This is a genomic window from Serratia sp. CY31944 (genome assembly GCF_052169175.1).
Taxonomy (GTDB): Bacteria; Pseudomonadota; Gammaproteobacteria; order Enterobacterales; family Enterobacteriaceae; genus Serratia; species Serratia sarumanii.
This window is the reverse complement of record NZ_JBJNLG010000009.1, coordinates 54,732-110,991: the sequence shown is the minus strand read 5'-3', so window position 1 is coordinate 110,991 and position 56,260 is coordinate 54,732. Positions and strand designations below refer to the sequence as shown.

At 59.3% G+C, this 56,260-nt stretch carries 53 protein-coding genes, 1 other RNA gene and 1 other annotated feature (2 of these 55 only partly in view); of the genes, 34 read left to right on the top strand and 20 right to left on the bottom strand.

Going from position 1 to position 56,260, the window contains the following annotated elements; genetic code table 11:
* On the bottom strand, nt 1–932 hold the 5' portion of the coding sequence (locus tag ACJ8IN_RS11525) for an HdeD family acid-resistance protein (RefSeq protein WP_060424278.1). 349 nt of this gene lie to the left of the window's left edge; the window shows 932 of its 1,281 coding nt (coding positions 1–932); the start codon lies at nt 930–932; its stop codon lies beyond the left edge, outside the window.
* Between the two features lie 185 nt (nt 933–1,117).
* Here ACJ8IN_RS11525 and ACJ8IN_RS11520 point away from each other — a divergent pair, with 185 nt between their 5' ends.
* Nucleotides 1,118–1,678 carry a YniB family protein gene (locus ACJ8IN_RS11520; protein ID WP_033638308.1) on the top strand — a complete coding sequence of 187 codons (561 nt, stop codon included), beginning with the start codon at nt 1,118–1,120 and terminating at the stop codon, nt 1,676–1,678.
* A gap of 35 nt (nt 1,679–1,713) precedes the next feature.
* Here ACJ8IN_RS11520 and ACJ8IN_RS11515 read toward each other — a convergent pair whose 3' ends face one another.
* The 6 genes from ACJ8IN_RS11515 to ghoS all read right to left on the bottom strand — a co-directional run bounded on the left by ACJ8IN_RS11515 (nt 1,714) and on the right by ghoS (nt 6,799).
* Nucleotides 1,714–2,583: a fructosamine kinase family protein gene (locus tag ACJ8IN_RS11515; protein WP_033642864.1), complete on the bottom strand. Its 870-nt coding sequence runs from the start codon at nt 2,581–2,583 to the stop codon at nt 1,714–1,716.
* Nucleotides 2,584–2,822: 239 nt separating this feature from the next.
* The gene (locus ACJ8IN_RS11510; protein ID WP_048321510.1) at nt 2,823–3,677 is read right to left on the bottom strand and encodes a metal ABC transporter permease; all 855 of its coding nucleotides are present in this window, start codon (nt 3,675–3,677) and stop codon (nt 2,823–2,825) included.
* Nucleotides 3,677–4,537, bottom strand: coding sequence for an iron/manganese ABC transporter permease subunit YfeC (gene yfeC, locus ACJ8IN_RS11505; protein WP_033638311.1), 861 nt, complete (start codon nt 4,535–4,537; stop codon nt 3,677–3,679). The genes ACJ8IN_RS11510 and yfeC overlap by 1 nt, the downstream gene beginning before the upstream one ends.
* On the bottom strand, nt 4,537–5,427 hold the full coding sequence (locus ACJ8IN_RS11500; RefSeq protein ID WP_060424279.1) for a manganese/iron ABC transporter ATP-binding protein: 891 nt from the start codon (nt 5,425–5,427) through the stop codon (nt 4,537–4,539). The genes yfeC and ACJ8IN_RS11500 overlap by 1 nt, the downstream gene beginning before the upstream one ends.
* A complete protein-coding gene (locus ACJ8IN_RS11495) occupies nt 5,424–6,368 on the bottom strand; it encodes a metal ABC transporter substrate-binding protein (protein ID WP_033638313.1) in 945 nt (314 codons plus the stop codon). Before ACJ8IN_RS11495 ends, ACJ8IN_RS11500 begins: the two co-directional genes overlap by 4 nt.
* A gap of 131 nt (nt 6,369–6,499) precedes the next feature.
* Entirely contained in the window at nt 6,500–6,799 is a 300-nt protein-coding gene (ghoS, locus tag ACJ8IN_RS11490; protein ID WP_033646321.1) for a type V toxin-antitoxin system endoribonuclease antitoxin GhoS, read from the bottom strand.
* Nucleotides 6,800–6,908: 109 nt separating this feature from the next.
* Between ghoS and ACJ8IN_RS11485 the strand changes: the two genes are divergently transcribed.
* The 6 genes from ACJ8IN_RS11485 to ACJ8IN_RS11460 all read left to right on the top strand — a co-directional run bounded on the left by ACJ8IN_RS11485 (nt 6,909) and on the right by ACJ8IN_RS11460 (nt 14,566).
* Nucleotides 6,909–7,574, top strand: a complete 666-nt coding sequence (locus tag ACJ8IN_RS11485) for a transglycosylase SLT domain-containing protein (protein ID WP_004931439.1) — start codon at nt 6,909–6,911, stop codon at nt 7,572–7,574.
* A 307-nt stretch (nt 7,575–7,881) separates the two neighbouring features.
* Nucleotides 7,882–8,607, top strand: a complete 726-nt coding sequence (locus ACJ8IN_RS11480; protein WP_060424281.1) for a gluconate 2-dehydrogenase subunit 3 family protein — start codon at nt 7,882–7,884, stop codon at nt 8,605–8,607.
* Between the two features lie 2 nt (nt 8,608–8,609).
* Entirely contained in the window at nt 8,610–10,391 is a 1,782-nt protein-coding gene (locus ACJ8IN_RS11475) for a GMC family oxidoreductase (protein WP_004931432.1), read from the top strand.
* Nucleotides 10,392–10,403: 12 nt separating this feature from the next.
* On the top strand, nt 10,404–11,741 hold the full coding sequence (locus ACJ8IN_RS11470) for a c-type cytochrome (RefSeq protein WP_060424283.1): 1,338 nt from the start codon (nt 10,404–10,406) through the stop codon (nt 11,739–11,741).
* 257 nt (nt 11,742–11,998) lie between these two features.
* Nucleotides 11,999–13,282, top strand: a complete 1,284-nt coding sequence (locus ACJ8IN_RS11465) for a serine/threonine protein kinase (RefSeq protein ID WP_033638320.1) — start codon at nt 11,999–12,001, stop codon at nt 13,280–13,282.
* 150 nt (nt 13,283–13,432) lie between these two features.
* Entirely contained in the window at nt 13,433–14,566 is a 1,134-nt protein-coding gene (locus ACJ8IN_RS11460; RefSeq protein WP_047567837.1) for an ABC transporter substrate-binding protein, read from the top strand.
* 36 nt (nt 14,567–14,602) lie between these two features.
* On the opposite strand, the gene ACJ8IN_RS11455 is transcribed toward ACJ8IN_RS11460, so the two are convergent.
* Nucleotides 14,603–15,292, bottom strand: coding sequence for a MarC family NAAT transporter (locus ACJ8IN_RS11455; RefSeq protein ID WP_033646318.1), 690 nt, complete (start codon nt 15,290–15,292; stop codon nt 14,603–14,605).
* A 381-nt stretch (nt 15,293–15,673) separates the two neighbouring features.
* Between ACJ8IN_RS11455 and ACJ8IN_RS11450 the strand changes: the two genes are divergently transcribed.
* The 10 genes from ACJ8IN_RS11450 to ihfA all read left to right on the top strand — a co-directional run bounded on the left by ACJ8IN_RS11450 (nt 15,674) and on the right by ihfA (nt 25,076).
* The gene (locus tag ACJ8IN_RS11450) at nt 15,674–16,723 is read left to right on the top strand and encodes a hypothetical protein (RefSeq protein WP_039566428.1); all 1,050 of its coding nucleotides are present in this window, start codon (nt 15,674–15,676) and stop codon (nt 16,721–16,723) included.
* 239 nt (nt 16,724–16,962) lie between these two features.
* The gene (locus ACJ8IN_RS11445; RefSeq protein ID WP_049234254.1) at nt 16,963–17,586 is read left to right on the top strand and encodes a hypothetical protein; all 624 of its coding nucleotides are present in this window, start codon (nt 16,963–16,965) and stop codon (nt 17,584–17,586) included.
* Between the two features lie 215 nt (nt 17,587–17,801).
* Nucleotides 17,802–19,730, top strand: coding sequence for a threonine--tRNA ligase (thrS, locus tag ACJ8IN_RS11440; RefSeq protein WP_025159696.1), 1,929 nt, complete (start codon nt 17,802–17,804; stop codon nt 19,728–19,730).
* A gap of 3 nt (nt 19,731–19,733) precedes the next feature.
* Nucleotides 19,734–20,285, top strand: a complete 552-nt coding sequence (gene infC, locus ACJ8IN_RS11435) for a translation initiation factor IF-3 (RefSeq protein ID WP_048233542.1) — start codon at nt 19,734–19,736, stop codon at nt 20,283–20,285.
* A gap of 98 nt (nt 20,286–20,383) precedes the next feature.
* Nucleotides 20,384–20,581 carry a 50S ribosomal protein L35 gene (rpmI, locus tag ACJ8IN_RS11430; protein ID WP_004931418.1) on the top strand — a complete coding sequence of 66 codons (198 nt, stop codon included), beginning with the start codon at nt 20,384–20,386 and terminating at the stop codon, nt 20,579–20,581.
* 43 nt (nt 20,582–20,624) lie between these two features.
* Complete coding sequence (gene rplT / locus ACJ8IN_RS11425) at nt 20,625–20,981, top strand: 50S ribosomal protein L20 (RefSeq protein WP_004931417.1); 357 nt, start codon at nt 20,625–20,627, stop codon at nt 20,979–20,981.
* A 113-nt stretch (nt 20,982–21,094) separates the two neighbouring features.
* Nucleotides 21,095–21,217 (top strand) — a sequence feature (Phe leader region).
* The gene (gene pheM, locus ACJ8IN_RS11420) at nt 21,099–21,143 is read left to right on the top strand and encodes a pheST operon leader peptide PheM (RefSeq protein WP_121626058.1); all 45 of its coding nucleotides are present in this window, start codon (nt 21,099–21,101) and stop codon (nt 21,141–21,143) included. Its footprint overlaps the feature before it by 45 nt.
* A 172-nt stretch (nt 21,218–21,389) precedes the next feature.
* A complete protein-coding gene (gene pheS / locus ACJ8IN_RS11415; RefSeq protein ID WP_060387686.1) occupies nt 21,390–22,373 on the top strand; it encodes a phenylalanine--tRNA ligase subunit alpha in 984 nt (327 codons plus the stop codon).
* Nucleotides 22,374–22,387: 14 nt separating this feature from the next.
* The gene (gene pheT, locus ACJ8IN_RS11410; RefSeq protein ID WP_047567827.1) at nt 22,388–24,775 is read left to right on the top strand and encodes a phenylalanine--tRNA ligase subunit beta; all 2,388 of its coding nucleotides are present in this window, start codon (nt 22,388–22,390) and stop codon (nt 24,773–24,775) included.
* 4 nt (nt 24,776–24,779) lie between these two features.
* On the top strand, nt 24,780–25,076 hold the full coding sequence (gene ihfA / locus ACJ8IN_RS11405) for an integration host factor subunit alpha (protein WP_004931414.1): 297 nt from the start codon (nt 24,780–24,782) through the stop codon (nt 25,074–25,076).
* Nucleotides 25,077–25,260: 184 nt separating this feature from the next.
* Here ihfA and ACJ8IN_RS11400 read toward each other — a convergent pair whose 3' ends face one another.
* A complete protein-coding gene (locus ACJ8IN_RS11400; RefSeq protein ID WP_033653919.1) occupies nt 25,261–25,392 on the bottom strand; it encodes a hypothetical protein in 132 nt (43 codons plus the stop codon).
* 232 nt (nt 25,393–25,624) lie between these two features.
* On the opposite strand from ACJ8IN_RS11400, the gene ACJ8IN_RS11395 reads away from it, so the two are divergent.
* From ACJ8IN_RS11395 to ACJ8IN_RS11325, 15 genes are all read left to right on the top strand, one after another.
* Nucleotides 25,625–26,041, top strand: a complete 417-nt coding sequence (locus tag ACJ8IN_RS11395) for a DUF2502 domain-containing protein (RefSeq protein WP_033638328.1) — start codon at nt 25,625–25,627, stop codon at nt 26,039–26,041.
* Between the two features lie 178 nt (nt 26,042–26,219).
* On the top strand, nt 26,220–27,227 hold the full coding sequence (gene btuC / locus ACJ8IN_RS11390) for a vitamin B12 ABC transporter permease BtuC (protein ID WP_033638330.1): 1,008 nt from the start codon (nt 26,220–26,222) through the stop codon (nt 27,225–27,227).
* A 45-nt stretch (nt 27,228–27,272) separates the two neighbouring features.
* Nucleotides 27,273–27,824 carry a glutathione peroxidase gene (locus tag ACJ8IN_RS11385; RefSeq protein WP_033638331.1) on the top strand — a complete coding sequence of 184 codons (552 nt, stop codon included), beginning with the start codon at nt 27,273–27,275 and terminating at the stop codon, nt 27,822–27,824.
* A 5-nt stretch (nt 27,825–27,829) separates the two neighbouring features.
* Nucleotides 27,830–28,585, top strand: a complete 756-nt coding sequence (btuD, locus tag ACJ8IN_RS11380) for a vitamin B12 ABC transporter ATP-binding protein BtuD (protein ID WP_060424292.1) — start codon at nt 27,830–27,832, stop codon at nt 28,583–28,585.
* A 396-nt stretch (nt 28,586–28,981) separates the two neighbouring features.
* Nucleotides 28,982–30,136, top strand: coding sequence for a UDP-4-amino-4-deoxy-L-arabinose aminotransferase (gene arnB, locus ACJ8IN_RS11375; protein WP_033653921.1), 1,155 nt, complete (start codon nt 28,982–28,984; stop codon nt 30,134–30,136).
* On the top strand, nt 30,093–31,103 hold the full coding sequence (arnC, locus tag ACJ8IN_RS11370) for an undecaprenyl-phosphate 4-deoxy-4-formamido-L-arabinose transferase (protein ID WP_194243198.1): 1,011 nt from the start codon (nt 30,093–30,095) through the stop codon (nt 31,101–31,103). The genes arnB and arnC overlap by 44 nt, the downstream gene beginning before the upstream one ends.
* Nucleotides 31,103–33,085, top strand: a complete 1,983-nt coding sequence (gene arnA / locus ACJ8IN_RS11365; protein ID WP_033638761.1) for a bifunctional UDP-4-amino-4-deoxy-L-arabinose formyltransferase/UDP-glucuronic acid oxidase ArnA — start codon at nt 31,103–31,105, stop codon at nt 33,083–33,085. The genes arnC and arnA overlap by 1 nt, the downstream gene beginning before the upstream one ends.
* Complete coding sequence (gene arnD / locus ACJ8IN_RS11360) at nt 33,082–33,987, top strand: 4-deoxy-4-formamido-L-arabinose-phosphoundecaprenol deformylase (protein WP_033646311.1); 906 nt, start codon at nt 33,082–33,084, stop codon at nt 33,985–33,987. Before arnA ends, arnD begins: the two co-directional genes overlap by 4 nt.
* Entirely contained in the window at nt 33,984–35,654 is a 1,671-nt protein-coding gene (gene arnT, locus ACJ8IN_RS11355; RefSeq protein ID WP_442519498.1) for a lipid IV(A) 4-amino-4-deoxy-L-arabinosyltransferase, read from the top strand. Before arnD ends, arnT begins: the two co-directional genes overlap by 4 nt.
* A complete protein-coding gene (gene arnE / locus ACJ8IN_RS11350) occupies nt 35,651–35,995 on the top strand; it encodes a 4-amino-4-deoxy-L-arabinose-phosphoundecaprenol flippase subunit ArnE (RefSeq protein WP_033653923.1) in 345 nt (114 codons plus the stop codon). The genes arnT and arnE overlap by 4 nt, the downstream gene beginning before the upstream one ends.
* On the top strand, nt 35,992–36,384 hold the full coding sequence (arnF, locus tag ACJ8IN_RS11345; RefSeq protein WP_041034867.1) for a 4-amino-4-deoxy-L-arabinose-phosphoundecaprenol flippase subunit ArnF: 393 nt from the start codon (nt 35,992–35,994) through the stop codon (nt 36,382–36,384). Before arnE ends, arnF begins: the two co-directional genes overlap by 4 nt.
* A gap of 176 nt (nt 36,385–36,560) precedes the next feature.
* Entirely contained in the window at nt 36,561–37,025 is a 465-nt protein-coding gene (locus ACJ8IN_RS11340; protein ID WP_016927954.1) for an NlpC/P60 family protein, read from the top strand.
* Between the two features lie 59 nt (nt 37,026–37,084).
* Complete coding sequence (locus tag ACJ8IN_RS11335) at nt 37,085–38,098, top strand: lipoate--protein ligase A (RefSeq protein WP_047571639.1); 1,014 nt, start codon at nt 37,085–37,087, stop codon at nt 38,096–38,098.
* Nucleotides 38,099–38,608: 510 nt separating this feature from the next.
* Nucleotides 38,609–39,340, top strand: a complete 732-nt coding sequence (locus ACJ8IN_RS11330) for an EAL domain-containing protein (protein ID WP_033646308.1) — start codon at nt 38,609–38,611, stop codon at nt 39,338–39,340.
* A 259-nt stretch (nt 39,341–39,599) separates the two neighbouring features.
* The gene (locus tag ACJ8IN_RS11325; protein WP_033653924.1) at nt 39,600–41,042 is read left to right on the top strand and encodes a protein adenylyltransferase SelO; all 1,443 of its coding nucleotides are present in this window, start codon (nt 39,600–39,602) and stop codon (nt 41,040–41,042) included.
* A 37-nt stretch (nt 41,043–41,079) separates the two neighbouring features.
* On the opposite strand, the gene ACJ8IN_RS11320 is transcribed toward ACJ8IN_RS11325, so the two are convergent.
* From ACJ8IN_RS11320 to ppsR, 9 genes are all read right to left on the bottom strand, one after another.
* Entirely contained in the window at nt 41,080–41,865 is a 786-nt protein-coding gene (locus ACJ8IN_RS11320) for a heme ABC transporter ATP-binding protein (protein WP_039566401.1), read from the bottom strand.
* Nucleotides 41,858–42,862 carry a FecCD family ABC transporter permease gene (locus tag ACJ8IN_RS11315; RefSeq protein WP_164099055.1) on the bottom strand — a complete coding sequence of 335 codons (1,005 nt, stop codon included), beginning with the start codon at nt 42,860–42,862 and terminating at the stop codon, nt 41,858–41,860. Before ACJ8IN_RS11315 ends, ACJ8IN_RS11320 begins: the two co-directional genes overlap by 8 nt.
* Complete coding sequence (locus ACJ8IN_RS11310) at nt 42,862–43,692, bottom strand: heme/hemin ABC transporter substrate-binding protein (protein ID WP_033638352.1); 831 nt, start codon at nt 43,690–43,692, stop codon at nt 42,862–42,864. The genes ACJ8IN_RS11315 and ACJ8IN_RS11310 overlap by 1 nt, the downstream gene beginning before the upstream one ends.
* On the bottom strand, nt 43,689–44,726 hold the full coding sequence (locus tag ACJ8IN_RS11305; protein ID WP_442519497.1) for a hemin-degrading factor: 1,038 nt from the start codon (nt 44,724–44,726) through the stop codon (nt 43,689–43,691). Before ACJ8IN_RS11305 ends, ACJ8IN_RS11310 begins: the two co-directional genes overlap by 4 nt.
* A 66-nt stretch (nt 44,727–44,792) precedes the next feature.
* Nucleotides 44,793–46,874 carry a TonB-dependent hemoglobin/transferrin/lactoferrin family receptor gene (locus ACJ8IN_RS11300; protein WP_033646303.1) on the bottom strand — a complete coding sequence of 694 codons (2,082 nt, stop codon included), beginning with the start codon at nt 46,872–46,874 and terminating at the stop codon, nt 44,793–44,795.
* Between the two features lie 94 nt (nt 46,875–46,968).
* Nucleotides 46,969–47,151: a hemin uptake protein HemP gene (hemP, locus tag ACJ8IN_RS11295; RefSeq protein WP_016927944.1), complete on the bottom strand. Its 183-nt coding sequence runs from the start codon at nt 47,149–47,151 to the stop codon at nt 46,969–46,971.
* A gap of 171 nt (nt 47,152–47,322) precedes the next feature.
* Nucleotides 47,323–47,808 carry a glutathione peroxidase gene (locus tag ACJ8IN_RS11290; protein WP_033646302.1) on the bottom strand — a complete coding sequence of 162 codons (486 nt, stop codon included), beginning with the start codon at nt 47,806–47,808 and terminating at the stop codon, nt 47,323–47,325.
* A gap of 105 nt (nt 47,809–47,913) precedes the next feature.
* Nucleotides 47,914–48,960, bottom strand: a complete 1,047-nt coding sequence (locus ACJ8IN_RS11285) for a 3-deoxy-7-phosphoheptulonate synthase (RefSeq protein ID WP_308325685.1) — start codon at nt 48,958–48,960, stop codon at nt 47,914–47,916.
* A gap of 197 nt (nt 48,961–49,157) precedes the next feature.
* Nucleotides 49,158–50,018, bottom strand: coding sequence for a posphoenolpyruvate synthetase regulatory kinase/phosphorylase PpsR (gene ppsR, locus ACJ8IN_RS11280; protein ID WP_049234269.1), 861 nt, complete (start codon nt 50,016–50,018; stop codon nt 49,158–49,160).
* 459 nt (nt 50,019–50,477) lie between these two features.
* Between ppsR and ppsA the strand changes: the two genes are divergently transcribed.
* Nucleotides 50,478–52,856 carry a phosphoenolpyruvate synthase gene (gene ppsA / locus ACJ8IN_RS11275; protein ID WP_060424302.1) on the top strand — a complete coding sequence of 793 codons (2,379 nt, stop codon included), beginning with the start codon at nt 50,478–50,480 and terminating at the stop codon, nt 52,854–52,856.
* 109 nt (nt 52,857–52,965) lie between these two features.
* Here the strand turns inward: ppsA and rprA are convergent.
* Both rprA and ydiK read right to left on the bottom strand, forming a co-directional pair.
* Nucleotides 52,966–53,075, bottom strand: an RNA gene (gene rprA, locus ACJ8IN_RS11270) — antisense sRNA RprA.
* Between the two features lie 258 nt (nt 53,076–53,333).
* Nucleotides 53,334–54,434 (bottom strand): AI-2E family transporter YdiK, encoded by a 1,101-nt coding sequence (ydiK, locus tag ACJ8IN_RS11265; RefSeq protein ID WP_047567779.1) that lies wholly within the window; start codon nt 54,432–54,434, stop codon nt 53,334–53,336.
* 244 nt (nt 54,435–54,678) lie between these two features.
* On the opposite strand from ydiK, the gene ydiJ reads away from it, so the two are divergent.
* Nucleotides 54,679–56,260 carry the 5' portion of a D-2-hydroxyglutarate dehydrogenase YdiJ gene (gene ydiJ, locus ACJ8IN_RS11260; RefSeq protein ID WP_308325686.1) on the top strand. 1,475 nt of this gene lie beyond the right edge of the window, so the window shows 1,582 of its 3,057 coding nt (coding positions 1–1,582); its start codon is at nt 54,679–54,681; its stop codon lies off the right edge, out of view.

Here is a 56,260-nt window from a genome sequence, read left to right as displayed (position 1 = left end):
AGCGCCGCCGGGTTATAGCGATAGAACTGAATTTTCTTGTCCGGCGGGCACCAGGCGGCGATCTCGCCCGGCAGGTCGGGCAGGAAACGCCCGTCGACGTTGTTCTGTTCGCCGGCATGCAGCAACTGGCGGAAATCCTGAACGGAATGGCTGATGTCGTTGAGCGGGTAGTGACTGATATACACATCCGGCGCGAGCGCCAGGGCGGCATGACCGGTGGAGATATTGCCGCCGCCGTCGACCGCCGCGATGTATCGGTCGACGATGTAACGCCGGCGTGGATCTTTAGCCGCACCAATCGGTGTCCAGACATACACCGTGAGCGGCGTAGCCTCGTCCGCCGGGGGCGGTGGTTGCCGCGCGGGGTGCTGATTCAGAGAGAAGCTTGCCAGCCTCCGGGCGATACGCAATAAAGCCCAGCCGGAAAGCACCATCATCACGCCGAGGCAAAAGGGCACCGTCATCCGGTGCGGCGCCGGCCAGCCGACAAAAATCATCAACGAAAGCAGGATCTCGCCGCCGCCCGCCAGCGCCACGGCTTTCCATCGACTGTGTTGAATCACCGTGGAGGAGGCGATGCGCACGGCGCCGTCAAGCAGCAGCGCGCTGCCAAACACCACGGTGGCGACGATGTTATCGTCTGCGGGCACGTCCAACATTAAAAAGGCCATAAACACGAAGCCCAGCCCCTTCAGCAGCACCGGCCTGCTGGCAGAAGAGCCGATCACCAGCGCGGCGGATATCGCCACCAGCCCCTCCAGCGCCAGGATGACCGCCAGCGCATCCAGCGCCAGCACGGAGCGGCCATCCTGCAGTATGTCGAACAGCACCAGCGCCCCTGCGGCTATCCACAGCCAACCGAACAGCACCAGCAGGCGGCGCTGGCCGTGCAGCGCCTGCGCGCCCAGCAATAAGATAATCAGTCGAATCATGGCGGCCTCTGCCCGAATGGATAACTTTATCTCTTCAATGATAGTGCCCCGACGGCGTTAAGCAGTTGATTTCGGCGAATTCGGCTAAGCTTGTAGCACAGCGGGAATGAAGAAAACGGTGGGCGAGCTTTGCCAACTGCAGGTAGACTTAGCCGATTCGGTTACGTCGCTAACAAGGGGAACACATGACGTATCAACAGGCCGGGCGTATCGCCATTTTGAAACGCATTCTCGGATGGGTGGTTTTTATCCCGGCGTTGCTGTCGACGCTGATTTCCGTGCTGGGCTTTGTCTACCAGCACAGTGAAAAAACCAAGGGCATCAACGCGGTGATGCTGGATTTTGTCCACGTGATGGTGGACATGGTGCGTTTCAATACGCCGTTCCTGAACCTTTTCTGGTACAACTCCCCGGTGCCTGACGTGGATAAAAGCCTGTTCAGCGGCGCCAATCTGATGTTCATCATCATCTACATACTGATCTTCGTCGGGCTGGCGCTGCAGGCTTCCGGCGCGCGCATGTCGCGCCAGGTCAAGTTCATCCGCGAAGGGTTGGAAGACCAGATGATCCTGGAGCAGGCCAAGGGCAGCGAAGGGCACACGCGCCAGCAGCTGGAGGAGCGCATTACGCTGCCGCACCACACCATTTTCCTGCAATACTTCCCGCTGTACATCCTGCCGATCGTGATTGCGGTGATCGCCTGGTTTGTGATCCGCCTGTTGGGGCAGTTGGCCGGCGCGGCCTGAGGCATGAACGGGGCGCCGAGCGGCGCCCCGGAACGTTACGACGCCTCGGGCTGCAACAGCGCTTCCACCGCGCGCTGCGCAGCCACCAGATGCTGGCCGCCGAACAGGTTGCTGCGGTTAAGCAGGTAGTACAGCTGATACAGCGGCTGGCGCTCGATAAACCCGGCCCCCAGCGGCCACACGCTCTGATAGCCGTCGTAGATCTGCGGCGGCAGCTCCGGATACAGCGGCAGCATCGCCAAATCGCACTCTCGGTCGCCCCAGTAACTGGCCGGGTCGAACAGAATCGGCCCGTTGGCGGTCATCGCGCAGTTGCCCGGCCACAGGTTGCCGTGCAGCAGGGAAGGCTGCGGCTGGTGGTGCTGCAAGCGCAGATACACCCGATCGACGATGTCGTCGATATCGCCGAAGGTCATGCCTTTCTCCGCCGCCAGCTGCAGCTGCCAGCCGATGCGCTGCTCGGCGAAGAATTCCGACCAGCGGCGCTGCCAGGCGTTGGGTTGCGGGGTGGTGGTCAGATCGCTGTCGAAGTCGAGACCGAACTGCGGTTGCTCGCTCCACTGGTGCAGATGCGCCAGCTGCTGGCCCAGGCAGTAGGCGCCGTGGGCGTCGAGGGGTTTCAGCTGCTGATACTCCAGCAGCAGGAAGCTGTAGTCGCGATCGCTGCCGACGCCGTACACTTCCGGCACCCGCACGCTTTTGCTGCGTGCCAGCAACGCCAGCTGATCGGCCTCGGCGGTGAATATCGGCAGTTGTTCCCGGGCGTCGCATTTCACGAACACCTCGTTGTCACCGTAACTCACGCGCCACGCCGGGTGAATGTCGCCCCCGGGCAGTTCAATCCTTTCGCGTATCTCTGCGCTGCCAAGATGTTCACTTAACAGACGGCTAACGGCTTGCCACATGGTATCTCCCCCTCTGTGCTGCCTGATAATTCATTAGGTTAGCGTCTTTCCCGTGGTGAAAACACGACGCGGCGCACAGCCGGCGTCAAAGGCGGCGATTTTTTCAGCGTCTCGCCAGCTCAAAGTATATACCCTATTGATTAATTTAAGCGCAATACCGGTTGCAACTTGATGACAACAACGCAATGAGCGGGGGCAGGCGATGCGGCGAGCAGTGGGCATCGCCGCATCGGAGGGAATTAACCGCCGGTGAGGGCGTTTTGGTTACGCTGTAACGGACGCAGCTTGCTGTACAACAAGGCGATAACGAACAACACGGCCTGTACGATGACGATGCAGGGCCCGGTGGCACCGTCGATGTGGAAGCTGATCAGGGTGCCAAGCACGCAGGAGAACACCGACACTACCGTCGCCACCACCAGCATGCGTTCGAAGCGGCGGCACAGCATAAAGGCGATGATGCCCGGGGCGATCAGCATGGCGATCACCAGGATCACCCCCACGGCCTGCAGCGAGGCGACGATGGTCATCGCCAGCAGGCACAGCAGCCCGTAGTGCAGCAGCTTGACCGGCAGGCCAATCACCCGCGCATGATGCGGATCGAAGCAGTACAGCATGAAATCTTTGCGCTTGAGCAGCACCACCGCCAGGGTGATGCCGGCGATGAGCAGTGTTTGCTTCAGCTCGCCGTCGGTAATGCCCAGCATGTTGCCGAACAAAATGTGGCTCAGGTGCTGGTCGGTATCGATGCGCGAGAACAGCACCAGGCCGAAGGCGAACATGCCGGAGAAGACGATGCCCATCACCGTGTCTTCTTTCACCCGGCTGTTCTCTTTCAGGTAGCCGGTGGCTACCGCGCAAAAGATGCCGGAGAGGAAGGCGCCGATCGCCAGCGGAATGCCGACCACGAACGCCACCACGATGCCGGGCAGCACCGCGTGCGAGATGGCGTCGCCCATCAGCGACCAGCCTTTGAGCACCAGATAACAGGAGAGAACGGCGCACACTACGCCGGTGACGATGGCGGCGATGATCGCCCGCTGCATGAACGGGTAGGCGAAGGGTTCGCTGAGCAGTTGATACAGGGTGTCCATCAGCGGCCTCCGGTTTGCGAATGCGCCACGCGGCGCCGAGACGCCAGCAGGCCGTGTTTCGGCGCGAAGAAGAACGCCGCCAGGAACACCAGCGTTTGCAGGGTGACGATCACCCCCCCGGTGGCGCCGTCGAGGAAGAAGCTCAGGTAGGCGCCGATGCCGCTGGTCAATGCGCCGATGATGATGGCGATGATCACCAGCCGGCTGAAGCGATCGGTCAACAGATAGGCGGTAGCGCCCGGCGTGATCACCATGGCGATCACCAAAATGGCGCCGACGGTTTGCAGCGCGGCGACGGTACAGGCGCTGAGCAGGGTGAAGAACAGGATCTTCAGCCGCAGCGGCGACAGGCCGATCGACACCGCGTGGCTTTCGTCGAAGAACACCGCCAGCAGGTCTTTCCACACCAGGCACAGGATCAGCAGCGAAACGCCGATGATGATTTCCACCTGCAGCACGTCTTCATCGGCGATGCCGAGGATGTTGCCGAAGATGATCGACTGCACGTTGACCGAGGTGGGGTTGAGCGACACGATCAGCAGGCCGACGGCGAAGAAGGTGGAGAAGATAAAGCCGATGATGGCGTCTTCGCGCAGCCGGGTGATGTGGCGCACCAGCGTCATCGCCAGCGCCGCCAGCATGCCGGTAAAGAAGGCGCCGGCGGCGTAGGGCAGGCCGAGGGCGTAGGCGCCGGCCACGCCGGGCACCACCGAGTGCGACAGCGCATCGCCCATCAGCGACCACCCTTTCAACATCAGGTAGGCGGAGAGGAACGCGCAGGCGGCGCCGACGATGGCGCTGACCCAGATGGCCTTCACCATGTAGTTGTAACTGAAAGGTTGCAGCAGAAGGTCCAGCATCAGGATTGTTTCTCCCTGGCCTGGCTGTTGGCCGGCGGATCGCTCTTGGTGTGGCCGTAGAACACCGCCGGGCGCTCATCGTCGGTCAATACCGTAACGGTGCGCGGATCGTTGTCGTCGTGCAGATCCGGGCCGGAGAGGTTGATATGGCGCAGCACGCCGCCGAACGCCTGCTCCAGATTGCTCTGGGTGAAGGTGGTTTCGGTCGGGCCGGCGGCCAGCACCGTGCGGTTGATGAGGATCACCCGATCGCAAAACTCCGGCACGCTGCCGAGGTTGTGGGTGGAGACCAGGATCAGGTGCCCCTCGTCGCGCAATGCGCGCAGCAGATCGATAATGGCATTCTCGGTTTTCACATCCACGCCGGTGAACGGTTCATCCAGCAGCAGCACGGTGCCCTGTTGCGCCAGCGCGCGCGCCAGAAACACGCGCTTCTTCTGGCCGCCCGACAGCTCGCCGATCTGCCGGCCGCGCAGCTCGCTCAGGCCGACGCGCTCCAGCGCCTTGTCGACCCGCAGCCGATCCTCGCGCGACGGAATGCGCAGGAAGTTCATCTTGCCGTAGCGGCCCATCATCACCACGTCTTCCACCAGCACCGGGAAGTTCCAGTCGACGTCTTCGGTCTGCGGCACGTAGGCGATCAGATTCTTTTTCAGCGCCTCCGACACCGGTTTTTCGCTCAGCGACACCCGGCCGGCGGTGGGCCTGACCAGGCCCATGATGCTTTTGAACAACGTCGACTTGCCGCTGCCGTTGACGCCGACCAGCGCGCAGATCGAACCGCCGCTCAGGGTAAAGCTGGCGTTGTGAATGGCGGTGTGTCCGTTGTTGTAGGTCACTGTGACGTCGTCCACGTTCAACTCAGGGCGGACAAACGGTTCATGGGTCATTGATCGAATCCTTTGGCGATGGTTTGCACGGTGGTGTTAAGCAGGTCGATGTAGGTCGGCACCGGACCGTCGCGGGTGGACAGCGAGTCTACGTACAGCACGCCGCCGTATTTGGCGCCGGTTTCTTTCGCCACCTGTTTGGCCGGCTTGTCGGAAATGGTGCTCTCGCTGAACACTACCGGAATATGGTGGGCGCGCACTGCGTCGATCACCCGGCGCACCTGCTGCGGCGAGCCTTGCTCATCGGCGTTGATCGGCCACAGATAGACTTCTTTCAGCTGATAGTCCTGCGCCAGGTAGCTGAAGGCGCCTTCGCTGGTCACCAGCCAGCGCTGTGCGGCCGGAATGCGCGCCAGGCGTTCGCGCAGCGGGGCGTCCAGCGCGCCGATTTTCTCTGCGTAGGCCTTGGCATTGCGGTTATAGGTTGCCGCGTTGGCCGGATCGTGCTCCACCAGCGCTTTGCGGATGTTCTCGATGTATACCAGCGCGTTGCTCGGCGACATCCAGGCGTGCGGATTAGGGTTGCCGTTATACGGCCCTTCGCGGATCGGCAGCGGGGTAATGCCTTCGGTGACTACCGCCGCCGGCACCTGCTTGATGTTTTCGAAGAAACGCTGGAACCAGCGTTCCAGGTTCATGCCGTTCCACAGGATCAGGTCGGCGTGCTGCGCTTTGACGATATCGCGCGGGGTCGGTTGATAGTCGTGGATCTCGGCGCCCGGCTTGGTGATGGACTCTACCACGGCGGCATCACCCGCCACGTTCTGGGCGATGTCCTGAATGATGGTAAAGGTCGTCACCACGCGCAGCTTTTTTTCCGCCAGCGCGTTTTGGCTGACCAAGGCGGCGCCGAGCAGCAGGCAGGCGAGCGTGAAAGGGCGTAACAGTGTGGCAGCGCGGAAAGGGCGACTGCGACGAAAAGCGCAACTTATCAATGGCATGATGACGTCTCCTGGTTCAAATGAAAATGATTATCAATATCAATTGAAGCGAAGTCAAGCGTCACTTGCCCACCGCCGGCGGGGTACATCTCCAACTGAAAAAATAATACCCTCCGGGAAGTTATAGCATTTTATGTATCAGTATGTAACCGCTGAAGGTAGTCCTTACAGGCGCATATCGCCACCTCCGGCTGTTTTCCCAATGCCAACTGGCCGAACCCCTGCGCCAGGCGCTGTACATCCTCTTGATCCAGCACGGTTATGAACGCAAAACTGTTGCTGCCGAGCTCATGGTGCACGCCATTTTCGTCTGTCACCGACGTGACAAAACCTTCGCGCGTCAATTGCCCGGTCAGCTTCGCCAGGTCGGTTAATCCCTCTTCCTGATAGCGAAAAGTCACCACAAAGCAGTTTGTTGCAGATTGACTCATAAATCACCTCTTGGTATATGGATAGCTTGAGATTAGCCCAAAAAATTACTGCAGGTGTCCTTACAAGTTGTATATGCTACGCAACTCATTGAAAGGAGTGAGGGATTCTGTGAAAACAAAAATAGGTTGCCTTACGGCAATTTTGCTTTTGTCGGGGTGCGCCAAAGATCCGCAAACGGCAAGCAATATTTCAGGCAGTGGCACAACGCGCGGCGGTTGGTTAAAACCCCCTCCGCAGGCACCGGTAAACCGCACAGGCACGCCGGTTGCCTATAACGATTACATTCGTCAGGCCGCCAGCAACTACGGCGTTGACGAAACGCTGATTAAAGCGATTATTCAGGTGGAGTCCGGGTTTAACCCGAACGTGGTCAGCACCTCGAACGCAGTGGGATTGATGCAGCTTAAGGCTTCTACCGCCGGCCGCGACGCCTATCGCATGAAAGGAAGAAGCGGGCAACCCAGCTCGCGTGAGCTGAAGGATCCGGCGGTCAATATTGATCTGGGAACGGCCTATATCAATATTCTTCAAAGCCAGCAGCTAGCCGGGATCAACAACCCACAGACTTTGCGTTATGCCACCATCGTTTCGTACGTGAATGGGGCGGGCGCCATGTTGCGTACCTTCTCATCGGACAAGCGCGTGGCGGTCAATCGCATCAATCAGATGAGCCCGGATGAGTTTTATCAGCACATCCAGAAAAAGCATCCGGCGCCACAGGCACCGCGCTATTTGTGGAAGGTGACCACCGCCTATCAGGCGATGTCGCAGTAACCCTCTCTCTTGTCGAATCGGCCGCTGAACGCGGCCGATTTTGTTTCCGGCACCGTTCCAGCGCGCGAGCTGCTTCTCATTTTTCGTTATTTCCTCACCGCTTATCGGAAAAACAGCACGAAAAGTTAAATTTACGTTAGCAGATAAATCTTTACGTTCATTCAATAAGTTACCGGTAACATTTTTGCACTTGGATGCATTCTGACCTTCAATAAATATACAAATAAGTAACAAATTATTTTAAAAACCCGTATCGATCGCAAGGTTGCGGTTAAATAGTTGTGACTATCTTTGGATGGAATGTGACATGTCGAATCATAAAACCAACAATTCGCGGCGCGATTTCTTGTTGAAATCGATGACCTTAATTCCTGCGGCGGTAATTGGTGGCAGCGGCGTTGGCGCGCTGACGGCACCGACACCGGCGGTCGCGGCCTCGAACACCACAACGCAGAACGATTACCAACCGACCTTTTTCACCCCGGAAGAGTGGGCCTTCATCAAGGCCGCCGTGGCGCGCCTGATCCCGGCCGACGAACGCGGCCCCGGCGCACTGGAAGCCGGCGTGCCGGAGTTTATCGATCGCCAGATGAATACCCCGTACGCCACCGGCGCCATCTGGTACATGCAGGGGCCGTTCAACCCCGATGTGCCGAAGGAGATGGGCTATCAGCTGCCGCTGGTACCCAAGCAAATCTACAACCTCGGCATCAGTGACGCCGACGCCTACAGCAAGAAAACCGCCGGCAAGCCCTTCGCCGAACTGGATGGCGCGCAGCAAGACGCCATGCTGCAAAAGTTCGAGTCCGGCGAGGCGGAGTTCCCGCAGCTGCCGTCGAAACTGTTCTTCTCCTATCTGCTGCAAAACACCCGCGAAGGTTTCTTCAGCGATCCCATCCATGGCGGCAACAAAGACATGGTGGGCTGGAAGCTGATTAATTTTCCGGGCGCGCGCGCCGATTTTATGGACTGGGTTGAGCGAGGGGAGCGTTATCCCTTCCCGCCGGTTTCGATTCGTGGGGAGAGGGGCTAAGCATGGCAACGGTAATGAAAAAAGTAGACGCGGTGATCGTCGGCTTCGGCTGGGTGGGCGCGATCATGGCCAAAGAGCTGACCGAGGCCGGCCTCAACGTGGTGGCGCTGGAGCGCGGCCCGATGCGCGACACCTATCCGGACGGGTCTTATCCGCAGGTGATCGACGAGCTGACCTATAACATCCGCCGCAAACTGTTCCAGGATCTGTCGAAAAGCACCGTCACCATTCGCCATAACAGCAGCCAGACCGCGGTGCCTTACCGCCAGCTGGCGGCGTTCCTGCCGGGCACCGGCGTCGGCGGCGCCGGTTTGCACTGGTCGGGCGTGCATTTCCGCGTCGATCCGATCGAACTGCGCATGCGCAGCCACTATGAAGAGCGCTACGGCAAAAACTTCATTCCGAAGGACATGACCATCCAGGACTTCGGCGTGACCTACGACGAGCTGGAACCGTTCTTCGACAAGGCGGAGAAAGTGTTCGGCACCTCCGGCACCGCCTGGACCATCAAAGGGCAGAAAGTGGCGCAGAAGGGCGGCAACCGCTTTGCGCCGGATCGCTCCGACGATTTCCCGCTGCCGGCGCAGAAAAATACCTACTCCGCCCAACTGTTCGAGAAAGCGGCGCTGGAGGTGGGTTACCACCCTTACAACCTGCCGTCCGCCAACACCTCGGACTCTTACACCAATCCGTACGGCGCGCAGATGGGCCCGTGCAACTTCTGCGGTTTCTGCAGCGGCTACGCCTGCTACATGTATTCCAAGGCCTCGCCGAACGTCAACATCTTGCCGGCGCTGCGCATGGAGAAACGCTTCGAGCTGCGCACCAACGCCAACGTGCTGAAGGTCAACCTGACCGACGACAAGTCCCGCGCCACCGGCGTGAACTACGTCGATGCGCAGGGGCGCGAGATTGAACAGCCGGCCGATCTGGTGATCCTGGGCGCGTTCCAGTTCCACAACGTGCATCTGATGCTGCTGTCCGGCATCGGCAAGCCTTACGATCCGGTGACCGGCGAGGGTGTGGTCGGGCGTAACTTCGCCTACCAGAACATGACCACCATCAAGGCGTTCTTCGATAAAGACGTGTTCACCAACCCGTTTATCGGCGCCGGCGGCAACGGCGTGGGCGTGGACGACTTCAACGCCGACAACTTCGACCATGCCAAAGAAGGCTTCGTCGGCGGTTCGCCGTTCTGGGTCAACCAGGCGGGCACCAAGCCGATCTCCGGTCTGCCGACGCCTCCGGGCACCCCGGCCTGGGGCAGCAAATGGAAAGCGGCGGTGGCGGATGCTTACACTCACCACGTTTCGATGGACGCCCACGGCGCACACCAGTCGTACCGCAACAACTATCTGGATCTCGATCCCAACTACAAGAACGTCTTTGGCCAGCCGCTGCTGCGCATGACGTTCGACTGGCAGGAGAACGACATCAAGATGGCGCAGTTCATGTACGACAAGATGGCGCCGATCGCCAAGGCGATGAACCCGAAACTGATCGCCGGCAGCCCGAAAAACGCCAACAGCCACTTCGACACCACCAGCTACCAGACCACCCACATGAACGGCGGCGCGGTGATGGGGGAAGATCCGAAGACCAGCGCGGTCAACCGCTATCTGCAGAGCTGGGACGTGCACAACGTGTTCTCGATCGGCGCATCGGCCTTCCCGCAGGGGCTGGGCTACAACCCGACCGGCACCGTGGCGGCGCTGGCTTACTGGTCTGCCCGCGCCATTCGCGAGCAGTATCTGAAAAACCCAGGCCCATTGGTGCAGGCATAAGGACGGCGAACGATGAAAGCATTTGTACCGGCACTGATTCTCAGTGCAGTGAGTTTTTCCGTTTGGGCGCAGGACGCCACCGTCAGCAGCGAGCTGATCAAGCGCGGTGAATACCTGGCGCGCGCCGGCGACTGCGTGGCCTGCCACACCGACGGCAAGAGCGGCAAAACCTTCGCCGGCGGCCTGGCGATGGAGACGCCGATCGGCACCATCTACTCCACCAACATCACGCCGGACAAGAAAACCGGCATCGGCGATTACAGCTTCGAGGATTTCGACAACGCGGTGCGTAAGGGCGTAGCCAAAAACGGCAGCACCCTGTATCCGGCGATGCCGTACCCGTCGTTCGCGCTGGTGAAAGAAGACGACATGCGCGCCATGTATGCCTATTTCATGCACGGCGTGCAGCCGGTGGAGCAGGCCAACAAGGATTCCGACATCCCGTGGCCGCTGTCGATGCGCTGGCCGCTGAGCATCTGGCGCGGCATGTTCGCGCCGTCGCCGGCGGACTTCGTCGCCGACGCCAAGGCCGACCCGATCATCGAGCGCGGCCGTTATCTGGTGGAGGGCCTGGGCCACTGCGGCGCCTGCCATACCCCGCGCAGCATCACCATGCAGGAAAAAGCGCTGAGCAACAGCGAAAGCGACGATTACCTGTCCGGCAGCAACGCGCCGATCGACGGCTGGGTGGCTTCCAGCCTGCGCGGTGATAACAAGGACGGCCTGGGCAGCTGGAGCGAAGCCGAGCTGACCGAGTTCCTGAAAACCGGCCGTAACGACAAGGCGATCGTATTCGGCGGCATGAGCGACGTGGTGGAGCACAGCCTGCAATACCTGAGCGATGACGATCTGACCGCTATCGCACGCTACCTGAAATCGCTGCCGCCGAAAGACGGCAAGCAGCAGGCGGCGCCGGTCGAAGACAGCGTGGCCAAGGATCTGTGGCGCGGTGACGACAGCAAGCCCGGCGCGGCGCTGTATGTCGATAACTGCGCGGCCTGCCACCGCACCGACGGGGTGGGTTACAAGCGCGCCTTCCCATCGCTGAAGGGCAATCCGGTGGTGCAGACCGAGGACGCGACCTCGCTGATCCACATCGTGCTGACCGGCAACACCACGCCGGCGGTGCAGGGGGCGGTGTCCAACATCACCATGCCGCCGTTCGGCTGGCGTCTGAACGATCAGCAGGTGGCGGACGTGGTGAACTTCATCCGCACCAGCTGGGGCAACAGCGCCAAACCGGTGAGCGCCTCCGACGTGGCCGACGTGCGTAAAGACCGCTCGATGATCCGCGACGAGAAGGAGATGGGCAGCGCCGAGGTGCCGGACCATCCGGACGCGAAGAAGTAAACCGTTTAAGGGCTCCGCAAGGGGCCCTTAGTTTTTACTGGGTGCGCCGGTTTTTTCAGCATTTTCTGTTCGCAAATCGTTCGTTCGGCCGATAAAACATAGACCCGCAACGGATTTTTCATTATCCTTTGCCGTCCTTTCACCAGGCGCAAGTATGAAATATCGCTTTAATTCACTGATTATTATTAAAAAATTCGCGGAGAAGGATATCCCGTTAGGCGCAATCGTTGGCGCCGCAGATTAAGGTAGACTGTCTCATGAGTACGATTTCTCCCGATTCAGGCACGCTGACGGCCGCTCAGCCCGCCAAATGGAACAAAACCGACACCGTCTGGATGTTCGGTCTCTATGCCACCGCGGTGGGCGCCGGCACGCTGTTCTTGCCGATCAACGCCGGCCTGAACGGCCCGCTGGTGCTGCTGTTGATGGCGCTGTTCGCTTTCCCGCTGACCTATTTGCCGCACCGCGCGCTCAGCCGCTTCGTGCTTTCCGGCTCCAGCCGCGACGGCAATATTCACGATGTGGTGGTCGAACACTTCGGCGTACTGGCCGGCAAAATCATCATGATGCTGTATCTGATGGCGTTCTTCCCGATCGTGCTGGTGTACAGCATTTCGATCACCAATGCGCTGGACAGCTTCCTGATCCACCAGTTCCACGTGGCGCCGCTGCCGCGCATCTGGCTGAGCCTGGCGGTGGTGGTGGTGCTCAATCTGGTGCTGCTGCGCGGCAAAGACAGCATCGTGGCGGCGATGGGCATGCTGGTGTTCCCGCTGTTGGTGTTCCTGATGGGCATTTCGCTGTACCTGATGCCGAGCTGGAATACCGCCAATTTCGTTCACGGCCTGGCCGCCACCCGCTTCGACACGCCGGGGCTGTGGCATTCGTTGTGGCTGGCGGTGCCGGTGATGGTGTTTTCCTTCAGCCATGCGCCGATCATCTCTTCCTTCGCCTCGACCCAGAAGAGCCTGTATGGCGATAAGGCGGAACGCCGCTGCGCGCGCATCATGCGCTACAGCTATGTGCTGATTTGCGTCACCGTGCTGTTCTTCGTGTTCAGCTGCGTGCTGAGTTTGTCCCATGAAGACATGCAGCAGGCGAAAGATCAGAACATCACGGTGCTGACCACCCTGGCCAACAAGTTTTCCAACCCGCTGATCGCCTATCTCGGCCCGGTGATGGCGATGCTGGCAATGGCGAAATCCTATCTCGGCACCTCGCTGGGGGTCACGGAGGGGGCGACCAGCCTGATCGACGGCGTCACGCGCGCGGTCGGCAAACCGCTCAGCTCGCGCATGACGCACCGCATCTCGGCGGTTTCGCTGTTCCTGCTCACCTGGGCGGCGACGGTGTGGAACCCCAGCGCGCTGCACATCATCGAAACCATCAGCGGCCCGCTGATTGCGGCTATCCTGTTTATCCTGCCGATGTACGCGGTGCGCGCGGTGCCGGCGATGCGCAAATACCGCGCGGCGAGCAACGTCTTCGTGCTGGTGATGGGCCTGATCGCGCTGTCGGCGCTGATTTACGGCCTGGTGTGATCCCCTGGGCGCGCCGCCTTCGGCGCGCCTCTCAATCCTGCGTTACACATCCCTTTGCAATTAATCGTCGGGTTGCCGGGCGTTATCTTTGATAATGCAAGCCATTCTCATTAGTATTTCCTGATTGCGTTCATGACTAAGGAGTCTTTCGTGCACCGTCGAATCACTTTGCCGGCGCTGATTTGCGCCGCCTTACTCGCCTCTCCGGCGATGGCCACCACCTATCCGCTGACCCTGACCGACACCTCCGGCCAGACGCTCACCCTCCAGCAAGAACCGAAACGTATCGTGGTGCAGGACGGGCGCGACATTCTCACGCTGGCGCTGCTCGATCGCGCCAACCCGTTCGGCCGGCTGGTGGCCTGGAATAACCTGCTGAAGAAAAGCGACGCGGCGACCTGGGATATCTTGCAGAGCAAATGGCCGGCGGCGAAAAACATCATCGATATGGGATTCAGCGACAAAGGTGAAGTGAATCTGGAGAGCGTGATCGCCAAGCGGCCCGATCTGATGATCGCCCAGCTGCGTTCCAAACCTTCGCTGAGCCAAACCGGCGTGCTGGATAAGCTTAAGGCGCTGAATGTGCCGGTGCTGTTTATCGACACCATGCTCAAGCCGGTGGAAAACACGCCGAAAAGCGTGACGCTGCTGGGGGAAACCCTCAACCGGGAAAGTGAAGCCAAGCAATATACCGATTATTATCAGCAGCATTATCAGGCCATTCTGGCCAAGACGCAGGCGGTGGAACCCAAGCCGCTGGTGTTCTTTGAAGCCAAGGCCGGCCTGAACGGGCTGGAGTCCTGCTGCTTCACCCATGCGCACGTCGGCTGGGGCGCGTTGGTGGAAGCGGTCGGCGCGCGCAACATCGGCTCTGCGCTGTTGCCGGGCGCGACCGGCGACGTGGCGCTGGAAAAGGTGATCGCCATGAAACCGGATGCCTACATCGTTTCCGGCTCGCAGTGGGCCAGCAAGACCAACGCCGCGGTGCCGTTCGGCTATGGCGTCACGCAGCAGCAGGTGGATGAGGCTTTCAATCGCATGAAACAGCGCCCGGGCTTCGCGCAGGTGTCGGCGGTGAAAGAAGGGCGGTTCTACGGCATCTACCATAACTTCTACAACCATCCGTACAACATTGTCGGGTTGGAGTATCTGGCGAAGTTTATCTATCCGGCGCAGTTCCCGGATCTGGATCCGGCCAAGACCTACAGCGAGATCCTCAGCCGCTTTACCGAAGTGCCGGAAGGCAAAGGCATTTTGGGCGCGCAGGCGCCGGCGGGGAAATAACGGCAACGGGCGCGATGACGCGCCCGTTTTTGATCTTTAAGCGGCGGCCGGCGTATAGGTGGAGATGATCTCCAGCACGCCGTTGATGATGAACTGCACGCCCATGCACACCAGCAGGAAGCCCATCAGGCGCGAGATCGCCTCGATGCCGCTTTTCCCCACCAAGCGCATGATGGCGCCGGAACTGAGCAGGCAGCCCCACAGGATCACCGCGACCGTCAGGAAGATGGCGACCGGCGCCACCGTCAGCACCCAGGGTTCAAAACCCAGCGTGTTATCTTTGACGCTCGAGGCTGAGCTGATGATCATCGCGATGGTGCCCGGCCCGGCGGTGCTCGGCATGGCGAGCGGCACGAAGGCGATGTTGGCCGAGGTCTTATGGCGCAGCTCGTGCGACTTGCTCTCCACCTCCGGCGCCTCATCGGCGCTTTGTTGCGGGAACAACATGCGGAAACCGATGAAGGCGACGATCAGGCCGCCGGCGATGCGCAGGCCGGGGATCGAAATGCCGAAGGTGTTCATCACCACCTGCCCGGCGTAAAACGCCACCGTCATGATGCAGAACACATAAACCGAGGCCATCAGCGACTGCTGATTACGCTCTTCGCGCGTCATATTGCCGGACAACCCGAGCAGCAACGCCACCGTGGTCAGCGGGTTGGCCAGCGGCAACAGCAGCACCAAACCCAGTCCGATGGCCTGGAATAACTGCAAAATACCCGTCATAAAAAACTCCCTGTGCAACGTTCAAGCCGCCACGCGGCGGCCCATGAGCTGAACAGCCTAGCCTGCCGTGCGCCTGGCGGCAATGGGGACAGCTCGTAACGTTCATTAACCGTCGGCCGGCGTTTTATCACTGCCGTTGCACTTGCCGGTGAGCTCCGGTCCATCCTCGCACCCCAGTGGCGCTTCATTGACCGCAATCGCCCGCGGCACCGAACGCTAGCCAAAATGCACCCGCCCATACAACGTCGCTAATACTGGGTACATATTATTAATTATTTTTAACTGTTTTTACCGTTTAACCGCTCAAGAGATTAAACACTTCTATCTCGTAAGGCTTTGTGGCATTTCTTCATAATCGAAAAGCTTAAAAGGAGTTTTACTATGGAAGTGGCAAAAGAATGGGTAGCGGCGAAAAAAATCTCCTGGGGCAGCGTCATCGGTGGTGTGATCACCGTATTGGCTGTTTCACTGTTGCTGTCGACGTTGGGCACCAGTTTGGGATTTTCCATCGTGGATCCGACATCAGACGATCCGATCAACGGAGCCGGTACCACCGTAGTGATTTGGTCCGCTGTTTCAATCATCATTAGCTTGGCTGCCGGCGCTTTTATTGCCGGACGTTTGGCTGCTAATGACGGCCTTATTCATGGCTTCCTGGTATGGGCTACGTCACTGATTGTGGCGGCGGTGTTGGGTGGAATGCTGGTCGGGTCTGCAGTGAAGGCCACCGGTAATGCGCTGGGTGCTATCGCTTCGACCTCTGGCAGTTTGCTTTCCGGCGCCGGTTCCGCGATTGGCAAAGGGGCAACCGGGTTGGCAGACGTGGGCGGTAAGGTGTTTGACAAGTTGGGTATCGACACCACGTTGGAACCTGAACAGCTGCATGGTGATGTGGTTACGGCGCTCAAAAAAAGTGGTATTCCGTCATTGCAGCCTGAATTCATGCAGCAACAGTTGAATGCGGCCAAGACTGATTTGGCAGACGCAGTAAAAGCCCTGGCACTTCAGCCTGACAATAGCGATGCGATTATTAAGCAACTGGTCGACAAGCTTAAAAAACATGGTGAGGCCATCTCGCAAGATGTGGATCAAGACACACTGAAAAAAGCTCTGGTTGAAAATACCAATATGACGCCGCAGGAAGTGGACCAGACGGTGAAGAATTTGGTCGACGCCAAAAATAAAACTGCGCAGCTGGTTAATCAGCGCTTGGATGAAGCCGAAGCAAAAATCAATCAGGCAAAACAGGAGTATGCTGAGCTGAAACAGAAGGCGCGCGAACAGGCTGCCGCGGCTGCGGACGAATTGTCTCGGGCTGCCCTGTGGTCATTCTTTGCGTTGTTGATTGGCGCAGTGGTCAGTGCATTGGCAGGCTTGTGGGGCGTTAACACCAATGCCCGACGTGTAACCGTATCATCTCCGCAGGCGTAATCTCCAGGCTCGTTTGCGCGTCTCGATGATATGGGGATGAGAGCCTGAAATACCGACGACGATGAAATGACAGCCAGGAAAGACTGGCGCCTACCCCGGCCATGTGCCGGGGTTTTTATTGTTTGCGGCGTGATTAATGACCACCTTAATCGCTGTGTAGGGTATTAGGCATCAATTGCCACGATCCCTGGGGACAGGTGGATAACATAGATGCGCTGTAAATAATAATGAGTGTGATTATGAAACAAGAACTGCATATTTTGCTGGGAAAAGCCGTTGCCTTTCTGCTCTACTGCGCTTTTTTGGCGGCCTTGGTCGGCCTGGTATTTATCGACGTACACTGGCTGCATAATTTCGTGCATGAAACCTCGCTGACCGAAGCGGCGCAGGAGCTGTTGCTGCTCGCCATCTCCGGCGGTTTCTTCGCCGTGGCCCGGCGGCAGGCTGAACGCCGCTCCGCCTGGATGCTGGTCGGCGGTTTCTTTCTCTGCATGCTGATCCGCGAGATGGATTTCGCCTTCGATGCGCTGTGGCACGGCGCCTGGGTGTGGTTCGCGCTGGCGGTCGCCTTGGCCTGCCTGGTGCATGCAGCGCGGCACATCGCGGCGACGGTGCGCGGCCTGGCCTATTTCGTGACGCATCCCGCCTACGGCATGATGTGCGCCGGCCTGCTGTGCATTCTGGTGTTTTCACGCCTGTTTGGCATGAGCGCGCTGTGGCAAACGCTGATGCTGGACGGCTACAACCGGGTGGTGAAAAACATGGTGGAAGAGGGGTGCGAACTGCTGGGCTACGGCCTGTGCCTGCTGGCCACCCTCAGCTACATGAAAACCGTTTTTGCGCCAGCTGACGCGAAAGCGTGAGGGCGGCGCTTTATTTATCCGGAACAATTTTAGTGATACTATTCGCTTAGCCGAATGTGGCTGAGAAGGTATGCGTTCCATTCTGTATACCCAGTGAGGTTTCAATCTGGCAATTGTGGGCGAGATCTGAAACCTGGCTGACCAAACCCAAAATCCAATTTTCGTACTGCATGTGATCTGTCGTGTGGGTCACCACTGTAGATAAGGAATTATTAATGCCTGTTATTACTCTTCCTGACGGTAGTCAGCGTCATTTCGATCACCCCGTTTCCCCGATGGATGTCGCGCGCGATATCGGCCCTGGCCTGGCGAAAGCCTGTATCGCCGGCCGCGTCAACGGCGAGCTGGTCGACGCCGGCGATCTGATCGAATCGGATGCGCAGCTGGCCATCATCACCATCAAAGATGAGGACGGCCTGGAAATCATGCGCCACTCCTGTGCTCACCTGCTGGGTCATGCGATCAAGCAGCTGTGGCCGGATACCAAAATGGCGATCGGTCCGGTGATCGACAACGGTTTCTATTATGACGTGGATATCGACCGCACCCTGACGCAGGAAGACCTGGATCTGCTGGAAAAGCGGATGCACGAGTTGGCCGATAAGGATTACGACGTCATCAAGAAGAAGGTCAGCTGGCAAGAAGCCCGCGACACCTTCGCTGAGCGCGGCGAAATCTACAAAGTGGCGATCCTGGATGAGAACATCAGCCATGACGATCGTCCTGGCCTGTACCACCACGAAGAATACGTCGACATGTGCCGCGGCCCGCACGTGCCGAACATGCGTTTCTGCCACCATTTCAAGCTGCAGAAAACCTCCGGCGCTTACTGGCGCGGCGACAGCAAAAACAAAATGCTGCAGCGTATCTACGGCACCGCCTGGGCAGACAAGAAGCAGTTGAACGCCTACCTGCAACGCCTGGAAGAAGCGGCCAAGCGCGATCACCGCAAGATCGGCAAACAGCTCGACCTGTATCATATGCAGGAAGAAGCGCCGGGCATGGTGTTCTGGCACAACGACGGTTGGACCATCTTCCGCGAGCTGGAAGCCTTCGTGCGCATGAAGCTCAAAGAGTACCAGTACCAGGAAGTGAAAGGTCCGTTCATGATGGACCGCGTGCTGTGGGAAAAAACCGGCCACTGGGAAAACTACAAAGACGCCATGTTCACCACCGCGTCGGAAAACCGCGAATACTGCATCAAGCCGATGAACTGCCCGGGCCACGTGCAGATCTTCAACCAGGGCCTGAAGTCGTACCGCGATTTGCCGCTGCGCATGGGCGAGTTCGGCAGCTGCCACCGCAACGAGCCATCGGGTTCCCTGCACGGCCTGATGCGCGTGCGCGGCTTCACGCAGGATGACGCCCACATCTTCTGTACGGAAGAACAGGTGCGCGCTGAAGTGAACGAATGCATCCGCATGGTGTATGACGTGTACGGCACTTTCGGCTTCGACAAGATCGCCGTCAAGCTGTCCACTCGCCCGGAAAAACGCATCGGCACCGACGACATGTGGACCCGTGCGGAAGAAGACCTGGCCGCCGCGCTGACCGAGAACGGCATTCCGTTTGAATATCAGCCGGGTGAGGGCGCCTTCTACGGACCGAAAATTGAATTTACCCTGCATGATTGTTTGGATCGCGCATGGCAATGTGGTACCGTGCAGCTCGATTTCTTCTTGCCGGGCCGTTTGGGCGCTTCGTATGTTGGCGAAAACAACGATCGCGTCGTGCCGGTAATGATTCACCGCGCCATTTTGGGCTCCATGGAACGTTTCATCGGTATCCTGACCGAAGAATACGCCGGGTTCTACCCGACCTGGATCGCTCCGGTGCAGGTGGTGGTGATGAATATCACCGACAGCCAGTCTGATTACGTCCAGCAATTGACCAAAAAACTGCAGGATGCAGGCATTCGCGTGAAAGCGGACTTGAGAAATGAGAAGATTGGCTTTAAAATTCGCGAACATACTTTACGTCGAGTCCCTTACATGTTGGTGTGCGGCGACAAAGAGGTCGAAGCAGGCAAAGTTGCCGTTCGTACCCGCCGTGGCAAAGACCTGGGAAGCCTGGACGTAAACGAAGTCGTAGACAAGCTGCTGAAAGAGATTCGCAGCCGTAGTCTTCATCAACTGGAGGAATAAAGTATTAAAGGCGGAAAACGAGTTCAACCGGCGCGTCCTAATCGCATTAACAGAGAAATTCGCGCGCAAGAAGTTCGCCTAACCGGCGTCGATGGCGAGCAGATTGGTATTGTCAGTCTGAATGAAGCTCTTGAAAAAGCTGAGGAAGCGGGCGTTGATTTAGTAGAAATCAGCCCAAATGCCGAACCGCCAGTTTGCCGAATCATGGATTACGGCAAATTCCTCTACGAGAAGAGCAAGTCGACGAAAGAACAGAAGAAGAAGCAAAAAGTTATCCAGGTCAAGGAAATCAAATTCCGTCCTGGCACCGATGATGGCGACTATCAGGTCAAACTACGCAACCTGATTCGCTTTCTGGAAGATGGCGATAAAGCCAAAATCACCCTGCGTTTCCGCGGGCGTGAGATGGCGCACCAGCAGATCGGTATGGAAGTGCTTAACCGCGTCCGTAAAGACCTGTGTGAAGATATGGATCTGGCAGTGGTCGAATCCTTCCCTACGAAGATCGAAGGCCGCCAGATGATTATGGTGCTCGCTCCTAAGAAGAAACAGTAAGGCTTACAAGTAATGGAACCCGCGCGGCGCTTGCGCTGTGTGGGTTTTATTCGCCCAACTGATTCGTTGTTTAACAATGCGAAGTGGATTTAATTAAAATGCCAAAGATTAAAACTGTACGTGGTGCAGCCAAGCGCTTCAAAAAAACCGGCAGCGGTGGTTTTAAGCGTAAACATGCCAACCTGCGTCATATTCTGACCAAAAAAGCAACCAAGCGTAAACGTCACCTGCGTCCGAAAGGCATGGTGTCTAAAAACGATCTGGTCCTGGTTACCGCGTGCCTGCCGTACGCATAAGCCATTTTTTTTGAATTTAGAATAAGACTTTAGGAGAGAGCATATGGCTCGCGTAAAACGTGGTGTAATTGCACGCGCACGTCACAAGAAAATTATGAAGCAGGCGAAAGGCTACTACGGTGCCCGTTCGCGCGTATATCGTGTTGCCTTCCAGGCAGTAATCAAAGCAGGCCAGTATGCTTACCGTGACCGTCGTCAACGTAAGCGTCAGTTCCGTCAGCTGTGGATTGCACGTATCAACGCAGCTGCTCGTCAGAACGGTCTGTCTTACAGCAAGTTCATCAACGGCTTGAAAAAAGCGTCGATCGAAATTGACCGTAAGATCCTGGCTGACATCGCAGTCTTCGACAAAGTGGCCTTCGGCGCACTGGTTGAGAAAGCGAAAGCAGCTCTGGCGTAAGTCAGTAGAAGAGGGAGCTTGCTCCCTCTTTTAATCTTTGTTTTCAGCGACAAATATTGACTTTCATTGTCCGCAGCTATATCACTGGTGGGCAATCATCGACAAGGTACCGCAATCATGCACGCAGCTATTTTTCGTTTCTTTTTTTACTTTAGCGCCTGATTTCAGGAGGCTTTGCGCGTAAGAAAAGAAACGAAAAGTAGCGCCTAAGCCTCCCTCGTGGAGGCTTTTTTGTTTTTGGCCATCGTCCCGCCTTGCAACGCGTTGCGGTGAGTACGGCTGGCGTTCAGCTCAGGTGAGCCGCCCGGCCGGCAACGCATTGAAAAGTCTTTGAAGATTGCTCAAAGGCGTGTTCGAATATAGATAACAATTACTTAGGGCCATCCCGGCCAGAGGAAGAGGAAAGCAATGCCACATCTCGCAGAGCTGGTTGCCAATGCCAAGGCAGCCGTAGAAGATGCCCAGGATGTTGCCGCGTTAGATTTGGTGCGCGTCGAATATTTTGGCAAGAAAGGTCATTTCACCTTGCAGATGCAGTCTCTGCGCGACGTCCCGGCGGAAGATCGTCCGGCGGCCGGCGCGGTGATCAACCTGGCCAAGCAGGAGGTGCAAGACGCCCTGAACGCGCGTAAGAACGCGCTGGAAAGCGCTGCGCTGAACGCGCGCCTGGCGGCTGAAACCATCGACGTCTCCCTGCCGGGCCGTCGCATGGAAAACGGCGGTCTGCATCCGGTGACCCGCACCATCGACCGTATCGAAACCTTCTTCGGCGAGCTGGGCTTCTCCGTTGCCACCGGCCCGGAGATTGAAGACGATTACCACAACTTCGACGCGCTGAACATTCCAGGGCATCACCCGGCGCGCGCCGACCACGATACTTTCTGGTTCGACGCCACGCGCCTGCTGCGCACCCAGACTTCCGGCGTGCAGATCCGCACCATGAAGAACCAGCAGCCGCCGATCCGCATCATTGCGCCGGGCCGCGTTTATCGTAACGACTACGATCAGACGCACACCCCGATGTTCCATCAGATGGAAGGGCTGATCGTCGATAAAGACATCAGTTTCACCAATCTGAAGGGCACGCTGCACGATTTCCTGAACAACTTCTTTGAAGAAGACCTGCAGGTTCGTTTCCGTCCGTCCTACTTCCCGTTCACCGAGCCGTCCGCTGAAGTGGACGTGATGGGCAAGAACGGCAAATGGCTGGAAGTGCTGGGCTGCGGCATGGTGCATCCGAACGTGCTGCGCAACGTGGGCATCGATCCGGAAGTTTACTCCGGCTTCGCCTTCGGTATGGGCATGGAGCGCCTGACGATGCTGCGTTACGGCGTCACCGACCTGCGCGCATTCTTCGAAAACGATCTGCGTTTCCTCAAACAGTTTAAGTAAGGCGGGAATATCACATGAAATTCAGTGAACTCTGGTTGCGCGAGTGGGTAAACCCGGCCATCAGCAGCGAAGCATTATCCGATCAAATCACCATGGCCGGCCTGGAAGTGGACGGCGTGGATCCGGTTGCCGGCGCGTTTAACGGTGTCGTCGTGGGCGAGGTGGTCGAGTGCGGTCAACATCCGAACGCCGACAAACTGCGCGTCACCAAGGTTAACGTAGGCGGCGATCGCCTGCTCGACATCGTCTGCGGCGCGCCAAACTGCCGTACCGGCCTGAAAGTGGCGGTCGCCACCGTGGGCGCGGTGCTGCCGGGCGACTTCAAAATCAAGGCCGCCAAGCTGCGCGGCGAACCTTCGGAAGGTATGCTGTGCTCGTTCTCCGAGCTGGGCATTTCCGACGATCATGACGGCATCATCGAGCTGCCGCTGGATGCGCCGATCGGCACCGACATCCGCGACTATCTGAAACTGAACGACAACACCATCGAGATCAGCGTCACGCCGAACCGCGCCGACTGCCTGGGCATCATCGGCGTCGCGCGCGACGTGGGCGTACTGAACCAGGTTGCGCTGACCGAGCCGGACATGAGCCCGGTGGCCGCCACCATCGACGCCACGCTGCCGATCCGCGTTGACGCGCCGCAGGCGTGCCCACGCTATCTGGGGCGCGTGGTGAAAGGTATCGATGTCAAGGCGCCAAGCCCGCTGTGGATGCGTGAAAAACTGCGTCGTTGCGGCATCCGTTCTATCGATGCCGTGGTAGACGTCACCAACTATGTGCTGCTGGAGCTTGGCCAGCCGATGCACGCTTTCGATCTGGGCCGCATCGACGGCGGCATCGTGGTGCGCATGGCGGAAGAAGGGGAAACCCTGACGCTGCTGGACGGCAACGAAGCCAAACTGAGCGCCGACACCTTAGTGATCGCCGATCATCAAAAAGCGTTGGCGATGGGCGGCATCTTCGGTGGCGAGCATTCCGGCGTCAACGGGGAAACTCAGGACGTGCTGCTGGAATGCGCCTTCTTCAGCCCGCTGTCGATCACCGGCCGTGCACGCCGTCACGGTCTGCACACCGATGCGTCTCACCGCTATGAGCGCGGCGTCGATCCGGCGCTGCAGTACAAAGCGATGGAGCGCGCCACGCGCCTGCTGCTCGACATCTGCGGCGGCCAGGCCGGCCCGGTTATCGACGTAACCCACGAAAACGAACTGCCGAAGCGCGCCACCATCACGCTGCGCCGCGAGAAGCTGGATCGTCTGATCGGCCACGTGGTGCCGAGCGAGCAGGTCAGCGACATTCTGCGCCGCCTGGGCTGCCAGGTGACCGAGCAGGGCGACAGCTGGCAAGCGGTCGCGCCGAGCTGGCGTTTCGATATGGAAATCGAAGAGGATCTGGTGGAAGAAGTGGCGCGCGTTTACGGCTACGACAACATCCCGGATGTGCCGGTGCGCGCCGATCTGGTGATGACCCAGCATCGCGAAGCCGATCTGACGCTCAAGCGCGTGAAGACCATGCTGGTCGATCACGGCTACCAGGAAGCGATCACCTACAGCTTCGTCGATCCGAAAGTGCAGGCGCTGCTGCACCCGAATGAAGAAGCGCTGATCCTGCCGAGCCCGATTTCGGTCGAAATGTCGGCGATGCGCCTGTCGCTGTGGACCGGTTTGCTGTCCGCGGTGGTGTATAACCAGAACCGTCAGCAGACGCGTCTGCGCCTGTTCGAAAGCGGCCTGCGCTTTGTGCCTGATAGTGCGGCAGATCTGGGTATTCGTCAGGACGTCATGCTGGCAGGCGTGATCGCCGGCCATACGCACGATGAGCATTGGGATCTGGCGCGCAAGCCCGTCGACTTCTATGATTTAAAAGGGGATCTGGAGTCTGTCCTCGAACTGACCGGTAAATTATCCGAAATTCAGTTCCGGGCGGAAGCCAATCCGGCCCTGCATCCAGGGCAGAGTGCGGCGATTTATTTACACGGCGAACGCGTAGGTTTCATCGGTGTGATTCACCCGGAACTTGAACGTAAACTGGATCTTAACGGCCGCACCGTGGTGTTTGAACTGGAGTGGAACAAGCTTGCGAGCCGCGCCGTGCCTCAGGCGCGGGAGATTTCGCGCTTCCCGGCAAACCGCCGTGATATCGCCGTTGTGGTGGCTGAAAACGTCCCCGCAGAAGATATTTTGGCCGAGTGTAAGAAAGTTGGCGCAAATCAGGTAGTTGGCGTAAACTTGTTTGACGTGTACCGTGGCAAGGGCGTGGCAGAAGGTGACAAGAGCCTGGCTATCAGTCTGGTATTGCAGGATACCGCTCGTACACTGGAAGAAGAGGAGATAGCCGCTACCGTTGCAAAATGCGTAGAGGCTCTAAAACAGCGATTCCAAGCATCCTTGAGGGATTGAACCTATGGCGCTTACTAAAGCTGAAATGTCAGAACACCTGTTTGAGAAGCTTGGGCTTAGCAAACGGGACGCCAAAGACCTGGTGGAACTGTTCTTTGAAGAGGTCCGTCGGGCCCTTGAGAATGGCGAACAGGTAAAACTGTCGGGTTTTGGCAACTTTGATCTGCGTGACAAGAACCAACGTCCGGGGCGTAACCCGAAGACCGGCGAAGACATTCCGATTACGGCGCGCCGCGTGGTGACCTTCCGTCCGGGGCAGAAGCTGAAAAGCCGGGTAGAAAACGCCAGCCCGAAAGGGTGAGTGACGTGTGATATCAAAAAAGGCCGCTTGCGCGGCCTTTTTCTTTTTTGGCATAAAATTCAGTTTATTCCTAATTGGCAATGTAAGAATTAAAATTCTGCGTTCAAACGCTACGGAAAAATTTATTTAATCTCAATTGCGGAATATTCTCATATCTTATTTGGTGAGTGGCATTGTTTCCGCTTCAATAACGGCCGTGATAATGGCCAGGGCCATCGCCACGGTGGCCGCCGCCCCAGTGCGGGCCCCAACAGCAGGCGCTGAGGCTTGCTGTCAGGGCCACAACGGCCAGCAGGCTGCCTATACGTTTAATCATCTTATTATCCTCCGATGGAAATTCGCTTAATTATAATTGCCGCGCCGCTTGAGAGCCGTCAGTTATTCGTTAAGCCTTGTCAGCGATTATGATAATTAAAGGCGAGGGCAAACAGTGTAGGGATTGTGTAAGGCCGTCGAAAACAATCTGAAAATAGGCATCGGTGAGATAGTGGTTAAATAAACGCGCTGATATAACCACTGCAGCAAGAAAAATAGAGTGAGAAGGCAAAATGAAAAAGATCCTGTTGCTGGTGTGTTTCCCGTTGTTGCTGCCGTTGGCGGCGCAGGCCGATGTCTCTGTCGATATCAATGTGCCGGGCGTTTCTCTGCATCTGGGGGATCAGGACCGTCGCGGCTACTACTGGGATGGTTACGACTGGCGTCCACCGCAGTGGTGGCATGCGCATCAGGGCCGCGGTCTGGGTGAGCGCAATGCGCGCGGCATGTACTGGGACGGCGGCCGCTGGCAGCCATCGCCGCCGCGTGGCTATGATCACCGTGAGCCGGCACGCAGCGGCAATCCGTTCCGCGGCGATCGCGATAATCGCGACCACGAGCGTAATCATGACGATCGCGGTGCCTCCGACCGCCGCGATGACGGCCGCGGCCAGCCTTATCCACCGGGCAACGCCGGCCCGCATCGTTAACCCTGAGTTTATCGGCGGCTGGTTTTGCCATCATCGTTGCGATGACGGGCAATGCCAGCCGCTGCTTTCCTGCGCCATCATCCACGCAAGGCTTCCCCTTGCGGCGTTAACCCCCTAATATTCGACTCAAACGTCAATTATCCGGCCACGACAGCGGCCGGCAGGGAACCGCCGCGCCATGCCAACCAGCCGTACCTTCACCTTATTGTTGCAACATCAACGCTACCGCGATAAACGCCAGATCGGTCTGTTGGCGCTGGGCGTGGCGGTGGCGCTGCTGTTCAGCCTTTGTGCCGGCGACCAATGGATATGGCCGTCAGAGTGGTTCAGCGATCGGGCGCAACTGTTCGTCTGGCAACTGCGTTTGCCGCGCGCGCTGGCGGTGATGCTGGTCGGCGCCGCCCTGGCGGTGGCGGGCGCGGTAATGCAGGCGCTGTTTGAAAACCCGCTGGCGGAGCCCGGTCTGCTGGGCGTCGCTAACGGCGCCGGCGTAGCGCTGGTGCTGACGGTGTTGTTGGGGCAGGGGTTGTTGCCGGTGGCGCTGATGAGCGCCGCCGCGATAGCCGGTGCGCTGGCGATGACCTTTCTGTTGCTGGGCTTCGCTCGCCGCCGACGTCTGACCAATGCGCGGCTGTTGCTGGTCGGCGTGGCGCTGGGCATCGTGTGCAGCGCGCTGATGACCTGGGCGGTCTATTTCAGCACCAGCCTCGATCTGCGGCAGCTGATGTACTGGATGATGGGCGGTTTCGGCGGGGTCGACTGGCGCCAAAAGTGGCTGGTGCTGGCGCTGCTGCCGGTGCTGCTGTGGTTGTGTGGCCAGGGCAAAGCGCTCAACCTGATGGCGCTGGGCGAGGTACAGGCGCGGCAACTAGGGCTGTCGCTGCATCTGTGGCGTAACCTGCTGGTGCTGGCGATCGGCTGGCTGGTCGGCGTCAGCGTGGCGCTCGCCGGGGTGATTGGCTTCGTTGGGTTGGTGATCCCGCATATTTTGCGGCTTATCGGCCTGACCGACCAACGCTATCTGTTGCCGGCCTGCGCGCTGGCCGGGGCTGGGGTGTTGCTGGTGGCCGATGTGGTTGCCCGCATTGCGCTGCTGGCGGCCGAGCTGCCGATCGGCGTGGTGACTGCCACGCTGGGGGCGCCGCTATTTATCTGGTTACTGACCCGGGCAAAAGGCGTAAGGTAGTTCTCTTCATTCACCTGCCATTAAAAAACCAAAGGATGACAACCGATGAGCAAGCCAATCGACAACCTGCCGTTACAAACCATTGAAAATCAGCCGACCACGCTGGGCGCCTACCGGGGTAAGGTGCTGCTGGTGGTCAACGTGGCCTCGGAGTGCGGCCTGACCAAACAGTACGAAGGGCTGGAAGCGCTGTACGAAGCCTACCGCGATCAAGGGCTGGAAGTCCTCGGGTTCCCGTCCAATGAATTCCTGGGCCAGGAGCCGGGCAGCAACGAAGAGATCCTGGCGTTTTGCCGTGGCACCTTCGGCGTGCAATTCCCGATGTTCGCCAAGATTGAGGTGAACGGCGAACGCCGTCATCCGCTGTACCAGGCGCTGATTGCCGCACAGCCGGAGGCTGTCGCACCGCAGGGCAGCGAGTTTCTGGCGCGGATGACCAGCAAAGGGCGTGCGCCGAAGCACCCCGGCGATATTCTGTGGAACTTCGAGAAATTCCTGATCGCGCGCGACGGCACGGTGATCCAGCGCTTCTCGCCTGACACTACGCCGGAAGATCCGGCGCTGGTGGCGGCGGTGAAACAAGCGCTGGCAGGATAAGACAGATGCTGCAACTCGTTGAGGTTGGGGTGGCGGGGCGCCTGGCGCCTTTTTCGGCACAGATTGACGGCGGGTTGCAGGTTCACCTGATCGGCCCCAATGGCGCAGGGAAGAGCACCCTGTTGGCGCGGGTGGCGGGCATGCTGCCGGGGCTGGGCGAAGTCTGCCTGGACGGACGCGCGTTAGCCGATTATCCGGGGAGCGAGCTGGCATGCCGGCGCGGCTATCTCAGCCAGCAACAGCCGCCGGTGTCGCTGATGCCGGTGTTTCAGTATTTGGCGTTGCACCGGCCTGCCGGCGCGGCGCAAACCGAGGTGGAGCACGCCATTCTCTATCTATGCCAGCGGTTGAAGCTGGTGGATAAGCTGTCACGCACGTTGACGCAGCTTTCCGGTGGCGAATGGCAGCGGGTGCGGCTGGCGGCGGTGTTGCTGCAGGTGTGGCCCAGCGTCAATCCGCACAGCCGATTGTTGTTGCTGGATGAACCGACCAATAGCCTGGACGTGGCGCAAAAGGTCGCGCTGGATCGCCTGCTGCGCGAATTCTGCCAAAGTGGGCGCAGCGCGCTGGTGTGCGCGCACGATCTGAATCATACCCTGCAGCAGGCCGATCGGGTTTGGTTGCTGCACGCTGGGCAGCTGGTCGCGCAGGGCATCACCCGTGAGGTGATGGCGCCCGACCTGTTGTCGCAGATCTATGAAGTGGATTTTCACCTGCAATGGGTGGGGAACCAGCGTTGGATCATGACGCGCACGGCTTAATTCGTCCCGGCAGCATAAATGTAAACGAAAACTAAACGTAGTGAATATAAATAGCCGGGTAATCATCGGCTATTATTGTTCCACCGCTCATTTTATCGTGGGTTTTATTGAAAAGCGTCAATGACGTGCTAGGCTTGATTCGGCGAAAATAAAATAAGTAAATAATTATTAAAAATAATAAGCAATTGATTTTATTGGTAAATTAAATTAACGGTAACGACATCTATCTATCAGTCCTCCCACTGATGACACGTCTCGTCTTAAGGTTTAGTTAAGCTTGCGGCCTTACATTGTCAGTTAATCCACGGAAACGATTCTTCTCTGGCGTTTAATATTCGTTAAACGAAAGGGATTTACAGTGTCATCAAAAGCAGCTCGATACGTTTGGGGTTAACTATGGATCAATTTTTGCCTTTCTCTCGTCCGGCCATCGGCGATGAAGAAATCGCCGCGGTAGAGAAAGTGTTGCGTTCCGGTTGGATCACCACCGGGCCGCAAAACCAGCAACTGGAAAGCGACTTCTGCTCCACTTTCGGCTGTAAGCACGCCATCGCCGTCAGTTCCGCCACGGCGGGTATGCACATCACGCTGATGGCGCTGGGTATCGGCCCCGGCGACGAAGTCATCACCCCTTCGCAAACCTGGGTCTCCACCCTCAACATGATCGAGTTGCTGGGCGCCACGCCGGTGATGATCGACGTTGACCGTGATACGTTGATGGTCAGCGCCGCCGATGTCGAGGCTGCCATCACCCCGAACACCAAAGCGATTGTTCCGGTGCATTACGCCGGTGCTCCCCTGCAAATGGATGCGCTGCGCGCCGTAGCCGCACGCCATCGCTTGCCGCTGATCGAAGACGCCGCCCACGCGGTCGGCACGCGCTACAACGGCGAATGGGTCGGCGCACGCGGCACGGCGATTTTCTCTTTCCACGCGATTAAAAACGTGACCTGCGCCGAAGGCGGCCTGATCGCCACCGACGACGATGCGCTGGCGGATCGCCTGCGTTGCCTGAAGTTCCACGGTCTGGCCGTCGATGCCTTCGATCGCCAGCAGCTTGGCCGCAAACCGCAGGCCGAAGTGGTGGAGCCGGGTTACAAATACAACCTGTCCGACATTCATGCGGCGATCGCCGTGGTGCAACTGTCGCGCTTTGCTGAGCTGAACGCGTGCCGTAAGGCGCTGGCACAGCGCTACCTGAGCGCGCTGGAAGGCTCGCCGTTCCAACCGTTGGGCGTGCCGGATTATCCGCATGACCACGCCTGGCACCTGTTTATGGTCCGCGTCGATCCCGCGCGTTGCGGCATCGATCGCGACCAGCTGATGGAGCGCCTGAAAGAGGTTGGCGTCGGCACCGGGCTGCATTTCCGCGCCGCGCATACTCAGAAATTCTACCGTGAGCGTTATCCGCAGCTTTCTTTGCCGAATACCGAATGGAACTCGGCGCGGCTGTGCACCTTACCGCTATTCCCTGATATGACCGACGCCGACGTGGATCGCGTGGTCAATGCCTTGTCTTCTGTTGTGGAGTCTTTACGTGCCTCGCGTTGAACCGATTAAAAAAGTCTCGGTAGTCATCCCGGTATACAACGAGCAGGAAAGCCTGCCGGCGTTGCTGGAGCGGACTACTGCCGCCTGTAAGCAGTTATCTCAACCTTATGAAATCATCCTCGTCGACGATGGCAGCAGCGACAACTCCGCTGACATGCTGACTGCGGCGGCGGAAAAGCCGGATAGCCACGTGATCGCCGTCTTGCTGAACCGCAACTATGGCCAGCACTCGGCCATTATGGCCGGTTTCAATCAGGTGACCGGCGATCTGGTGATTACGCTGGACGCCGATCTGCAGAACCCGCCGGAGGAGATCCCACGGCTGGTCAGCGTGGCGGAAGAGGGCTATGACGTGGTGGGCACCGTGCGCGCCAACCGTCAGGACTCCTGGTTCCGCAAAAGCGCCTCGCGCGTAATCAACATGATGATTCAACGCGCCACCGGCAAGTCGATGGGGGACTACGGCTGCATGCTGCGCGCCTACCGTCGTCATATCGTTGAGGCGATGCTGCACTGCCATGAGCGCAGCACCTTTATCCCGATCCTGGCGAATACCTTCGCCCGCCGCACGACCGAGATCGACGTGCGTCACGCCGAACGCGAGTTTGGCGACTCCAAGTACAGCCTGATGAAGCTGATCAACCTGATGTATGACTTGATCACCTGCCTGACCACCACGCCGCTGCGTTTGCTCAGCGTGGTCGGCAGCATCGTGGCGCTGTCCGGGTTTGTGCTGGCGCTGGTGCTGATAGCGCTGCGTCTGCTGCTCGGCCCTGAATGGGCCGCCGGCGGCGTGTTCACCCTTTTCGCCGTCCTGTTCACCTTTATCGGCGCCCAGTTTGTCGGCATGGGGCTACTGGGTGAATACATCGGCCGCATCTATACCGACGTGCGCGCGCGTCCTCGCTATTTTGTTCAGAAAGTGGTCGGTGCACAGCAGGGCCACAATACTCAGGAAGAAGAATGATGAAAGCTATTGTATTTGCTTACCATGATATTGGCTGCGCCGGTCTGAAAGCGCTGACTGAGGCGGGTTATGACGTGCAGGCCGTGTTCACGCACACCGACGACCCTGGCGAGAACAACTTCTTCTCCTCCGTGGCCCGTTTGGGCGCCGAATTGGATCTGCCGGTCTATGCGCCAGAGGACGTAAACCACCCGCTGTGGGTTGACCGCATTCGCGCACTGCAGCCGGACGTGATCTTCTCGTTCTATTACCGCCACATGCTGAGCGACGAGATCCTGTCGCTGGCACCGCAGGGCGGTTTCAATCTGCACGGTTCGCTGCTGCCACGTTACCGTGGCCGTGCGCCGGTGAACTGGGCGCTGGTGAACGGCGAAACCGAAACCGGCGCCACGCTGCACAAGATGGTGAAACGCCCGGACGCCGGCGACATCGTCGGGCAGCAAAAAGTGGCCATCGCCGACAGCGATACCGCGCTGACGCTGCACAAAAAAGTGCTGGAAGCCGCGCAGATCGTGTTGAAAGAGCAACTGCCGAAGCTGAAGAACGGCACTGCCACCTTCACCAAGCAGGATGAGTCCCAGGCCAGCTACTTCGGCCGCCGCAGCGCGGCGGACGGCGAGATCCTGTGGCACAAATCCGCCAAAGAGATCAACAACCTGGTGCGCGCCGTCACCGAGCCGTACCCGGGGGCGTTCAGCTACCTCGGCCAGCGCCAGCTGATCGTCTGGCGCTCTCGCGTGCTGGATACCCAACACGATAAGCAGCCGGGCACCGTGCTGAGCACCTCGCCGCTGGTCATCGCCTGTGGCGAAGGCGCGCTGGAGATCGTCGCCGGTCAAAACGACAGCGGTCTGTACGTGCAGGGCAGCCGCCTGGCGCAGGAAATGGGCATCGTCACCGACGTGCGTCTGGCCGCCAAGCCGAACGCCGCGATGAAACGCCGCACCCGCGTACTGATCCTCGGGGTCAACGGCTTCATCGGCAACCACCTGACCGAGCGCCTGCTGCGCGACGATCGCTACGACATCTACGGTCTGGATATCGGCTCTGACGCCATCAGCCGCTTCCTCGACAACCCGCGCTTCCACTTCGTGGAAGGCGACATCAGCATCCACTCCGAGTGGATCGAGTATCACATCAAGAAATGCGACGTGGTGCTGCCGCTGGTGGCGATCGCGACGCCGATCGAATACACCCGTAACCCGCTGCGCGTGTTCGAGCTGGACTTCGAAGAGAACCTGAAGATCGTTCGCGACTGCGTGAAATACAACAAGCGCATCATCTTCCCGTCCACCTCTGAAGTGTACGGCATGTGCGACGACAAAGAGTTCGACGAAGACCATTCGCGCCTGATCGTCGGGCCAATCAACAAACAGCGCTGGATCTACTCGGTCTCCAAACAGCTGCTGGATCGGGTGATCTGGGCTTACGGCGCCAAAGAAGGCCTGAAGTTCACGCTGTTCCGTCCGTTCAACTGGATGGGGCCGCGCCTGGATAACCTGGACGCGGCGCGCATCGGTTCTTCCCGCGCCATCACCCAACTGATCCTCAACCTGGTGGAAGGTTCGCCGATCAAACTGATGGACGGCGGCGCGCAGAAACGTTGCTTCACCGACATCAACGACGGCATCGAAGCGCTGTTCCGCATCATCGAGAACCGCGACGGCCTGTGCGACGGCCAGATCGTCAACATCGGCAACCCGACCAACGAAGCGAGCATCCGCGAACTGGCGGAAATGCTGCTGGAAAGCTTCAACAACCACCCGTTGCGCGACCGCTTCCCGCCGTTTGCCGGCTTCAAGGACGTGGAGAGCAGCAGCTACTACGGTAAAGGGTATCAGGACGTCGAGCACCGCACGCCGAGCATCAAAAATGCTCACCGCCTGCTGGGCTGGCAGCCGACCATCGAGATGAAGCAAACCATCGCCGATACGCTGGACTACTTCCTGCGCACTACCGTTCAGGAAGGGAACGGTGCATGAAGAAAGTCGGTCTGCGGGTTGATGTAGATACCTTCAGCGGCACCCGTGAAGGGGTGCCGCAGTTGCTGGATCTGTTCGAAAAGTACGACATTCAGGCCAGCTTCTTCTTCAGCGTGGGACCGGACAACATGGGGCGCCATCTTTGGCGCCTTTTGCGTCCGAAATTTTTGTGGAAAATGCTGCGTTCGAACGCCGCCTCGCTATACGGTCTGGACATTCTGCTGGCCGGCACCGCCTGGCCGGGGCGCAACATTTCACGCGCGCTGGGGCCGCTGATGAAGCGCACCGCCGAAGCCGGCCATGAGGTCGGGCTGCACGCCTGGGATCACCAGGGGTGGCAGGCCAGGGTCGGCAAGTGGAGCGAAGCGCAGCTGACCGAACAGGTGCAGCTGGGCGTCGACGCCCTGAGCGCCAGCACCGGCCAGCCGGTGAAATGCTCCGCCGTGGCGGGCTGGCGCGCCGATACGCGCGTGCTGGAGGTCAAACAACGCTTCGGCTTCCATTACAACAGCGATTGCCGCGGCACCCATCCGTTCCGTCCGGTGCTGAGCGACGGGCGCCACGGTACGGTGCAGATCCCGGTGACGCTGCCGACCTTCGATGAAGTGATTGGCAGCGAAGTCAGCATGGCCGACTTCAACGACTATATTCTGCGCGCCATCGAGAACGATCGCGGCGTGCCGGTGTACACCATTCACACCGAAGTGGAAGGCATGTCGCAGGCGGCGATGTTCGAACAGTTATTGCAACGCGCACAGCGGCAGGGCATCGAATTCTGTCCGCTGAGCGCGCTGTTACCGCAAGATTTGGCGTCACTGCCGTTGGGCCGCATCAAGCGCGCTCCTTTCCCCGGCCGCGAAGGTTGGCTGGGCTGTCAAACCGATGTGAAGGACGTTACATGAAGGCGCTAAAAGGATCCTGGGCCATTGTGCTGGCCGTTTTTTTTGCTCTGGTTTACCTGATCCCGCTTAACGGCCGCCTGCTGTGGCAGCCGGATGAGACGCGTTATGCCGAGATCAGCCGTGAAATGCTGCAGCGCGGCGATTGGGTCGTGCCGCACCTGCTGGGGCTGCGCTATTTCGAAAAGCCGGTGGCGGGTTACTGGTTCAATAACATCAGCCAGTGGCTGTTTGGCGAAAACAACTTTGCGGTGCGTTTCGGCTCGGTGTTCAGCACCGGCATGACCGCGCTGCTGGTGTTCGCGCTGGCGATGCTGATGTGGCGCAATGCGCGCCGCGCCAGCCTGGCGGCGCTGATGTTCCTGTCGATGGTACTGGTGTTCAGCATCGGCACCTACAGCGTGCTGGATCCGATGATCTCGCTGTGGCTGGCGGCGGCGATGGTCAGTTATTACCTGACGCTGAAAGCCACCTCGGTCAAAGGCAAGCTGGGCGCTTACGCGTTGCTGGGCCTGGCCTGCGGCATGGGCTTTATGACCAAGGGCTTCCTGGCGCTGGCGCTGGCGGTGCCGGTGATCGCGGTGATCCCGATCGTCATTCAGCAACGCCGCATCAAGGATCTGCTGTGCTATGGCCCGGTGGCGATCGTGACCGCTACGCTGCTCAGCCTGCCGTGGGCGCTGGCGATCGCGCAACGTGAACCCGATTTCTGGAATTACTTCTTCTGGGTCGAGCATATTCAGCGTTTCGCCGAAGATAACGCCCAGCACAAGGCGCCGTTCTGGTATTACCTGCCGGTCCTGCTGGCGGCGGTGCTGCCGTGGCTGGCGCTGCTGCCCGGTGCGCTGCTCAAGGGGTGGCGCGAGCGCGTACAGCGTCCGGAGCTGTTCTTCCTGCTGAGCTGGGCGCTGATGCCGCTGATCTTCTTCAGCATCGCCAAAGGCAAGCTGCCGACCTACATTCTGCCGTGTATGGCCCCGCTGGCGCTGCTGATGACCGCCTATGCGGAAGACTACGCCGCCACGCTGCGCGCCAGGCTGTTCAAGGCCAACGCCTGGCTGAACGGCCTGTTCGGCCTGATCGGCATCGTGGCGCTGGTGGTGTTGAGCTCCGGTCTGCTGCCGAAGGCACATCTGTTTACTCCGCAGGAGTGGCCGAAACTGGTGCTCGGCCTGATCGCCTTCGGCGGCTGGCTGCTGTTCGCGCTGGTTTCCGTACGCGACAACGGCCGCCAATGGCGCTGGGCGGCGGCTTGCCCGGTGCTGCTGTGCCTGGTGATCGGTTACGCCATCCCGCAACAGGTGACCGATTCCAAACTGCCGCAAAACTTTGCCCGCGCCACGATGGCCGAACTGAGCGACAGCCGCTATGTGTTGAGCGACAGCGTCGGGCTGGCAGCCGGCCTGGCCTGGGAGCTGAAGCGTAGCGACGTGCTGATGTACAGCCAGAAAGGCGAGGTGGCCTATGGTCTGGAGTACCCGGACGCCAAGGGGCACCTGATCAGCGATGCCGACTTCCCGCAGTGGCTGGCGCAGGCGCGCAAGCAGGGGAACGTGTCGCTGGTGCTGCAGCTGTCCCGTGGCGAAGCGCTGCCGCAGGAACTGCCCGCCGCAGACAAGGTGGATCGCATGAACCGCCTGGTGCTGATGTGGTATAAACAGCAACCATGATGGGTTTTCTGTTGGTGATTGTGGTCAGCCTGCTCACCTGTGGTGGGCAGCTGTGCCAGAAACAGGCGGCGCACTGTTGGGAACGGGCGGACGAGGCGCGGCTGAAGCTGACGCTGCGCTGGTTGGCGCTGGCGGTGCTGCTGCTGGGGCTGGGCATGGCGGTGTGGCTCAATGTGCTGCAACGCCTGCCGCTCAGCCTGGCTTACCCGATGCTCAGCCTGAACTTCGTGATGGTGACGCTGGCGGCGCGCTGGCTGTTTCATGAGCCGACGACCGCCCGCCACTGGTGCGGCGTAGCGTCGATTATGTTGGGGATCCTGCTGATGAGCGTGCATTCATGAGGGGCTATGCCTGGGGCGCCGCCAGCGTGTTGCTGGTGACGTTGGCGCAGTTGCTGATGAAGTGGGGCATGGTGCAAATCCCGCTGATGTCGTTCGCCGACGTCTCGTTGGTGCTGATCGGCGGCTACTGGCTGCCGCTGTTGGCGGTGGGCGGCGGCATCTGCGGTTATGCGCTGTCGATGCTGTGTTGGTTCTTTGCGCTGCGCCACCTGCCGTTAAACCGCGCTTATCCTCTGTTGAGCGTCAGTTATGCGCTGGTCTATCTGGCGGCGGTGATCCTGCCGTGGTTCAACGAGTCCGCTACGCTGCTGAAAACGCTGGGCACGCTGTTTATTCTGTTCGGCGTCTGGCTGATTAACAGCAAGTCCGAGACTAAATCGCCGGAATAGGGCCAAAACCGGCGATCCTGTCATTATCTCCCTTATGGCGCTTGCCTTTTTCCCCGTGCGGGAGATAAATTAACGCCAAATAGCGCTCTCCTTACGTGGTGCCGGCTTTGCCTCGCAGGCGGTGTGGTGGTGTACCGGATGGCATAATGCGGCAACGTGTTCAATGAAGGGATATTATGCGGATGCGTGTGTGGTTTTTATTAGCCAGTTTGATCCTCGCCGGGTGCAGCAGCCATGCGCCGCCGCCCAGCGGCCGCCTGGCGGACTCTATCGTGGTGGTGGCCCAGCTCAATGAGCAGCTGCGCCAGTGGTACGGCACGCCATACCGTTACGGCGGCCTGGATCGGGGCGGGGTAGATTGTTCCGGCTTTGTTTACCGCACGTTCCGCGATCGTTTTGACATGCAACTGCCGCGTTCGACCGAAGAACAGACCTCGCTGGGCACCAAGGTCTCACGCGATGAGCTGATGCCGGGCGATCTGGTGTTTTTCAAAACCGGCGGCGGTGAGAACGGCCTGCACGTCGGCATTTACGATACCAACGACCAATTTATCCACGCGTCGACCAGCCGTGGAGTGATCCGCTCCTCGCTCGATAACGTCTACTGGAAGCGGGTGTACTGGCAGGCGCGACGCATTTAGCCTTAACCCATTGATTTGGTGTATCATGGCGGCATCTCATGTTTTGGACGGTGCCTGCCATGAACAGCCTGCGTTTACTGATCTCCGACTCCTACGATCCCTGGTTCAACCTGGCGGTGGAAGAGTGCATCTTCCGCGAAATGACCACGCAAAAAATTCTCTTCCTGTGGCGCAATGCCGAAACGGTGGTGATTGGCCAGTCGCAGAACCCCTGGAAAGAGTGCAACACCCGGCGCATGGAGCAGGACGGCATTAGGCTGGCGCGGCGCAGCAGCGGCGGCGGGGCGGTATTTCACGACCTGGGCAACACCTGTTTCACCTTTATGGCCGGCAAGCCGGGCTACGACAAGAGCGTCTCGACCGACATCATTCTGCAAGCGCTGCGGCAGCTAGGCGTCGCGGCCGGCGCGTCGGGGCGCAACGATCTGGTGATGGAAACCGCCGACGGGCCGCGTAAAATATCCGGCTCGGCCTATCGAGAAACCCAGGATCGCGGTTTCCACCACGGCACGCTGCTGCTGAACGCCGACCTGGAACGGCTGGCGAACTACCTCAATCCGGATCCCAAAAAGCTGCAGGCCAAGGGCATCACCTCGGTGCGTTCACGCGTCGCCAATCTGGCGGAGTTTTTGCCGGGCATCAGCCATGAGCAGGTATGCGACGCCATCGTGCAGGCTTTCTTCGCCCACTATGGCGAAACGGCCGAGCCGGAGATCATTTCGCCGGACGTGTTCCCCGATCTGCCCGATTTTGCCGCGCAGTTCGCCAAACAAAGCAGCTGGGAATGGAATTTCGGCAAGGCGCCAGCATTCAGCCACTTGCTTAACGAGCGCTTTGTCTGGGGCGGCGTAGACCTGTTCTTCGATGTGGAGAAGGGGGCTATTGTTCGCGCGCAGGTGTTCACCGACAGCCTTAATCCCGCCCCGCTGCAGCGGCTGGCGGATATGCTGGTGGGCTGCCCGTATCGAAGCGAGCCCGTTGCCGCCTGCTGTGATCGACTGATGGCGGATTATCCGCAGCAGGCGGCCGAATTAGCCGAACTGCGGCAATGGCTGAGTGAAACGATCCGTTAGCGAAGGCCTGGTGATGAAGGGATGAGCGTGCTCATCCCTTTTTTTATCGCTGAAATCGATGTTTTGCACGGCGGTAGCGCAGATTTTCTGAAAATCAAGGTGGGCATTTTTTTGCGTTTTCAATGCCGAGAATAACGGGCGGAATTGATGCGTTATTAAATTTAATCAGTCATCGTTAACGGCAGGAAAAATCGGCGTTAAGGCGGGAAGATTATTTTACTTTATTTAAGATTTTTCTTAAATAAAACAAAGGAGATAAGTCAAATTTGGCCGTCAATCCATTCTACTTAAGCCAAATACCTTTTCACATAACGCGTTTGGCGGGCGCCATGGCATAAGTTAGGCTGCTTTTCTTTGCGCCTTTCACGATTGTCGTATAGCTTTAATCTATCAATTAAATGATATTTCATGGGTATTTACATTGATATTTCCGATTAATCCCAGAGGGATTGATCGATAAAATATATTGATATACGATGATACGCTAGCCATTCATCCTGTGGCATTAAAATGAACATCCAACTCGAAGCTGACTTTATTAGTAGCTATGTTTTTCAACCTGTTTACTCAATGGAGGGCGGGCTGTTGGCGGTGGAAATGTTGAGCCGATTCAACAGTCTCGACGGTGATTTAGCCATGCCGGCCGAAATTGGGATTAATTTATTGGCGCCTGAACAAAGGATTGAGTTATTTAATGAGCAACTGAAACTTGCGGAGCAGCATGCGGCTTGGTTTACCGGTAACAACGTGCAGTTGACCATCAATATCGAAGAAACCATCGTTGAGCTTATTCTTTCCGATTCGGCGTTGTGCCAACGGATCGGGCAATATCCTTTTATTGCATTTGAAGTGAGTGAGAGTTTTCCGAATCTTTCGGCCGGGAAGAACAACCCGAGCGTGCGGCGATTAAGCGAAATGTTTACGCTGTGGCTCGATGATTTCGGTTCCGGTAAAGCCACGCTGACCGCGTTGTACGATGGTTTGTTTGACTACGTAAAGATAGACAAGCGTTTTTACTGGCAGCTGTTTACCCATCAGGGATATGACGTGGTCATCGACTCGTTGTTAAAGAATATCAACCTGTTATGTAAAGGCGTGATCGTCGGAGGAATAGAGAAAAAAGAGTATTTTAATAAACTCAGGTACGCCGGTGTTTTAGGTCTGCAAGGTTTTTTATGGCCCAGCGTTGGTGTGGATAATCTGCAAGCTTTGCTGGCGACGCCCAGCGAGTTCAATAATTAAGAAGTGATATAAAAAAATTACACACAATGAGGGAAATCATGCGTGGAGTGAGGTTACCGTGATTCCGCTACCGTTATTGATCCTCGTTGTTGGGCTGATAACACCGTTTATCAGCCGGCATTAAACCCGCGCTTCCTCAGCCAGGCGGAACGCCAAACTCCCCGCATCCGTCCTGACGACAGGCGGATGCGTTCTCCCTGCATTCCTTCGGTGTTAATCCGCTCGTTCAGGCTCTACACTACGCTGAAACGGAGGGCCTATGCCGCAGTTCGATAACGCTTACTACCAACAGTTACCCGGCTTCTACACCGCTCTGAACCCGACGCCGCTCAAGGATGCGCGCCTGCTGTACCACAGCGAGCCGCTGGCGCGCGAGCTGGGGCTGGATGAAAGCTGGTTTACTCAGGATAAAACCCCGATTTGGGCGGGAGAAACGCTGCTGCCGGGCATGCAGCCGCTGGCGCAGGTGTACAGTGGCCACCAGTTCGGCGTGTGGGCCGGGCAGTTGGGCGATGGCCGCGGCATTTTGCTTGGCGAACAGGTTCTGGCGGACGGCAGCCACCGCGATTGGCACCTGAAGGGCGCCGGGCTGACGCCGTATTCGCGCATGGGGGACGGCCGCGCGGTGCTGCGTTCGGTTATCCGTGAGTTTCTGGCCTCTGAGGCGCTGCACCATTTGGGGATCCCCACCACCCGAGCGTTGACCATCGTCACCAGCAGGCAGCCGGTGTTCCGCGAGCAGCCGGAACGCGGTGCCATGCTGATGCGGGTGGCGGAAAGCCACGTGCGGTTCGGCCACTTCGAACACTTTTACTACCGTAAACAGCCGGAGCAGGTACGGCAGCTGGCGGATTTCGTCATTGCCCGTCACTGGCCGCAGCTGCAGGATCAGGCCGAGCGCTACCTGTTGTGGTTTACCGACGTGGTCGAACGGACGGCGCGCCTGATCGCCCATTGGCAAACCGTCGGTTTCGCGCACGGCGTGATGAACACCGACAACATGTCGATTCTCGGTATCACCATCGATTACGGCCCTTACGGCTTCCTTGACGACTACCAGCCCGGCTATATCTGCAACCATTCCGATCACCAGGGGCGTTACGCCTTCGACAATCAGCCGGCGGTGGCGTTGTGGAACCTGCATCGTCTGGCGCAGACCCTATCGGGGCTGATGACCACCGAACAGCTGCAGCAGGCGCTGGCGGCGTATGAGCCGGCGCTGATGCGCGCCTACGGCGAACAGATGCGCGCCAAACTCGGCTTCTTCACGCCGACGGCGCAGGACAACGACGTGCTCACCGGTCTGTTGAGCCTGATGGCGCAGGAAGGGCGGGACTATACCCGCACGTTCCGCCTGTTGAGCGAGACCGAACAGCAGCAGGCGCAGTCGCCGCTGCGCGACGAGTTTATCGATCGCGCGGCGTTCGACGCCTGGTATCAGCAGTATCGTCAGCGTTTGCAACAGGAGCAGGTGAGCGATGCGGAGCGGCAACGGGCGATGAAGGCGGTGAATCCGCGGCTGATCCTGCGCAACTATCTGGCGCAGCAGGCGATTGAGGACGCGGAGAACGACGACGTGGGCCGTTTGCAGCGATTGCATCAGGCCCTGCTGCGGCCGTTCGACGATGTGCCGGAGTATGACGATCTCGCCGCGCTGCCGCCGGACTGGGGCAAGCACCTGGAGATTTCCTGCTCCAGCTGAGATGAAGAAAGGGCGCTTGATAGCGCCCTTAAATTTTTTATTGGCGCAGGTAGACCTGTGGCAGCGACACTTCGGGATGATGCACCACGCCGAGATCGGCCTGATACCAGCGGGTGAGGATCTCCGTTTGCAACACTTCCTGCGGCGTGCCGCTCGCCACCAACCGCCCCTGATGCAACAGCAGGATCCGATCGGCGTACAGCGCGGCCAGATTGAGATCGTGCAGCACGCAGCAGACGCCCAGCGGCTGTTGGCGCGTCAGCGAGCGCAGCAGGCGCAGGGTGTGCTGCTGGTGATACAGATCCAGCGCCGAGGTCGGTTCGTCGAGGAACAGCCAGGCGGGGGACGGCTGCGGTTGCCACAGCTGCGCCAACACCCGCGCCAGCTGCACCCGCTGTTGTTCACCGCCGGACAGCTGGCGGTAGTCGCGCTGCGCCAGCGCCAGGCAGTCGGTTTGCGCCATCACCTGTTGGATCGCCTGATGCTCGTCGCGTTTGCCGTGCGGCGAACGCCCCATGCTGACCACTTCTTCTACGCTGAATGGAAACGCCAAATTGCTGTACTGGCGCATCACGGCCCGGACTTTGGCCAACTGTTGCGGCGCCCAGTGTTCCAGCGGGCGGTCAAGCAGCCGACATTCGCCGCAGTCCGGCGTCAAATAGCCGGTCAGCAAGCGCAGCAGCGTCGATTTGCCGGCGCCGTTAGGGCCGATAATCGCCACCATTTCACCGCCGGCAAGGCTGAGCGAAACGTCGTTGATCAACCGGCGCGTACCGAGGCTGTAACGCAGCTCCCGGGCTGTCAGGCAGGCGGCGTTATCCACCGGCTCGCTCCCGCTGGCGCATCACCAGCCACAAGAAATAGGGACCGCCGATCAGGCTGGTCATCAGCCCCACCGGCATTTCGGCCGGCGCCACCAGCGTGCGCGCCAGCGTATCGCTGACCAGCAGCAGGCAGGCGCCGCCCAGCGCGGAGCAGGGCAGCAGCCAGCGGTGATCGCCGCCGAGGCGCATGCGCACCAGATGCGGCACCACCAGGCCGACAAAGCCGATCACACCGCTCATCGCTACCGCCGCGCCGATCAGCAGGGCGCTCAGCAACAGCAGCTGCAGCTTGGCGCGCTGGACGTTCACCCCGAGGTAGTGGGCCTCTTCGTCCCCCAGCTGCAACAGGTTCAGCCGGCGCGCCTGCAGCAGCGTCAGCAGCGCCGCAGGCAGGATCAGCGAGGCGGAAACCGCCAGGGTCGGCCACTGCGACTGGCTGAGGCTGCCCATCATCCACAGCGAGAACTGGCGCAGCTGTTGATCGCTGCTGACGTAAGAGAGCACGCCGATGGCCGCCATGCACAGGGCGTTGATGGCGATGCCCGCCAGCAGCAGCCGCGACAGATTGCCGTGCCCGCTGCGGCTGATGCCGTAGATCAACAATGACACCAGCAGGCTGCCGAGGAACGCCGCCAGCATATGACCGTACAGCGCGATCGTCATCGGCAACGCCAGCGGCATCACGATGAACAGCGCGACAAACAGCGCGCCGCCGCTGCTGATGCCCAGCAGGCTAGGATCCGCCAGCGGGTTGCGGAACAGCCCTTGCATCACGGCGCCGGATACCGCCAGCGCGCAGCCGATCACCACCGCCAGCAGCACGCGCGGCAGGCGAATGTTCAACCAGATGTGCCAGGCTGCGTCGCTGAAGGGCTCGCGCCATAGGGTGCGAAACGACAGCGTCAGCGCGCCCAGGTTGGCGGCGACCAGCGCCAGCAGCGTCAGCAGCACCAGCAGACCGATGATGGCCAGCTGAGGCGAGGTGCGACAGCGCATTACTTTTGCTCCGCCGCGTGGCGCAGCTTGGCCAGCGCCGCCGGCGTTTCCAGACCGAAGCCCAGCAGCGCCATGTCATCGACGATCAGCACGCGGCGCTGCTTGCCTGCCGGCGTCAACGCCAGGCCCGGCAGCGTCCACAGCTGCTGTTCGCCGCCGAGGGTGCGCACGCCGTCGGTGGTGACCAGCAACAGATCCGGCGCGCTGGCGATGACGCCTTCCTGCGACAGCGGCCGGTAGCGGTCAAAGCCCTGCATGGCGTTTTTCAGACCGGCGGCGGCAATCACCGCGTCGGCGGCGGTGTGTTGCCCGGCGGCCATCGGCGTAATGCCGCCGTGGCTCATCACGAACAGCACCTTGACCGGCAGCGGGGAGGTATCCACCGCCGCCAGCTGTTGTCGATAGCGCTCGCTCAGCTGTTTGCCTTGCTCAACGCGCTGCAGCGCGGCGGCGATCGTAGCGATTTTCTGCGGCACCGCCTGCAGGGTGGTGTCACCCGGCACGCTGACCACGTTGACACCGCTGTCCGCCAGCTGTTTGAGCACCAGCGCCGGCTGTGCCAGCTCGGTCGTCAGCACCAGAGTCGGCTTCAGCGCCAAAATGCCTTCGGCGTTCAGCTGGCGCATGTAGCCGACGTCCGGCAGCTTTTTCACCGCTTCCGGATGCAGACTGGTGCTGTCGCGGGCGATCACCTCGTCGCCGGCGCCGAGCGCGAAGGCGATTTCCGTCACGTCGCCGCCGATCGAGACGATGCGCTGCGCCGCTGCGGCGGTGAGCGGCAGCGCCAGCGACATCATCAACGCCAGGCGGCGGATCAAGGAAGATTTCATGCGGCGATGTCCTTGGCGGCGAGCGCGGCAACCTGCTCGCGCCACTGGGTTTGTTCCGGCTGGCCTTCGGTGCGCTGGCCATACAGCTGCGCAATCTGCGTGCCGTCGGCGGCGAACAGCTCCAGGCTGGTGACGATGCCGTCCTTGGTCGGTTTGCGGGTGATCCAGCTTTCGGCGATGGCGTCTTCAATCAGGTGCAGCGTGAAGCGGCGGTTGAACACGTTGATCCAGCCTTCCTGCGGCATCAAACGTTCGATCTGGCCGGTGAAGATCTGCACGCAGCCGCGGTTGCCGACAAAGATCATGATCTCGTTTTGCTGTTGCTGCGCCGCTTCGAGCAGCTGCGACAGCGCGCTATTGTCCACCTGGTAGGCCAGATCGTTGCCGACGGCGCGGAAGGCCTGTTGGCGCGTCAGCTTGTTGCGGCTCAGCAGCTGGAAGAACTGGTGAACGTCGGTCATCGCGCGCCACTCACCGTCGATTTTGGCATGATCCTGCGTCGTTTCATCGGTGGTTGCCGCCTCGGCGGGCTGCAGCGCCAGCGCCGGGTTTTCTTCGCTCAGGTGGCGCTCCACCAGCGCCATCCAGGCCGGCAGATCGGTTTCCTCGGTGGTGTAGACCTTGTGCAGCGCATCGCCCTGTTGGTCGAAGAACTGAATGCTGTGGCGCACGCCGCGCTTGTTGGTTTCGCTCATGGCGAAGACGCTGGTCCAGTGGTTGAGGAACAGGCGCAGATCCAGCTCGCGTGGGTTGAGGAGCAGCCCGGCGTGGCCGTTGAGGTGCTGGTTGCGGTAGCGGCCCATCTGCTCATGCACCGCATAGCTGTTGCGGGTGATGGACTTGGTGACACCGACCTGCTCAAGCTCGGTCAGCAGGGTGCGCGCGTCGGCCTGCAGGCGGCGGGTGTCGTGGCCGACGCGGGCGTGCGTCAGCTCCGCTTCGCTGACGCCGAGGATCGCCGCCAGATCGCGGGCGTATTTACCGGGGTGATCGATTTTAGCCTGTTGGTAGCGTTCGTATAGGGTGTTGCTCATGCGGGATTCTCCTGCGCTGTAATGCGAACGGTGGACAACCGGGTTGTCCGCCAGATAGTCAAATGATTACCACTGGTAGCTGACCAGCAGTTTGGCGTTGCGGCCATCCTGCGGGACGCCCTGCGGCGAGTAATATTCCTTGTCGAAGGCGTTGCCCAGCACCACGGTGGTGGTCATACCCTGCAGACGATCGCGGCCCTTATAGCTCAGATAGAAGTCGTTGACGCCGTAGCCGGCTTGTTCGGCCGTGCCGGTCTCCACGCGCGTCGCGCGTTCGGCGAAGGTGGCGACCCAGCCGGCGGACAGGCCGGTTTCGCCCAGCGGCACGTCCAGCGAACTGGTGACGGTGTCTGGATTGATGCTGCTTAACCAGTCACCGGTTGCTTCATTTTTGCCACGGGTGCGGTTATAAGCCAAATCCCAGCCGAACCATGGTGTTTTATAGCTGAGCGTAGCGTCCCAACCCCAGATTTTGGCGCGATCGATATTGGTCGAGAATGTGGTGCAACTGATGCAATAAGGACCTCGCGGACCGCGTCCCAGTTCCATCGTGACATCGGTGGTGATGTAGTCCTTGGCTTTGGTATCGAAATAGCTGGCTTTGAACTGCAGACTGTCATCGGCCAGCATCAAATCATCGAAACGTAGACCAAACCCGTACTCTTGGGTTTCGTTGGTTTCCGGTTTCAAATTCGGGTTAGGCACCCAATAGTTGGTGATGGTGGTTGGTCCCATTGGAATTGAGAAGTGCTTGGAGTCGTTGTACATCTCACCCATCGTCGGCGCGCGGAACGCCTGAGAATAGGAGCCGAACAGCATCAGCCAGTCGGTAGGCGTAATACTGACAGCACCGCGAGAGGACCATTTGTCCGCATCCACATCGGCATAGCCGTCGCTTGAGCCCTTGTAATTGTCATAGCGGGTGCCGGCGAGCAGAGTGACAGGCAGATCGCGCAGCGTGATTTCATCCTGTAGCCAGCCTGAAGCGAAATTGATTTTTGCGTGTGGGAAACTTTCGGTAGCGCCGCCCGGTGTTTGTTCCTGTTTGTAGGCCTCGGTGCCGTAGGTCAGCAGGTGCGAGGCGAAAGTATCCGCAAACAGGCGCGTTCGGTTTTCGAGTTTGGCGCCTTTCGTGGTTTGTTTGCGTGCTTCATCTTCGCTGCCATTGGCGTGAGCGTTAATTTTTACGTCTGAATAATACACTTTCGCTTCCGCATCCAGCCAATCCTGGCCGGCGGGTTTCAGTTTGTAACTCAGTGCCGCGTCGCGTTGAATCGTCGAACGATCGGTCATTAAGTTTCCACTGGAGCTGGCTGGCGTTTGCGGGTTTTTCGGCTCCTGCGCGCTGTTATTGTAGTAACGAAGATTGCCGCTCAGCGACTGATTGTCGTCGAGCTTCCAGGTGCCTTTGGCCAGCACGTTGCTGATGGTTTCGTCGTTAGGCGCATCGAAGCCGTTGCCCTGACGCAGATCGCCGACGTCGCGAGTGCCGAAAGACAGCAGGCCGTCGAGGTTATCGGTCTTGCCATAGGCGCTGGCGCCCATGCCCAGGCTGTGATCGCCGGTGCCGGCGGTGCCGTAGACGCGGAACCCGCTATCGTGGCCCGGCAGCAGCAGATCGGCGGCATCGACGGTCTCATAAGACACTACACCACCCAACGCGCCGCTACCGTACAGCAACGCGGAGGGGCCGCGCACGACTTCAATGCGTTTCACTAACGCAGGATCCAAAAATGTGCCGTTAATATGGCCGGTATCGGTCCCCTGACGGATGCCGTCGACCAGCGTCAGCACGCCGCGTCGGTCGTAACCGCGCATCATGAGATCCTGCCCATTGCTGCGCCCGGAACCCGTGACGGTAATGCCCGGCACGCGGCGCAGCATATCGGCGGCGGTGCCTGCAGTTTGGCTTTCCGGCGAGTTGCCTTCGATGACCGTGACCATCATCGGCGCTTCAAAGCTGCTGCGTTGGTTGCCGGTGGCGACCACGGTCATGGTCTCGTCGGCGGCTTTGGCTTTTTTAGCCGGCGCCGCGTTGGAAGAGGATGTTGTGCTGGTGTTTTGTGCCAAGGCCACCGTAGGCAGAGCGCAGGCAATCGCCAGACTCAAAGCGGAAAAACGCAGCCGGGTGGAAAATGTCAGAGGCATGGTGCAACTCTCCGTATGTAATAAAACATATCAATAGATTTGCTGGCTGCCTGGATCAAAAGATCGGGGTGGCTGGCGTTTGAGGGTTCTGTGGTTATTTGGTCAGGATCAATTTCCCGGCTTTGGTCTGCCGCAGCTGATAGCGCTGGCCCTGATGGGTAATGAACGCGATGCCGTCGGCGCCGAGCAGCTGTGCGCTGTCGTAGCTGGGCGGCGCGTTTGCGCTGTGCTCGGTCGGGGCCGCGGCGGCGGGGGTAGGCGTGTTGGCAGTATCCATTATCATTGTGCTTATAAAACAGACCATTAAATGGTAATTAATATCAAACTGAGAATCATTATCATGTGAAGGAAAGGTTACATCAAGGAAAATTTTCTTACCGATGGAACCTTTTTGTCGAATGGACATCCGGCGGCGGGCCGAGCGTACCCGGCCCGTAAAAAAGGGGCGTTATTTCAGCAGGGTTTCGATGCGGTCAAACAGGCGTTCGGGTTTGGTGATCGGCGCAAAGCGCGTGACGCGCTGGCCGTCGGCGGTGAGCAGGAACTTGGTGAAATTCCATTTGATGCGGCGGCTGCCCAGAATGCCGGGCGCCAGGCGTTTCAACTCATTGAACAGCGGGTGCGCGCCGGGGCCGTTAACGTCTATCTTGCTGAACAGCGGGAAACTGACGCCGTAGTTGAGGCTGCAAAAGTTGGCGATCTCCAGCGGGCTGCCCGGCTCCTGAGAACCAAACTGGTTGCAGGGGAAGCCGAGCACCACCAGGCCGCGTTCGCGATAGTATTGCCACAAATTTTCCAGCCCGCGGTATTGCGGGGTGAAGCCGCACTTGCTGGCGGTGTTGACCACCAGATAAGCGCGCGCCGGGTAATCGCCCAGCGTTTTTTGCTCGCCCTGCAGCGTGACGCAGGGGATGGATAACAGAGAGTGAATCATGCCGTGGCTCCAGGTGCGTTTCGGCGGGTGCTAAAGCGTTGCAATCAGTATAGATGAGCGGGACAGAAGGGATAAAGCCGGGGCGAGGCCCCGGCCTGCGTTGCGTCAGAAACGGCTATCGACCGCATCCGCCAGCATCGCCAGCAACTGTTCGCTGTCGGACCAGCTCAGGCAAGGATCGGTGATTGACTGGCCATAGGTCAGCGGCTGGCCGGCGACGATCTTCTGCGTGCCTTCCACCAGGAAGCTTTCCGCCATCACGCCGGTGATGGCGGCGGAGCCGGCACGGATCTGTTGGCAGACGTTGTCGGCCACTTCCAGCTGGCGGCGGTGCATTTTCTGGCAGTTGCCGTGGCTGAAGTCGATCACCAGGTGTTCCGGCAGATCGAACTCGCGCAGGCTGTCGCAGGCAGTGGCGATGTCGCTGGCGTGATAGTTCGGCGTTTTGCCGCCGCGCATGATGATGTGGCCGTACGGGTTGCCGCTGGTCTGGTAGATGGTCATTTGGCCATGTTTGTCCGGCGACAGGAACATGTGCCCGGCGCGCGCCGCGCGAATGGCGTCGATGGCGATGCGGGTGTTGCCGTCGGTGCCGTTTTTGAAGCCGACCGGGCAGGAGAGCGCCGAGGCCATTTCACGGTGGATCTGGCTTTCGGTGGTGCGCGCGCCGATGGCGCCCCAGCTGATCAGATCGGCGATGTATTGGCCGACCACCATGTCCAGGAATTCGGTGGCGGTCGGCAGGCCGAGCTGGTTCACTTCCAGCAGCAGGCGGCGCGCCATTTCGATGCCACGGTTGACCTGGAAGGTGCCGTCCAGCGCCGGATCGGATATCAGGCCTTTCCAGCCGACGACGGTGCGCGGTTTTTCGAAATAGGTGCGCATCACGATCTCTAGGCGATCCTGGTAGCGTTTGCGCAGGGCGTTCAACCGGCCGGCGTAATCGACGGCGGCGTCGAGATCGTGGATGGAGCAGGGGCCGATCACCACCAGCAGGCGGCGGTCTTCACCGGTGAGGATTTTTTCAATGCGTTTTCGTGACGCGGTCACGTTGTCGGCGACGGCCGCCGAGATCGGCAGCTTGTCCGCCAACGCTTGCGGCGTGACGAGGCTGTCGATGCGCGCGGTCCGCAGTTCATCTGTTTTGTGCATGTTGTTCCCTGGAAACTGTTCTTCTCTGCGGCAGGAGTGCCGGGAAGTGATGGCGATCACAATAACGCAAAAAGCGCTGAATTCAACCGTAGAGATTGTGTTCTGTTGATCAAAGCCGCGAAAAAAAGCACAAAAAAATCAGCGGCTGCTGAAATAAACGGCAGGTGGCGGGGCGCGGCGGCCCCGCGAGGAAAAGGTCAGAACATGCGGCGGCTCATGCCGAGGATGTCGAGGATTTTGGTGGAGATCTCTTCGACCGAATAGTTGGTGGTATTGAGGTAGCGGATCTGATTTTTGCGGAACAGCGCCTCGACTTCGGCGATCTCCATACGGCACTGGCGCAATGAAGCGTAACGGCTGTTTTCACGCCGTTCCTCGCGGATCGCCGCCAGGCGTTCCGGATCGATGGTCAGGCCGAATAATTTATGCTGAAACGGTTTCAGCGAGGCCGGCAGGTGCAAATTGTCCATATCGTCGGCGATAAACGGGTAGTTGGCGGCGCGGATGCCGAACTGCATCGCCAGATAAAGGCTGGTGGGGGTTTTGCCGCAGCGCGACACGCCGAGCAGGATCACCTGCGCCTGATCGAGGTTGCGCAGCGAAATGCCGTCGTCGTGCGCCAGCGTATAGTCGATGGCGGCAATGCGCGCGTCGTACTTGCCGAGGTTGCTGGCGGTCAGACCGTGGGTGCGGTTCGGCACCGGCGTCGGCTCCACTTCCAGCTCGCCCTGCAGCGGGCCGACCAGCGCCTGCACGATATCCTGGCAGAAGCCCTGGCTCTGCACGATCACATCGCGCACTTCCGGCGAGATGATGGAGTAAAACACCAGCGGCCGCACGCCGGTTTCATTATAGATATCATCGATTTGTTGGCGAACTGCGCGAGCGCGCGCCTCGGTTTCGACAAACGGCAGGGTATAGGTGGTCGCCGTGACCGGGAACTGCGACAGCACCGCGTGTCCCAGCACTTCGGCGGTGATCGCCGTACCATCCGAAATATAAAAAACGCTTCTTTCCACCCGAGGCTCCTTACCTGAAAACGGTGTTACTGCTGTCATCACTGTCAATATCATGAGCCGCAGACGATCCGCCGGTAAAGGGGCGAGGGGAAAAATTGTGACGGCGGGGCGGTAAAGCGCCTTGCGGCGGCGCGTGAAGAAAAGCGCGTTTTGCCGGCGGTAAAAATCGCGGCGCGGCGACGCTTTTCGATCCGAAACGTAAATTTGCCGCTATTTTCACCAAAAACGGTAGCGTTTGCGTGGTCATTAAAACAGAAGTTTAAAAAGAGCGTAATTTGTTGAGAACTAAGCTTTTCGTGCGATTGGGAACGGTTCCCAGGCAAATCAGCCGGTTAGGACATTCTCTTAAAAACCACTTTCTTCAGTGGGTTGATCGATTCACCTTTCCATTTTCCCCGGATCAGTGTGCTAGTCTGATTCGGCTCCGTGTTAGCGGCGCCGTAAAGCAAGCGAATTAAATCCGTCTTTACCCTACTGATAGCAATAAGGATTGTCTCGATGTCCAACAATGGCCCAGACTTGCGTAATGTGCTTTGGTACAACCAGCTTGGCATGCACGACGTTGACCGTGTCGGCGGCAAAAACGCCTCCCTCGGTGAAATGATCACCAATCTTTCCGATTTGGGCGTGGCCGTGCCGAACGGTTTTGCCACCACCGCACAGGCGTTTAACGATTTCCTCGAACAAAGCGGTGTTAACCAGCGCATCTATCAGCTACTGGATCAGACCGACGTTGACGACGTTGCACAACTGGCCAAGGCCGGCGCCCAGATCCGCCAATGGGTGATCGACACGCCGTTCCACGCCGAGTTCGAACGCGAAATTCATCAGGCTTACCAACAGCTCGCCGACGGCGAACCGGAAGCTTCCTTCGCGGTGCGCTCCTCCGCCACGGCGGAAGACATGCCGGACGCGTCCTTCGCCGGCCAGCAGGAAACCTTCCTCAACGTGCAGGGCATCGACGCCGTAATGGTGGCGATCAAGCACGTGTTCGCGTCGCTGTTCAACGACCGTGCCATCTCTTATCGCGTGCATCAGGGCTATGACCACCGTGGCGTGGCGCTGTCGGCGGGTGTACAGCGCATGGTGCGCTCGGATTTAGCCTCTTCGGGCGTGATGTTCACCATCGATACCGAGTCCGGCTTTGATCAGGTGGTGTTTATCACCTCCGCCTTCGGCCTGGGTGAAATGGTGGTGCAGGGCGCAGTGAACCCGGATGAGTTCTACGTGCACAAACCGACGCTGCAAAACGGCAAGCCGGCGATCGTGCGCCGCAACCTGGGTTCGAAAAAGATCCGCATGGTGTACGCGCCGTCGCAGGATCACGGCAAGCAGGTGCGCATCGAAGACGTGCCGGAAGCGCAGCGCAGCCGTTTCTCGCTGACGGATGACGAAGTGCAGGCGCTGGCGCAGCAGGCGATCCTGATCGAAAAACATTACGGCCGCCCGATGGATATCGAGTGGGCGAAAGACGGCCATACCGGCAAGCTGCTGATCGTGCAGGCGCGCCCGGAAACCGTGCGCTCCAACGAACAGACCATGGAGCGCTACCAGCTGAACGGCTCCAGCCCGGTGCTGGTGGAAGGCCGCGCCATCGGCCACCGTATCGGCGCCGGTCCAGTGAAAGTGATCCACGACATCAGCGAAATGGATCGCATCCTGCCGGGCGACGTGCTGGTCACCGACATGACCGACCCGGACTGGGAACCGATCATGAAGAAGGCCGCCGCGATCGTCACCAACCGCGGCGGGCGTACCTGTCACGCGGCGATCATCGCCCGTGAACTGGGGATCCCGGCGGTGGTGGGCTGCGGCCACGCCACCGACGTGCTGAAAGACGGCCAGAAAGTCACCGTCTCCTGCGCGGAAGGCGACACCGGCTTCGTTTACAGCGATATGCTGGATTTCAGCGTGCAAAGCTCCGAAGTGACCGAGCTGCCGGATCTGCCGCTGAAGATCATGATGAACGTCGGCAACCCGGATCGCGCCTTCGACTTTGCGCGTTTGCCGAACGAAGGCGTGGGCCTGGCGCGGCTGGAATTTATCATCAACCGCATGATCGGCGTGCACCCGCGTGCGCTGCTGGAGTTCGATCAGCAGACGCCGGCGCTGCAAAACGAGATTCGCGCGCTGATGCAGGGTTACGATCATCCGGTCGAGTTCTACGTCGGCCGCCTGACCGAGGGCATCGCGACGCTGGGCGCCGCCTTCTGGCCGAAGCGCGTGATCGTGCGCCTGTCCGACTTCAAATCCAACGAGTACGCCAACCTGGTGGGTGGCGACAAGTATGAACCGCACGAAGAGAACCCGATGCTGGGCTTCCGCGGCGCCGGCCGCTACGTGGCCGACAGCTTCCGCGATTGCTTCGCGCTGGAGTGCGAGGCGGTGAAACGCGTGCGTAACGAAATGGGGCTGACCAACGTCGAAATCATGGTGCCGTTCGTGCGCACCGTGGCGCAGGCGGAAGCGGTGGTGGCCGAGCTGGCGCGTCAGGGGCTGAAGCGCGGCGAAAACGGGCTGAAAGTGATCATGATGTGCGAGATCCCGTCCAATGCGCTGTTGGCGGATCAGTTCCTCGAACACTTCGACGGCTTCTCCATCGGCTCCAACGACATGACCCAGTTGGCTCTGGGGCTGGATCGCGATTCCGGCGTGGTGTCGGAGCTGTTCGACGAACGCAACGACGCGGTGAAAGCGCTGCTGTCGATGGCGATTCAGGCGGCCAAGCGCCACGGCAAATACGTCGGCATCTGCGGCCAGGGCCCGTCCGACCACGAAGACTTCGCCGAGTGGCTGATGGAGCAGGGCATCGACAGCCTGTCGCTTAATCCGGACACCGTGGTGCAGACCTGGATCAATTTGTCGAAAAAGAAATAATGTCTCGGCCTCGCTGAGGCATTAACGCCGGGCCGCAGTTAACGCTGCGGCCTTTTTATTTCTGAATGTAAATAACGGCGCGTAAAATAATCAATTCGACGAAAAAAGAATAAAAAAAAGCCCACCGTAGGAGATGGGCAAAGACTACACACAGCAATTCACATGTATGGCATTACATTGTTCAGAAAGGTTGCTTTAAAATCAGTGATTTGAAGCAATAGATGGCCATAATACTAGATTTTTGAACGCGACTAGTCATTAAGAATCATCCTAATCGATAGCGGCATCACATTTTATTTGCGGGAGTTATCTCTTTTTGCCGTTTGCAACAAACAGGGATTTACATTGCATCTTTCATTCGCGGTGCCGTAATCAATATATGGCGGCATTATATTGGGCGGAGATATTACTCGAATGGGGTAGGAATAACGGCAGGAGTGAAAAGTTCCGCCCGACGATGCGGGCGGAAAGGGGGGATTAGCGTTTTTCCAAATCTTCGATGACTTGCTCCGGCGCGGTGGTCGGCTCCGGCGCTTCATCCATCCAGGCGGTCAGCAGGCGATAAGATACCGCCAACACCACCGGGCCGATGAACAGGCCAATCATGCCGAAGGCCAGCAAGCCGCCGATAACGCCGGACAGGATCAGCAGCAGCGGCAGATCGGCGCCCATGCGGATCAGCACCGGGCGCAGCACGTTATCCAGCGTAGCCACCACGCAGCTCCAGACCAGCAGCACGGTGCCCCAGGTGGTATCGCCGTGCCAGTACAGCCAGATGATGGCCGGCACCAGCACCAGCAGCGGCCCCAATTGCGCCACGCAGCAGATGAAGATCAGCATCGTCAGCAGAGTGGCGGCCGGAATGCCGCTCACCGCCAGACCGATGCCGCCCAGCACCGACTGCACCAGCGCCGTCACCACCACACCCAGCGCGACGGCGCGGATCGCCTGGCCGCCCAGCAGCACCGCCGCATCGCCGCGCGCAGAGCCGAGGCGCACCGCAAAGTGGCGGATGCCCAACGCCACCTGCTCGCCGCGCGCATACAACAGGGCGCTGAACAGCAGCATCAGCGCGCAGTGCAGCAGCAGACGGCCGATATGCGCCGCCTGCGCCACGAACCAGGTAGCGGTCTGGCCGAAGTACGGCTGCACCTTCGCCAGCAGCGCGGCGCCGCCGGCGTTAACCAGCGTATGGTAGCTGGAATAGAGCCTGTCGCCGATCATCGGCACGGACTGCAGCCAGGCGAGATCGGGAATATGCAGTTTGCCCGGCGAGCTGGCCCAGGCGATCAGCGGCGCGCTGTTATCCACCACACTGCTGATCAGCAGAGAGATAGGCAAAATGAACAGCAGGATCAGCAGCAGGGTCATGACCAGCACCGCCAGCGAGCGGCGGCCCCACAGCAGCTTTTGCAGTTTGAGCAGCAGCGGCCAGGTGGCGATCACCACCATTCCCGCCCAAGCGAAGCCGAGAATGAACGGTTGGATCACCCAAAAACAGGCGACGATCATGATGGCGATAAACAGCACGCCGAAAATAATTCGCGGTAAGTCGTAACGCGATTGCGGGAGTGGCATCAGTGGCTTCTCATCCTGGTCAATTAAATCCCTGGCACCGGCGAATCGGGTGCCTGTCGGTCGGTTTATTACCGCCGGACGGCCGCCTGTGGCGGCGTTCGCAGGGCGGTAATAATGTGAATGCCTTCACTAAACGAGTATGTTAGTTTTTAGTGTCACTAAAAAATAGGGTGGGTCTGAATTAAAGGCCCGATTCAGCGTACATCAGCGCATAAAAAATAGACGGACAGGGTCAAAAAAGCGAATGATCCCACAGATTTCTCAGGCGCCCGGCCTCGTTCAACGGGTGCTCGACTTTTTGGAAGCACTGAAGCAAAACGGATTCAACGGCGATACCGCCACCAGCTATGCCGACCGGCTGACGATGGCCACCGACAACAGCATCTATCAGCTGTTGCCCGATGCGGTGGTGTTCCCCCGTTCCACCGCCGACGTGGCGCTGATCGCCCGCCTGGCCGGGGAAGAGCGATTCAATGCGCTGACCTTCAGCCCGCGCGGCGGCGGCACCGGCACCAACGGCCAGTCGCTCAATACCGGCATCGTGGTCGATATGTCGCGCCATATGAACCGCATTCTGGAGATCAACGTCGAACAAGGCTGGGTAAAAGTCGAAGCCGGGGTGATCAAGGATCAGCTGAATCAATATCTGCGGCCGTTCGGCTACTTCTTCTCGCCGGAACTGTCCACCAGCAACCGCGCCACCCTGGGCGGCATGATCAATACCGACGCCTCCGGCCAGGGTTCGCTGGTGTACGGCAAAACCTCCGATCACGTGTTGGGCCTGCGGGCGGTGCTGCTGGGCGGCGAGATGATCGATACCCGCGCCATGCCGACGGCGCTGGCGGAAACGATTGCTCTGGACGAGACCGCCGAAGGGCGTATCTACCGCACGGTGCTGAACCGCTGCCGCGAGCAGCGCTCGCTGATCCTGGAGAAATTCCCCAAGCTCAATCGCTTCCTCACCGGTTACGATCTGCGCCACGTGCTGAGCGACGATCTGCAAACCTTCGATCTGACGCGCATCCTGACCGGCGCCGAAGGCACGCTGGCGTTTGTCACCGAGGCGCGGCTGGACATCACGCCGCTGCCGAAAGTGCGCCGTTTGGTTAACGTAAAATACGACTCCTTCGACTCGGCGCTGCGCAATGCGCCCTTTATGGTCGAAGCCAAGGCGCTGTCGGTGGAAACCATCGATTCCAAGGTGCTGAACCTGGCGCGTGAAGACATCGTTTGGCACTCGGTGAACGAACTGATCGCCGACGTGCCGGATAAAGAGATGCTCGGGCTGAACATCGTCGAGTTCGCCGGCGACGATCGGGCGCTGATCGACGGCCAGATGGAAACCCTGTGCCAACGGCTGGATGAACTGATCGCGCAGCGGCAGGGCGGCGTGATCGGTTACCAAATCTGCGGCGATCTGGTGGGCATCGAGCGCATTTACAACATGCGCAAGAAGGCGGTCGGGCTGCTGGGCAACGCCAAAGGGCGCGCCAAGCCGATTCCGTTCGCCGAGGACACCTGCGTGCCGCCGCAACACCTGGCGGACTATATTGTCGAATTTCGCCAACTGCTCGACGACCATAACCTGAGCTACGGCATGTTCGGCCACGTCGACGCCGGGGTGCTGCACGTGCGCCCGGCGCTCGACATGTGCGACCCGCAGCAGGAGGTGCTGATGAAGCAGATCTCCGATCGGGTGGTGGCGCTGACCGCCAAATACGGCGGCCTGCTGTGGGGTGAGCACGGCAAGGGTTTCCGCGCGGAATACAGCCCTGAATTCTTCGGGGAAAAGCTGTATGAGGAGCTGCGCCGCATCAAAGCGGCGT

Excerpts from the sequence above, each read along its gene's own strand:
- rpmI (WP_004931418.1), top strand. The coding sequence starts at position 20,384 with ATGCCAAAGATTAAAACTGTACGTGGTGCAGCCAAGCGCTTCAAAAAA.
- ACJ8IN_RS11340 (WP_016927954.1), top strand. The coding sequence starts at position 36,561 with ATGCGGATGCGTGTGTGGTTTTTATTAGCCAGTTTGATCCTCGCCGGG.
- ACJ8IN_RS11455 (WP_033646318.1), bottom strand. The coding sequence starts at position 15,292 with ATGACGGGTATTTTGCAGTTATTCCAGGCCATCGGACTGGGTTTGGTG.
- arnA (WP_033638761.1), top strand. The coding sequence starts at position 31,103 with ATGAAAGCTATTGTATTTGCTTACCATGATATTGGCTGCGCCGGTCTG.
- hemP (WP_016927944.1), bottom strand. The coding sequence starts at position 47,151 with ATGGATACTGCCAACACGCCTACCCCCGCCGCCGCGGCCCCGACCGAG.
- ACJ8IN_RS11385 (WP_033638331.1), top strand. The coding sequence starts at position 27,273 with ATGAGCAAGCCAATCGACAACCTGCCGTTACAAACCATTGAAAATCAG.
- arnD (WP_033646311.1), top strand. The coding sequence starts at position 33,082 with ATGAAGAAAGTCGGTCTGCGGGTTGATGTAGATACCTTCAGCGGCACC.
- ACJ8IN_RS11325 (WP_033653924.1), top strand. The coding sequence starts at position 39,600 with ATGCCGCAGTTCGATAACGCTTACTACCAACAGTTACCCGGCTTCTAC.
- ACJ8IN_RS11510 (WP_048321510.1), bottom strand. The coding sequence starts at position 3,677 with ATGGACACCCTGTATCAACTGCTCAGCGAACCCTTCGCCTACCCGTTC.
- pheS (WP_060387686.1), top strand. The coding sequence starts at position 21,390 with ATGCCACATCTCGCAGAGCTGGTTGCCAATGCCAAGGCAGCCGTAGAA.
- ACJ8IN_RS11470 (WP_060424283.1), top strand. The coding sequence starts at position 10,404 with ATGAAAGCATTTGTACCGGCACTGATTCTCAGTGCAGTGAGTTTTTCC.
- pheT (WP_047567827.1), top strand. The coding sequence starts at position 22,388 with ATGAAATTCAGTGAACTCTGGTTGCGCGAGTGGGTAAACCCGGCCATC.
- arnE (WP_033653923.1), top strand. The coding sequence starts at position 35,651 with ATGATGGGTTTTCTGTTGGTGATTGTGGTCAGCCTGCTCACCTGTGGT.
- ACJ8IN_RS11445 (WP_049234254.1), top strand. The coding sequence starts at position 16,963 with ATGAAACAAGAACTGCATATTTTGCTGGGAAAAGCCGTTGCCTTTCTG.
- thrS (WP_025159696.1), top strand. The coding sequence starts at position 17,802 with ATGCCTGTTATTACTCTTCCTGACGGTAGTCAGCGTCATTTCGATCAC.
- ACJ8IN_RS11520 (WP_033638308.1), top strand. The coding sequence starts at position 1,118 with ATGACGTATCAACAGGCCGGGCGTATCGCCATTTTGAAACGCATTCTC.
- ghoS (WP_033646321.1), bottom strand. The coding sequence starts at position 6,799 with ATGAGTCAATCTGCAACAAACTGCTTTGTGGTGACTTTTCGCTATCAG.
- ACJ8IN_RS11495 (WP_033638313.1), bottom strand. The coding sequence starts at position 6,368 with ATGCCATTGATAAGTTGCGCTTTTCGTCGCAGTCGCCCTTTCCGCGCT.
- ACJ8IN_RS11305 (WP_442519497.1), bottom strand. The coding sequence starts at position 44,726 with ATGAGCAACACCCTATACGAACGCTACCAACAGGCTAAAATCGATCAC.
- ACJ8IN_RS11315 (WP_164099055.1), bottom strand. The coding sequence starts at position 42,862 with ATGCGCTGTCGCACCTCGCCTCAGCTGGCCATCATCGGTCTGCTGGTG.
- ppsA (WP_060424302.1), top strand. The coding sequence starts at position 50,478 with ATGTCCAACAATGGCCCAGACTTGCGTAATGTGCTTTGGTACAACCAG.
- ACJ8IN_RS11335 (WP_047571639.1), top strand. The coding sequence starts at position 37,085 with ATGAACAGCCTGCGTTTACTGATCTCCGACTCCTACGATCCCTGGTTC.
- arnF (WP_041034867.1), top strand. The coding sequence starts at position 35,992 with ATGAGGGGCTATGCCTGGGGCGCCGCCAGCGTGTTGCTGGTGACGTTG.
- ACJ8IN_RS11310 (WP_033638352.1), bottom strand. The coding sequence starts at position 43,692 with ATGAAATCTTCCTTGATCCGCCGCCTGGCGTTGATGATGTCGCTGGCG.
- ydiK (WP_047567779.1), bottom strand. The coding sequence starts at position 54,434 with ATGCCACTCCCGCAATCGCGTTACGACTTACCGCGAATTATTTTCGGC.
- ACJ8IN_RS11500 (WP_060424279.1), bottom strand. The coding sequence starts at position 5,427 with ATGACCCATGAACCGTTTGTCCGCCCTGAGTTGAACGTGGACGACGTC.
- rplT (WP_004931417.1), top strand. The coding sequence starts at position 20,625 with ATGGCTCGCGTAAAACGTGGTGTAATTGCACGCGCACGTCACAAGAAA.
- ihfA (WP_004931414.1), top strand. The coding sequence starts at position 24,780 with ATGGCGCTTACTAAAGCTGAAATGTCAGAACACCTGTTTGAGAAGCTT.
- ACJ8IN_RS11290 (WP_033646302.1), bottom strand. The coding sequence starts at position 47,808 with ATGATTCACTCTCTGTTATCCATCCCCTGCGTCACGCTGCAGGGCGAG.
- yfeC (WP_033638311.1), bottom strand. The coding sequence starts at position 4,537 with ATGCTGGACCTTCTGCTGCAACCTTTCAGTTACAACTACATGGTGAAG.
- ACJ8IN_RS11480 (WP_060424281.1), top strand. The coding sequence starts at position 7,882 with ATGTCGAATCATAAAACCAACAATTCGCGGCGCGATTTCTTGTTGAAA.
- btuC (WP_033638330.1), top strand. The coding sequence starts at position 26,220 with ATGCCAACCAGCCGTACCTTCACCTTATTGTTGCAACATCAACGCTAC.
- ACJ8IN_RS11285 (WP_308325685.1), bottom strand. The coding sequence starts at position 48,960 with ATGCACAAAACAGATGAACTGCGGACCGCGCGCATCGACAGCCTCGTC.
- ppsR (WP_049234269.1), bottom strand. The coding sequence starts at position 50,018 with ATGACAGCAGTAACACCGTTTTCAGGTAAGGAGCCTCGGGTGGAAAGA.
- ACJ8IN_RS11330 (WP_033646308.1), top strand. The coding sequence starts at position 38,609 with ATGAACATCCAACTCGAAGCTGACTTTATTAGTAGCTATGTTTTTCAA.
- ACJ8IN_RS11300 (WP_033646303.1), bottom strand. The coding sequence starts at position 46,874 with ATGCCTCTGACATTTTCCACCCGGCTGCGTTTTTCCGCTTTGAGTCTG.
- arnB (WP_033653921.1), top strand. The coding sequence starts at position 28,982 with ATGGATCAATTTTTGCCTTTCTCTCGTCCGGCCATCGGCGATGAAGAA.
- ACJ8IN_RS11400 (WP_033653919.1), bottom strand. The coding sequence starts at position 25,392 with ATGATTAAACGTATAGGCAGCCTGCTGGCCGTTGTGGCCCTGACAGCA.
- arnT (WP_442519498.1), top strand. The coding sequence starts at position 33,984 with ATGAAGGCGCTAAAAGGATCCTGGGCCATTGTGCTGGCCGTTTTTTTT.
- btuD (WP_060424292.1), top strand. The coding sequence starts at position 27,830 with ATGCTGCAACTCGTTGAGGTTGGGGTGGCGGGGCGCCTGGCGCCTTTT.
- ACJ8IN_RS11395 (WP_033638328.1), top strand. The coding sequence starts at position 25,625 with ATGAAAAAGATCCTGTTGCTGGTGTGTTTCCCGTTGTTGCTGCCGTTG.
- ACJ8IN_RS11515 (WP_033642864.1), bottom strand. The coding sequence starts at position 2,583 with ATGTGGCAAGCCGTTAGCCGTCTGTTAAGTGAACATCTTGGCAGCGCA.
- ACJ8IN_RS11475 (WP_004931432.1), top strand. The coding sequence starts at position 8,610 with ATGGCAACGGTAATGAAAAAAGTAGACGCGGTGATCGTCGGCTTCGGC.
- arnC (WP_194243198.1), top strand. The coding sequence starts at position 30,093 with ATGCCTTGTCTTCTGTTGTGGAGTCTTTACGTGCCTCGCGTTGAACCG.
- ACJ8IN_RS11450 (WP_039566428.1), top strand. The coding sequence starts at position 15,674 with ATGGAAGTGGCAAAAGAATGGGTAGCGGCGAAAAAAATCTCCTGGGGC.
- ACJ8IN_RS11465 (WP_033638320.1), top strand. The coding sequence starts at position 11,999 with ATGAGTACGATTTCTCCCGATTCAGGCACGCTGACGGCCGCTCAGCCC.